The sequence below is a fragment of the Dyella mobilis genome, from assembly GCF_016904945.1.
Lineage (GTDB): Bacteria > Pseudomonadota > Gammaproteobacteria > Xanthomonadales > Rhodanobacteraceae > Dyella_B > Dyella_B mobilis.
The window spans coordinates 173,015-229,057 of the sequence record NZ_JADIKF010000040.1 but is presented as its reverse complement, the minus strand read 5'-3'; the positions used below and the strand labels follow the sequence as shown (position 1 = coordinate 229,057).

General features: G+C 60.7%; 60 protein-coding genes (1 of these 60 running past the window's edge). 32 read left to right on the top strand and 28 right to left on the bottom strand.

What is annotated here, in order from left to right; all coding sequences use genetic code 11:
* Positions 1-852, top strand: the 3' portion of a protein-coding gene (locus tag ISS99_RS17135) for a TetR/AcrR family transcriptional regulator C-terminal domain-containing protein (protein ID WP_204632847.1). The gene continues 84 nt to the left of window position 1, outside the view; 852 of the gene's 936 nt are visible here — the last part of the coding sequence; the start codon falls outside the window, past its left edge; it ends in the stop codon at positions 850-852.
* A 120-nt stretch (positions 853-972) separates the two neighbouring features.
* On the opposite strand, the gene ISS99_RS17130 is transcribed toward ISS99_RS17135, so the two are convergent.
* Positions 973-1,185 carry a cold-shock protein gene (locus ISS99_RS17130; RefSeq protein ID WP_204632846.1) on the bottom strand — a complete coding sequence of 71 codons (213 nt, stop codon included), beginning with the start codon at positions 1,183-1,185 and terminating at the stop codon, positions 973-975.
* 670 nt (positions 1,186-1,855) lie between these two features.
* A complete protein-coding gene (locus ISS99_RS17125; protein ID WP_204632845.1) occupies positions 1,856-2,194 on the bottom strand; it encodes an STY0301 family protein in 339 nt (112 codons plus the stop codon).
* A 444-nt stretch (positions 2,195-2,638) separates the two neighbouring features.
* Between ISS99_RS17125 and ISS99_RS17120 the strand changes: the two genes are divergently transcribed.
* Positions 2,639-3,094, top strand: coding sequence for a GFA family protein (locus ISS99_RS17120; protein WP_338081595.1), 456 nt, complete (start codon positions 2,639-2,641; stop codon positions 3,092-3,094).
* Between the two features lie 212 nt (positions 3,095-3,306).
* On the top strand, positions 3,307-3,786 hold the full coding sequence (locus ISS99_RS17115) for an STM3941 family protein (protein WP_204632843.1): 480 nt from the start codon (positions 3,307-3,309) through the stop codon (positions 3,784-3,786).
* A 94-nt stretch (positions 3,787-3,880) separates the two neighbouring features.
* Here the strand turns inward: ISS99_RS17115 and ISS99_RS17110 are convergent, their stop codons facing one another.
* From ISS99_RS17110 to ISS99_RS17100, 3 genes are all read right to left on the bottom strand, one after another.
* A complete protein-coding gene (locus ISS99_RS17110) occupies positions 3,881-4,102 on the bottom strand; it encodes an STY0301 family protein (RefSeq protein ID WP_204632842.1) in 222 nt (73 codons plus the stop codon).
* 173 nt (positions 4,103-4,275) lie between these two features.
* The gene (locus ISS99_RS17105) at positions 4,276-4,536 is read right to left on the bottom strand and encodes a hypothetical protein (protein ID WP_204632841.1); all 261 of its coding nucleotides are present in this window, start codon (positions 4,534-4,536) and stop codon (positions 4,276-4,278) included.
* A gap of 67 nt (positions 4,537-4,603) precedes the next feature.
* Positions 4,604-4,897, bottom strand: coding sequence for a hypothetical protein (locus ISS99_RS17100; protein ID WP_204632840.1), 294 nt, complete (start codon positions 4,895-4,897; stop codon positions 4,604-4,606).
* A 425-nt stretch (positions 4,898-5,322) separates the two neighbouring features.
* Here ISS99_RS17100 and ISS99_RS17095 point away from each other — a divergent pair, with 425 nt between their 5' ends.
* A complete protein-coding gene (locus ISS99_RS17095; protein ID WP_204632839.1) occupies positions 5,323-5,475 on the top strand; it encodes a hypothetical protein in 153 nt (50 codons plus the stop codon).
* Between the two features lie 122 nt (positions 5,476-5,597).
* Here ISS99_RS17095 and ISS99_RS17090 read toward each other — a convergent pair whose 3' ends face one another.
* Entirely contained in the window at positions 5,598-7,502 is a 1,905-nt protein-coding gene (locus tag ISS99_RS17090; RefSeq protein WP_204632838.1) for a phage integrase family protein, read from the bottom strand.
* 265 nt (positions 7,503-7,767) lie between these two features.
* Here ISS99_RS17090 and ISS99_RS17085 point away from each other — a divergent pair, with 265 nt between their 5' ends.
* Both ISS99_RS17085 and ISS99_RS17080 read left to right on the top strand, forming a co-directional pair.
* Positions 7,768-8,511, top strand: a complete 744-nt coding sequence (locus ISS99_RS17085) for a MerR family transcriptional regulator (RefSeq protein ID WP_204632837.1) — start codon at positions 7,768-7,770, stop codon at positions 8,509-8,511.
* Between the two features lie 212 nt (positions 8,512-8,723).
* Positions 8,724-9,953: a glycosyltransferase gene (locus tag ISS99_RS17080; RefSeq protein ID WP_204632836.1), complete on the top strand. Its 1,230-nt coding sequence runs from the start codon at positions 8,724-8,726 to the stop codon at positions 9,951-9,953.
* 91 nt (positions 9,954-10,044) lie between these two features.
* On the opposite strand, the gene ISS99_RS17075 is transcribed toward ISS99_RS17080, so the two are convergent.
* A complete protein-coding gene (locus tag ISS99_RS17075) occupies positions 10,045-10,587 on the bottom strand; it encodes a hypothetical protein (protein ID WP_204632835.1) in 543 nt (180 codons plus the stop codon).
* Between the two features lie 185 nt (positions 10,588-10,772).
* Positions 10,773-11,960, bottom strand: a complete 1,188-nt coding sequence (locus tag ISS99_RS17070; protein ID WP_239538152.1) for an alpha/beta fold hydrolase — start codon at positions 11,958-11,960, stop codon at positions 10,773-10,775.
* A gap of 788 nt (positions 11,961-12,748) precedes the next feature.
* Between ISS99_RS17070 and ISS99_RS17065 the strand changes: the two genes are divergently transcribed.
* The 3 genes from ISS99_RS17065 to ISS99_RS17055 all read left to right on the top strand — a co-directional run bounded on the left by ISS99_RS17065 (position 12,749) and on the right by ISS99_RS17055 (position 15,049).
* Positions 12,749-13,231: a lysozyme family protein gene (locus ISS99_RS17065; protein ID WP_204632834.1), complete on the top strand. Its 483-nt coding sequence runs from the start codon at positions 12,749-12,751 to the stop codon at positions 13,229-13,231.
* 70 nt (positions 13,232-13,301) lie between these two features.
* A complete protein-coding gene (locus ISS99_RS17060) occupies positions 13,302-13,838 on the top strand; it encodes a hypothetical protein (protein WP_204632833.1) in 537 nt (178 codons plus the stop codon).
* A 56-nt stretch (positions 13,839-13,894) separates the two neighbouring features.
* Positions 13,895-15,049 carry a hypothetical protein gene (locus ISS99_RS17055; RefSeq protein WP_204632832.1) on the top strand — a complete coding sequence of 385 codons (1,155 nt, stop codon included), beginning with the start codon at positions 13,895-13,897 and terminating at the stop codon, positions 15,047-15,049.
* Between the two features lie 77 nt (positions 15,050-15,126).
* Here the strand turns inward: ISS99_RS17055 and ISS99_RS17050 are convergent, their stop codons facing one another.
* On the bottom strand, positions 15,127-15,705 hold the full coding sequence (locus tag ISS99_RS17050; protein ID WP_204632831.1) for a hypothetical protein: 579 nt from the start codon (positions 15,703-15,705) through the stop codon (positions 15,127-15,129).
* Positions 15,706-16,157: 452 nt separating this feature from the next.
* On the opposite strand from ISS99_RS17050, the gene ISS99_RS17045 reads away from it, so the two are divergent.
* Positions 16,158-17,318 carry an MFS transporter gene (locus ISS99_RS17045; protein ID WP_204632830.1) on the top strand — a complete coding sequence of 387 codons (1,161 nt, stop codon included), beginning with the start codon at positions 16,158-16,160 and terminating at the stop codon, positions 17,316-17,318.
* A gap of 190 nt (positions 17,319-17,508) precedes the next feature.
* On the opposite strand, the gene ISS99_RS17040 is transcribed toward ISS99_RS17045, so the two are convergent.
* Positions 17,509-18,513, bottom strand: a complete 1,005-nt coding sequence (locus ISS99_RS17040; RefSeq protein WP_239538150.1) for a hypothetical protein — start codon at positions 18,511-18,513, stop codon at positions 17,509-17,511.
* A gap of 133 nt (positions 18,514-18,646) precedes the next feature.
* Between ISS99_RS17040 and ISS99_RS17035 the strand changes: the two genes are divergently transcribed.
* From ISS99_RS17035 to ISS99_RS16995, 9 genes are all read left to right on the top strand, one after another.
* A complete protein-coding gene (locus tag ISS99_RS17035) occupies positions 18,647-18,982 on the top strand; it encodes an FAD-binding monooxygenase (protein ID WP_204632829.1) in 336 nt (111 codons plus the stop codon).
* A gap of 136 nt (positions 18,983-19,118) precedes the next feature.
* Positions 19,119-19,433, top strand: a complete 315-nt coding sequence (locus ISS99_RS17030; RefSeq protein WP_239538148.1) for a RebB family R body protein — start codon at positions 19,119-19,121, stop codon at positions 19,431-19,433.
* A gap of 36 nt (positions 19,434-19,469) precedes the next feature.
* On the top strand, positions 19,470-19,970 hold the full coding sequence (locus ISS99_RS17025; protein ID WP_204632828.1) for a hypothetical protein: 501 nt from the start codon (positions 19,470-19,472) through the stop codon (positions 19,968-19,970).
* A gap of 65 nt (positions 19,971-20,035) precedes the next feature.
* Positions 20,036-20,389 carry a hypothetical protein gene (locus ISS99_RS17020; protein ID WP_204632827.1) on the top strand — a complete coding sequence of 118 codons (354 nt, stop codon included), beginning with the start codon at positions 20,036-20,038 and terminating at the stop codon, positions 20,387-20,389.
* Between the two features lie 27 nt (positions 20,390-20,416).
* Entirely contained in the window at positions 20,417-20,818 is a 402-nt protein-coding gene (locus tag ISS99_RS17015; RefSeq protein WP_204632826.1) for a hypothetical protein, read from the top strand.
* Positions 20,815-21,036: a Ras family protein gene (locus ISS99_RS17010; RefSeq protein ID WP_204634034.1), complete on the top strand. Its 222-nt coding sequence runs from the start codon at positions 20,815-20,817 to the stop codon at positions 21,034-21,036. The genes ISS99_RS17015 and ISS99_RS17010 overlap by 4 nt, the downstream gene beginning before the upstream one ends.
* A 3-nt stretch (positions 21,037-21,039) precedes the next feature.
* A complete protein-coding gene (locus ISS99_RS17005) occupies positions 21,040-21,264 on the top strand; it encodes a hypothetical protein (protein ID WP_204632825.1) in 225 nt (74 codons plus the stop codon).
* Positions 21,265-21,268: 4 nt separating this feature from the next.
* On the top strand, positions 21,269-21,970 hold the full coding sequence (locus ISS99_RS17000; protein ID WP_284343791.1) for a hypothetical protein: 702 nt from the start codon (positions 21,269-21,271) through the stop codon (positions 21,968-21,970).
* A gap of 76 nt (positions 21,971-22,046) precedes the next feature.
* Positions 22,047-23,147, top strand: coding sequence for a hypothetical protein (locus ISS99_RS16995; RefSeq protein ID WP_204632824.1), 1,101 nt, complete (start codon positions 22,047-22,049; stop codon positions 23,145-23,147).
* Between the two features lie 68 nt (positions 23,148-23,215).
* On the opposite strand, the gene ISS99_RS16990 is transcribed toward ISS99_RS16995, so the two are convergent.
* The 3 genes from ISS99_RS16990 to ISS99_RS16980 form a co-directional block, all read right to left on the bottom strand.
* Positions 23,216-23,449 (bottom strand): tautomerase family protein, encoded by a 234-nt coding sequence (locus tag ISS99_RS16990; protein WP_204632823.1) that lies wholly within the window; start codon positions 23,447-23,449, stop codon positions 23,216-23,218.
* Positions 23,450-23,491: 42 nt separating this feature from the next.
* On the bottom strand, positions 23,492-24,202 hold the full coding sequence (locus tag ISS99_RS16985; protein WP_204632822.1) for an SDR family NAD(P)-dependent oxidoreductase: 711 nt from the start codon (positions 24,200-24,202) through the stop codon (positions 23,492-23,494).
* 96 nt (positions 24,203-24,298) lie between these two features.
* On the bottom strand, positions 24,299-25,270 hold the full coding sequence (locus tag ISS99_RS16980; protein ID WP_204632821.1) for a LysR family transcriptional regulator: 972 nt from the start codon (positions 25,268-25,270) through the stop codon (positions 24,299-24,301).
* A 368-nt stretch (positions 25,271-25,638) separates the two neighbouring features.
* Here ISS99_RS16980 and ISS99_RS16975 point away from each other — a divergent pair, with 368 nt between their 5' ends.
* Entirely contained in the window at positions 25,639-25,971 is a 333-nt protein-coding gene (locus ISS99_RS16975; protein ID WP_204632820.1) for a hypothetical protein, read from the top strand.
* Positions 25,972-26,077: 106 nt separating this feature from the next.
* Positions 26,078-26,329: an XAC0095 family protein gene (locus tag ISS99_RS16970; protein WP_204632819.1), complete on the top strand. Its 252-nt coding sequence runs from the start codon at positions 26,078-26,080 to the stop codon at positions 26,327-26,329.
* A gap of 376 nt (positions 26,330-26,705) precedes the next feature.
* Here ISS99_RS16970 and ISS99_RS16965 read toward each other — a convergent pair whose 3' ends face one another.
* From ISS99_RS16965 to ISS99_RS16950, 4 genes are all read right to left on the bottom strand, one after another.
* Complete coding sequence (locus tag ISS99_RS16965; protein WP_204632818.1) at positions 26,706-27,068, bottom strand: addiction module antidote protein; 363 nt, start codon at positions 27,066-27,068, stop codon at positions 26,706-26,708.
* Positions 27,069-27,176: 108 nt separating this feature from the next.
* The gene (locus tag ISS99_RS16960; protein ID WP_204632817.1) at positions 27,177-27,470 is read right to left on the bottom strand and encodes a type II toxin-antitoxin system RelE/ParE family toxin; all 294 of its coding nucleotides are present in this window, start codon (positions 27,468-27,470) and stop codon (positions 27,177-27,179) included.
* A gap of 248 nt (positions 27,471-27,718) precedes the next feature.
* Positions 27,719-28,720 carry an alpha/beta fold hydrolase gene (locus ISS99_RS16955; protein ID WP_204632816.1) on the bottom strand — a complete coding sequence of 334 codons (1,002 nt, stop codon included), beginning with the start codon at positions 28,718-28,720 and terminating at the stop codon, positions 27,719-27,721.
* Between the two features lie 166 nt (positions 28,721-28,886).
* A complete protein-coding gene (locus ISS99_RS16950; protein WP_204632815.1) occupies positions 28,887-29,870 on the bottom strand; it encodes a GlxA family transcriptional regulator in 984 nt (327 codons plus the stop codon).
* A 48-nt stretch (positions 29,871-29,918) separates the two neighbouring features.
* On the opposite strand from ISS99_RS16950, the gene ISS99_RS16945 reads away from it, so the two are divergent.
* From ISS99_RS16945 to ISS99_RS16935, 3 genes are all read left to right on the top strand, one after another.
* The gene (locus tag ISS99_RS16945; RefSeq protein ID WP_204632814.1) at positions 29,919-30,659 is read left to right on the top strand and encodes a nuclear transport factor 2 family protein; all 741 of its coding nucleotides are present in this window, start codon (positions 29,919-29,921) and stop codon (positions 30,657-30,659) included.
* 281 nt (positions 30,660-30,940) lie between these two features.
* Positions 30,941-31,405, top strand: coding sequence for a hypothetical protein (locus tag ISS99_RS16940; RefSeq protein WP_204632813.1), 465 nt, complete (start codon positions 30,941-30,943; stop codon positions 31,403-31,405).
* 112 nt (positions 31,406-31,517) lie between these two features.
* Entirely contained in the window at positions 31,518-32,507 is a 990-nt protein-coding gene (locus ISS99_RS16935; protein WP_204632812.1) for a TolB family protein, read from the top strand.
* 74 nt (positions 32,508-32,581) lie between these two features.
* Here the strand turns inward: ISS99_RS16935 and ISS99_RS16930 are convergent, their stop codons facing one another.
* Both ISS99_RS16930 and ISS99_RS16925 read right to left on the bottom strand, forming a co-directional pair.
* A complete protein-coding gene (locus ISS99_RS16930) occupies positions 32,582-33,292 on the bottom strand; it encodes a hypothetical protein (RefSeq protein ID WP_204632811.1) in 711 nt (236 codons plus the stop codon).
* 455 nt (positions 33,293-33,747) lie between these two features.
* Positions 33,748-34,521, bottom strand: a complete 774-nt coding sequence (locus ISS99_RS16925; RefSeq protein WP_204632810.1) for a CPBP family glutamic-type intramembrane protease — start codon at positions 34,519-34,521, stop codon at positions 33,748-33,750.
* A 589-nt stretch (positions 34,522-35,110) separates the two neighbouring features.
* On the opposite strand from ISS99_RS16925, the gene ISS99_RS16920 reads away from it, so the two are divergent.
* A complete protein-coding gene (locus ISS99_RS16920; protein ID WP_204632809.1) occupies positions 35,111-36,016 on the top strand; it encodes a hypothetical protein in 906 nt (301 codons plus the stop codon).
* Positions 36,017-36,063: 47 nt separating this feature from the next.
* On the opposite strand, the gene ISS99_RS16915 is transcribed toward ISS99_RS16920, so the two are convergent.
* From ISS99_RS16915 to ISS99_RS16890, 6 genes are all read right to left on the bottom strand, one after another.
* Positions 36,064-37,005, bottom strand: a complete 942-nt coding sequence (locus ISS99_RS16915) for an alpha/beta hydrolase (protein WP_204632808.1) — start codon at positions 37,003-37,005, stop codon at positions 36,064-36,066.
* A 678-nt stretch (positions 37,006-37,683) separates the two neighbouring features.
* Positions 37,684-38,778, bottom strand: coding sequence for an MvdC/MvdD family ATP grasp protein (locus ISS99_RS16910; RefSeq protein WP_204632807.1), 1,095 nt, complete (start codon positions 38,776-38,778; stop codon positions 37,684-37,686).
* Positions 38,779-38,878: 100 nt separating this feature from the next.
* A complete protein-coding gene (locus ISS99_RS16905; protein WP_204632806.1) occupies positions 38,879-39,028 on the bottom strand; it encodes a hypothetical protein in 150 nt (49 codons plus the stop codon).
* A gap of 253 nt (positions 39,029-39,281) precedes the next feature.
* Positions 39,282-39,731 carry a hypothetical protein gene (locus tag ISS99_RS16900; protein ID WP_204632805.1) on the bottom strand — a complete coding sequence of 150 codons (450 nt, stop codon included), beginning with the start codon at positions 39,729-39,731 and terminating at the stop codon, positions 39,282-39,284.
* A gap of 77 nt (positions 39,732-39,808) precedes the next feature.
* Positions 39,809-40,129 (bottom strand): hypothetical protein, encoded by a 321-nt coding sequence (locus ISS99_RS16895; protein WP_204632804.1) that lies wholly within the window; start codon positions 40,127-40,129, stop codon positions 39,809-39,811.
* 34 nt (positions 40,130-40,163) lie between these two features.
* On the bottom strand, positions 40,164-41,018 hold the full coding sequence (locus ISS99_RS16890) for a LysR family transcriptional regulator (RefSeq protein WP_204632803.1): 855 nt from the start codon (positions 41,016-41,018) through the stop codon (positions 40,164-40,166).
* 324 nt (positions 41,019-41,342) lie between these two features.
* Between ISS99_RS16890 and ISS99_RS16885 the strand changes: the two genes are divergently transcribed.
* The 4 genes from ISS99_RS16885 to ISS99_RS16870 are packed head-to-tail and all read left to right on the top strand — an operon-like array spanning position 41,343 to position 48,289.
* Positions 41,343-42,707, top strand: coding sequence for a TolC family protein (locus ISS99_RS16885; RefSeq protein ID WP_239538145.1), 1,365 nt, complete (start codon positions 41,343-41,345; stop codon positions 42,705-42,707).
* Positions 42,704-43,786, top strand: a complete 1,083-nt coding sequence (locus tag ISS99_RS16880) for an efflux RND transporter periplasmic adaptor subunit (RefSeq protein WP_204632801.1) — start codon at positions 42,704-42,706, stop codon at positions 43,784-43,786. Before ISS99_RS16885 ends, ISS99_RS16880 begins: the two co-directional genes overlap by 4 nt.
* Entirely contained in the window at positions 43,783-46,833 is a 3,051-nt protein-coding gene (locus tag ISS99_RS16875) for an efflux RND transporter permease subunit (RefSeq protein WP_204632800.1), read from the top strand. Before ISS99_RS16880 ends, ISS99_RS16875 begins: the two co-directional genes overlap by 4 nt.
* Positions 46,834-46,873: 40 nt before the next feature.
* The gene (locus ISS99_RS16870) at positions 46,874-48,289 is read left to right on the top strand and encodes a cryptochrome/photolyase family protein (protein WP_204632799.1); all 1,416 of its coding nucleotides are present in this window, start codon (positions 46,874-46,876) and stop codon (positions 48,287-48,289) included.
* On the opposite strand, the gene ISS99_RS16865 is transcribed toward ISS99_RS16870, so the two are convergent.
* A complete protein-coding gene (locus tag ISS99_RS16865; RefSeq protein WP_204632798.1) occupies positions 48,271-49,470 on the bottom strand; it encodes a cation:proton antiporter in 1,200 nt (399 codons plus the stop codon). The genes ISS99_RS16870 and ISS99_RS16865 overlap by 19 nt on opposite strands.
* An 80-nt stretch (positions 49,471-49,550) precedes the next feature.
* Positions 49,551-50,981, bottom strand: a complete 1,431-nt coding sequence (locus ISS99_RS16860) for an MFS transporter (protein WP_204632797.1) — start codon at positions 50,979-50,981, stop codon at positions 49,551-49,553.
* Between the two features lie 159 nt (positions 50,982-51,140).
* Here ISS99_RS16860 and ligA point away from each other — a divergent pair, with 159 nt between their 5' ends.
* Entirely contained in the window at positions 51,141-53,528 is a 2,388-nt protein-coding gene (gene ligA / locus ISS99_RS16855) for an NAD-dependent DNA ligase LigA (protein WP_204632796.1), read from the top strand.
* Positions 53,529-53,534: 6 nt separating this feature from the next.
* The gene (epmA, locus tag ISS99_RS16850) at positions 53,535-54,503 is read left to right on the top strand and encodes an EF-P lysine aminoacylase EpmA (protein WP_204632795.1); all 969 of its coding nucleotides are present in this window, start codon (positions 53,535-53,537) and stop codon (positions 54,501-54,503) included.
* Positions 54,504-54,523: 20 nt separating this feature from the next.
* Here the strand turns inward: epmA and ISS99_RS16845 are convergent, their stop codons facing one another.
* Positions 54,524-55,165, bottom strand: a complete 642-nt coding sequence (locus ISS99_RS16845; protein ID WP_204632794.1) for a response regulator — start codon at positions 55,163-55,165, stop codon at positions 54,524-54,526.
* 142 nt (positions 55,166-55,307) lie between these two features.
* On the opposite strand from ISS99_RS16845, the gene ISS99_RS16840 reads away from it, so the two are divergent.
* Complete coding sequence (locus ISS99_RS16840; RefSeq protein WP_204632793.1) at positions 55,308-56,000, top strand: response regulator; 693 nt, start codon at positions 55,308-55,310, stop codon at positions 55,998-56,000.
* Positions 56,001-56,043 lie beyond the last annotated feature (43 nt).

The following is a 56,043-nucleotide window of genomic DNA, read 5'->3' as shown; positions in this document are numbered from 1 at the left end:
CCTTCCACGCGACAGTTGGCTCGGCAATGGAAGGTCGCCTTGGCCACGGCAACCAAAGCCCTGGCGGTACTTCGACATGAGGGCCTGATTGAGGCGCGGGCGCGCAGTGCCACGACCGTGGCCGTTATTGCCAAGCCGCCGTCACGCCGGCAAGTGCATGAAGCTCCCGCTTCTCAGCAACATCTGTCGCAACGCAAAATCGTCGGGGCCGCGATTGAGATCGCCGACAAAGAGGGCCTGGCTGCTCTCTCAATGCGCAGCGTAGCCGCGCGCCTGGGCGTCGCCACCATGTCGACTTACCGGTTCGTCAAGAGTAAGGAATCTTTGGTGCTGATGATGGCGGATGCCGCGTACGGCGAGTTGCCGCCGTCCCAAAAATCCGACGGAGATTGGCGAACGCAAATTGATGCCGAAGCGCGCACGCTATGGACCCTTTATCGGAAGCATCCGTGGCTGACGCACATCAACTCGCTTACGCGGCCGCTCCTCTTGCCCAATCTCATGGCGCATGCTGAGGCCGTGTTGGCTGCGCTTGACCGGTGCGGCCTGACGCAGGCAATCAGTCTACATTTGCACGTGCTGCTTTACAGCTACGTACACGGGGTGGCTATCCACATAGAGCGGGAAGCCCATGCAGAGGCCACAACCGGCTTGTCTGAGGAAGCATGGATGGAGACGCAGTCTGTGCCGCTCTCTCGCTTGATGGCTTCCGGGGCGTACCCGACTTTCACCGCGTTGATCACGAGCTTTGGCGATGGTTACGACCTGCGACTCGACGATTTCTTTGAATTCGGGTTGACGACACTGCTCGACGGCTTTGCGGTAACCATCGAGCGAAGCAAGCAGCGGTAGGGCAGGTGGCAAGAGCCACCCGGGCCATCTCACGCTGCCCCCTCGCAAAATACGCTGGCCCAATATGCAAGAAGCCCGGCTTTATGCCGGGCTCCTTGTCGTTGAAGCGGGTGAGCCGCTTCAGATCACCTGAACTTGCGACGCCTGCAGGCCCTTCTGGCCCTGGGTGACGTTGAAGGAGACCTTCTGACCCTCGGCCAGGCTCTTGAAGCCCTGGGACTGGATCTCACGGAAATGCACAAACAGGTCTTCGCCACCCTGGTCACGGCTGATAAAGCCGAAACCCTTGGCGTCGTTGAACCACTTTACAGTGCCGGTTTCTTGCTGGGGCATGATCTTTTCCTTGTTACGAGTGAAGCCGCTCAACGGCGGATTAGGCTGGTCGCAAGGAGAAAGCGGGTGCAACGGTGTAGTGCAACTAGGACCTACAGCATCGGGCGACAAATCGCGATGGCCCTTGAAACTCAGCTCGCGCACGATATACGTCATCGACCCAAATGGCAAATCGCGAGTAGCCGGGGGCGATCATCGCGGCCAAATGCCGAGATTATTGGGGGTATCCGGCTTTCGGGGCATCAAGCCCGGGGCATCACCAGCCGCGTTTAGGGGGCTTGTTGGCGACCTTCGGGTCCTGAGGGGCCTGCCCGGAATGGGAGGATTCGCGTGCGAAACGGCTTATTTTGCCGAACGCTTGGGGCTCCGCCGAGCTCAGCGAGACTTTTCCCCCCGAGTAAATAGAGTGAATGGCGGCAGCCGTCAGGGGTTTGGTGGTGTCGCTCATTTGATGGCCAACAGGATAGGAGAGAGGGCCCACTCTACTCTCTATTCACGGGTCGCAGGCACGAGCCATGCCGATTGGACCACCAAGGCAGGCCAATTTGTTAAGCGGCCTGGGGTGGAGGGGCCTTATTTTACGGATGCTTGAAAACCAGGGCAGTCCCCGCACGGGGGGGCAATGGAACGGCGCCAGAGCTTCAGCGGCGAGCCGAAGCGAGGGTTGACTCTAGTCGCAAAATGCGGCGAGTGGCGATTGCGTTCCCTTGCAAAGGGATACGCCAGGCGCATGCACGGTGATGGTCTTGTCCGTGCCGCTGTATCCACACACCATATAGATGTCTGCGTTTTCCGAGACGCTCCATTTGACGCCGTAGTCCGTTTCGGCCGGCATCAGCGAACCGTTATTTTGCGGGGGCTTGTCAAATAGCTCGATCTGGGCAAATGCGTGCGTGGTTTTGCCGTCAGTCAGTACAGCAGGGCATTCGAAGCGATGCGGCGAAGCGGCGCACGATGCGCCGGACAAACCCAGGATCAGAAGCGCAGCAAACCGTTTATTGGACGACATGGTATGGCTCGCCCTGGTCCACTTTTTCGTTGCGTGGCCGATTAAAAAATCGTGCGAGGCTGAGGCGGGTAGTCTGGGGCTGGGCGCCTTCCTTTCCGCTGGTCGACAACGACGATACCGTCCTTTTCACATCCGCAAAATACGGCATGGCATCCTCCTTGATGTTGCGTGGCCAGTTGTCCATTGAGCGCAGGCTAGCCTTGGTTGGAATAGCGCCTGAGCACGAGGATAAATGAAATGGGGATCAAAATCGCGGCGGTTTACGCATATCGCTGCCACTTCGGAGAGCTGTCTGCGCGCGGCACGGCCCGCTTGCGCGTATCGCAGGGCTTGGCAGTGGTGGCTTCAATCAGCTACCGATGTCGGCGCATTAACGATTACACGCGGTAACAAAAGCACTTGGCGAATTAAAGCGTGACGATTGCACGCCGGCAGCACAGTACAATGCGTACCCGATATTCCGCTACCGAGATAACGATGTCACTTCGTGCTATGTGCCTATGTGGGAAGACTTCCCTGGACCTGCACGGTAGTCCAGTCGCGCGTGCTAACTGCCATTGTTCGTCGTGCAGGAGTTTTTACGGGACGCACATCTTTTCTGCAACGGCGTGGGAGTCTGATGCGGTACGTATTAGCGATGGTTTGGGGCAGACATTCAAACATCCAGAAAAACAACTGACGAAAACGTTCTGCGACGTTTGCGGCGAAGTTGTGTTCGGCACCAATCGGCTCGGCATGCGTGTGGTTCCGAATGTTTTGCTCGCCCGTGCTACGGATGGGGCGCTCGAGCCGAGCTTGAGCCCGACGATGCACTTGTTCTATAGACAGCGTGTCGTTGATGTCTTGGATGATTTGCCAAAATACCTCGACGGTTGGGATGGCCCAACGTACGTATCCTAGCCGGTGGCCGCCGGGCAGGCAGGGGGCATAGGTGCGACCCACGCATCACGGCGGAAGCTGGCGCTTCCTGGAGCCTGTATGCGGATTACCAGGGGTTGTTCGGCAGCCGACTGCACGATAACTCGGTGAGTTTTGGATTCACCAAGCTTTTTTAAAATAAAGTAAGCAGGGGGGCGGGCCTGTTGCGCGACCCCATTCCAGGGGGAATACGCATGGATGACGAAATCATTGTTTTAGCTACGAGCAAAAAGAAAGCGGTGCTGTTGCTGCTCGGCGCACTGGCCTTCGTGGCGTGCGGCATTTTCAGCGTCAGGACCGGCGAAAACGCGTTGATTGGATGGGTGTGCATCCTGTTCTTCGGACTGGGCATTCCGGTTTCGATCTACATGCTCACACCCGGAGCGGGCGAGCTAAGAATCGATCGGCAAGGCATTCAGATGAAGGGTCCGTTCAAGCCCATGAAACTTGCCTGGAGCGAAGTAAACGGCTTCTACGTGGACTACGTCCGAACCGGGTATTCGCGAACGAAAATGATCGCCATAGAATTTTCGGACTCCTATAACAAGCTCCGCGCCGGGCGCCAGGTGGCGCAAGCCATGACGGGCATGCAAGGGGCATTGCCCAACAACTTCAGTCGTCCGGCCGAAGAGGTGTGTGAGCTGCTCAATAGCGCCAAGAAGAAATGGGGCTGAGTCAGCGGCGCTCGGTGCTGCTTGAGGGAGTATGCGGTGCCCTCGGGCCAACAGGTGCGAGGGTTCAGCGGGGTGCTGAGGCGAGTATCGCGCTCTAGTTGCAAAACGTGGCAGGTGGCGATTGCGTTCCCTTGCAAAGGGATGCACCGGGCGCATGCGCGGTGATGGTCTTGTTGGTGCGGCTGTATCCGCACACTATATAAATCTCTGCTTTTTTCGACACGCTCCATTTAGCGCGGTAGCCCGTTTCCGCCGGCGTCAGCGAACCGTTATTGTGGGGCGGCTTGCCCTTTGCTGGAAACGCGGTATTGCTCATCCTGATCCGCTTTTTCGTTGCGTGGCCGATAAAAACGGTTCAGAAAAAAACGGTTCCAGGTCCACTTTCTCTGCCCAGGAAGTGAGCCTGGGTCCGCTTTCCTCCGTGTTGCCTTGATCGAACTTTTGCAAGAAGGGATCCGAAGATCCCTCCCTGGGTCAACAATGCAGCCGTCAGCTTTGCAGGGCTTCGTTGTTCTTCTTGATCACGGCGGCCGTCATGAAAGACGACTTGTCTGCGTCGATTTTCACTTCCACGCACCGGCAAGCGCCTGGGGAATCCCAGCAACGAGGATCGGTATCGCAGCACATCGGGCCACCGCAAGCCAATTGATCGGTCGTTGCGCGGGTTGCGGGCTTGTCGGTGGACTGGCTGAATGCCATGGCGGAGACAGAGAGGAATGCTACGGCAAGTGCCAGGGTTGCTTTATGCATGACGTACTCCATGTAATGTGGCTGATGATAAGGCGCACCAGCCTGACGCCTTAAAAGAACTTGAAGTTCAAAAAGGGGTAGGCACGGCGCCAGGTTTACTTGCCGAGTGGAGAGGGCGAACCTCATCTCGTTTCAGTTTTTGACGAGCCGTTCTTTCGGTATCGACCATTAATTGTTTCGTGGTCGCCGTCGCCGTGAAGCCATTCTCATAGAGCGGCTCAAGCGTGTTCTCTTTGGCAACGACTTCATTGCCGGCTCCACGAGCGGCAAGTCTCTTTGCGGTCTGCTTGGCTCGCATCCTCAAGTCCAATACGTTCGGACCGGACGGGCCAGAGGGGTTCCTTCCCAGATTAAACGCCACGTTTCTCCTCCTTGGAAACGGCACTTCACGTGCACGCTGGCATCGGCGCGGTCCGTTGTTGCGCCAAACCGATCCCACTAAAACGAAGGCGTCACGCTACTTCATTTTGTGCTTGTGAAAAAGTGCGTTCCTCGAGGGGCTTGGCCAGGTGTTCGGCGACAGGGAGGGATGCGGGACAGGGAAAACGAGGCTTTGTTTCCGGTTTTGACAAAGCCTTCACATAGCCGGCGCAAGTATCCCAGGCATCCGCTTGCAGACAGGGAAGGCACTCGTTCTCCATAGGGCTGATGCACTAACGTGGAACGGGCAGCAAGGTGTTACCCCTCGGTCGTGCCAGCACGGTGCTCTTTGCACCGGAACGTTTTTTGCGCAAGCAAGAAGCGTGATGGCCGCTTGTCATCAAAGCAAACTGGAGGATATTTCTCATGAATAATGAAGATATTGAGATCGTACGTCCCTTTGCACGCATGATGGCCAACGAAGTCTCGAAGGACGAGATGGACCTGATGACCAAGAAGGGAACGTTCAACTCCATGCGCTCTGGCCACGCTATCAACGATTGGCCGGATACGCCCTGATCGTAAGTGGATTTACTTATCTGGAACTGCCATGGCAGTTCCGGATAACTAAGCCGCCGCGGTTATCCGCGGCGGTTTCGCGTAAATAGGTTGGAAAACGGAGCTGGCGCAGGTTCAACTTGCTACTCGAGAGGTGAATCCGATTCGGTTTGATCTTCAAGTGCTTGCGCAATGCCCTTATTCATCCCTTCCTGCTGACCCGGTGCATGCTTTGGCGCGAAGGCCTGGCCGGCACGCCTGAGCTGCCGCTGGATTTGCGCAGGCAGCATGCCCGCTTCGGCCAGCGTTTCGCCGGTGGTATGTCGCAACCAGTAGGTGCTCGCTTTCGCCAGCACGCCGGCGGCCTCCCAGTCATCCGCTGCGCGGCATGCCACCAGTCCACGGGCAAACAATGTCTTGACCAGTTGCGCCACACCCGACGGACTCGATTTTCGTCCGTCAAGGCGGCCCACCAAGGGTTTGCCTACCCGCATGGTTTTCGAGTCGGTCTTTGCTGCGCCTCGCACTCGCCACCAGGCAATGAGGCGGTCCATCACTGGCGTGGGCAACGGCACGGGGCGATATTTGCGTCCCTTGCCTGGTACCGCCAGTACCCAGCGCATGCCGCCTCCCTGTTGCGGTTGGGTGTAGAGCTTGTCGGTAGTCGCATGGGCCAGCTCAGTTCGCCGCAATCCGATCACCACCACCAGCCACAGGAGTGCATCGGCACGTTCGCGCGATGGTGAGGGCATGGCTGCCACTGCTTCCTGCAGATGGGTCCATGCGGCCGATGTCAGCTTTCGGGCCAACTCGACATCGGATGCGGAGACCGGCAGCGTGCTTGGTGTGGCAACGGCCGGCCATGGATCTCGTGCAACATAAGCAACAGCCGCCAACCAGCTAAACAGGCTGCGAACGACACTCAATGCATACAGCACCGAGCGGGCCGAGAGCGCTCCCTCAAACGGTCGCCACGCCACTGCGTGGCGCGGAATGTGGCGTGGCGAGCACCATTCCGCCTGCGCGACGCGGAACGGCCAGTCCTGCACGGGCGTGCGGCCCAAGCCCAACAAAAAGTCGCGATATGCGGTGCAATCCTCAACCGTAAGCTGGTCGAGTCGCTTCTTTCGCTCGTTCAGGCCGAACATCAACAGGCGCTCGGCTTCCTTACGGTACGCGCGGCGAGTCGTCGCGCCCCCGGCCCGCGCATCAAGCCATGCGTTGATCGCTGCGCGATCATCGTTTACATCGATGGGGGACGGCGTTGCGTCGTACGCTCTCGGGCACACGGGCTCGCGAACCGCCCCCAGTGGCACGATCACCGCCTCGTTCGCTTCATGCTGCGCGGGCACCGACCGGATCCGGGCTGGCAGGCTCCGTGGCGGGGACAGTACAGACGCCGGCAGCGCGCCCAAGCTGTTTGGAAACATCTGCACCCAGTGAACGAGACGAGCTCCCTTGCTCCGCCCCAATCCCGGTATGGCGCCCCACCAGTAATAGCCTCGATCGGCCATGCGCGCCACCAGCTCGCCTGCTGTCGTCACGCCGCCCTTGAGCAAGCGTGAGATCAGGTTTGCGTCGAGCCATTCGTCTAGCGTATCGGTCGGCGCAGGTTCGGTGACCAGCAGTTCCTCCAGCCACGCCAAGGTGGCGGCCTGACGTGCTATCAGCGCTGCCTGTCGACGGGTTCGGGCATCGAACGCCGAGGGATAGGCCGCACGGTATCGAGTCAGCAGTTCGTCGTCGCTGTAGAAATTGTCGGGGTCTGCCCGGGCGCGGAATTCATCCAGCGTCGGCACGTCGGCAGGAAACGATTGCGAGGTGCGATGATCGCTCAGTCGGATTCTGATCAATCGAGCGTCGCCGTATCGGCCGTGGCGCAACGCGGCGCGGCGAAACGTATCCTGTATCCACGTCATGGTGCCGGCTGCCAGACGCAGGTCATCCCCGGTCTCCAAGTACAGGTCGGCGGCGTCGCGCAACGATAAGCCATTGAGCCAGCTTCGATAAAAGGCGACGTGAGAGAGGCTGATTTTCCGTTCGGCCACTGTGTAAACCAAAACCCTGATAGTTGATGAGAGGGTTATCATCGGTTGCCGATCTAGCGCGGGCCAGTCGGCGGAGTGCCCGTCCACGTATCAGGGAATACTGCGGATTGCTCGTTGTCCATCGCCATCCCTGTGTACGTGCATCAAGGCAGGGCAGGCTCCGCTGACGTACGAATCCCGCGCTTGAACCAGGCCAGCAAAGAAAGTGCTTGACCCTGACGCCGCGTCAGGCAGGAACCTGCGCGCACCCGTTATCGGACTGAATATGAAGTCGTATACCGTCACTCAAGTCGCCCGCCGAACCGGCATAACCGTGCGCACGCTTCACCACTATGAGGCGGAGGGTCTGTTATTGCCGGCGCGGCGCAGCGAAAAGGGCTATCGGTTGTATGAGGCGGCCGAGCTGCGGCGCTTGCAGCACGTTCTCGCGCTGAAGGCGCTGGGATTTTCCCTTGCGGAAATCCGTCAATGCCTGGCCGACGCTGCGCCGAGCCTGGATGCGGTATTGCGGCAGCAGATCGTCCGATTGCGGGAGGTGATCATGCGCCAGAGCAAATTGCTTGAACGTATCGAAGCCGTGGCGAACACGGCAGAGCGTGGAGGCATGATCGACGCGGAAACACTTCTATCCAGCATCGAGGCATCCATCATGATGGAACAGTATTTTACCGACGAACAGCAAGCTTTCCTGCGCAAGCGCCGCCAGGAAATCGGCCCCGAACGAATCAAGGAAATGAAAGAAGCGTGGCGCCCGATGATTCCGGCCTTCGCCAAGGCACTAAAGGAGAAAAGAGATCCCAGGGAGGCGGATGTGCAAGCGCTCGCGCATCGCTGGCTTGACGTCGTACGCGGCATCACGCCTGCAGAGGATGCAGCGGCGAGCCAGGCCATGAAGGGCGCCTTGAACGAGGCATTGGAAAAAGAAGCTCCCACGTTGGCCAAGCGCCTGGATATCGACCTGGATGTATTTCAGTATATTTGCGCGGCGTTGAAACCCTTGCGATCGTAGCGTCGGTTCAGCGGAAAAAGCGGGGCGGGATTAATCCGGCCCCACTTTGCTCAGGTCGGAGTAACTGCCGGCACGAAGGTGGGCGTTCACGTCGCTACTCGCGGGCGAGTCGAAGCAACAGTGCTACTGGTTTGTGGCAAAGCGGCGCAAACGATCGGAAAATGCCTTGCTGGAGAAAATCCGGCCACGATCCCCACCACAAAGAAGCGCCCATGAAGTTCCTCGTAGCTACGTATGGCACTGAAGGTGACGCGCGCCCGTTTGCCGCGCTATGCCGCGGTTTGATGGACGCCGGACATGAGGCGCGACTGCTCGCCGATGCGGCCACGCTAGGCAGCGCCAACGCGCTTGGCGTGCCGACGACGGCTTTGGCGGGGGATATTCGCGGCACGCTCCATCCGGATCGCGCCATTGCCGGCGTGGTGGCCAAGGGCGGGGGCTTCAACGACACCGCACGCGCATTGGCGAAGATCGCCAACGGGAATGCCGACTCCTGGCTGCGCACCATCATTGAGGCAGGCGAAGGCTGCGATGCGATCCTGGTGGCGGGATTGGCCGCGTTCGTGGGGTTTTCCGCCGCCGAGTATCTGGGCATCACGGGCATCGGCTCGGGGATGATTCCCATCACGCCGACGGCTGCGTTTCCATCACCGTTCCTGCCGCCGCAATGGGTGCCTCGCGTGCTCAATCGCTCCAGCCAGCGCTTCGTGAACGCGATGCTCTGGAAGGCTTTCCGTGACAAGACCAATGCAGCGCGCGCGACATTCAAGCTGCCGCCACGCAAGGCCGTGTGGACGGAGCAGCCCATGGTGTATGGGATTTCGCCCCAGCTTTTGCCCGCCATCGCCGATTGGCCGGCGAATGCGCATCTGTGTGGACAATGGCAAACGCCAAGCCACAGCTGGGAACCGCCGGCCGCATTGGCGAACTTCCTCGCGCAAGGGGAAGCGCCGATCTACATCGGCTTCGGCAGCATGACCGGTTTCGATAACGCGCGTCTGCTGGATGCGCTGGCTGCGGCGACGAACGGTCGGCGCGTGCTTTTTCATGCCGGCTGGAGCGGTATCGATCCGCAAGCTCTCCCGGGCCACTTCTTCGCTATTGGCGACACGCCGCACGACTGGCTGTTTCCGCGCACCGCCGCGGTTATTCATCATGGCGGCTCCGGCACTACGCATTCCGCCGCGCGAGCGGGGGTGCCTGCCATCGTCACGCCGTTCGCTGGCGATCAATTCTTTTGGGCCGAGCGATTGCGCCTGGCAGGCGTTGCGCCGGCCGCCGTGGATGGGCGAAAGCCAAACGCCGACGCATTTGGCAGGGCGCTCGATTTTGCGGCAAAGCCTGAAGTGCGGCAGCGCGCTCACGTATTGGGCGAAACCATGCAGATGGAAAATGGCGTGGCCGAGGCTATCGTCGCACTTGAGCGCATCGTGGCGAATTGAGCTGAGTTCAGCGCGGGGGGCAGGTCTGCGGCAGCGCCAACGGCAGAATGCTGCAAGTTGGCGGTCTGCGGTTTCTTTTGCTTCGGGTGAACTACAGCGGCGCGCAGGTGACGCTCGCCTGCTTATCGGCGTCAGCGCCACAATCGCGGAAAGAGCCTGCCGTTTGCTCCCAGCCGCCATCGCCGCCGCCAATGGTTCTCCACGTAAACGTCCAGGACACGTGGAATCGGTGCGTCACATCGGTAATGGTGACGGTTTGGCCCGGTTTTCCCGTTGCGGGAAGCGGAGCGGATGGATGGAATCGCGCGCCATGTCCGCCGGCAGCGGGCGTCCCTTTTGCTGAGTCGACCGTTTCCCCGAACCTGGTTTCGACGGTGACGAGTCCCACCGCGGAACTGTCGAAATGCCTGTGGACGGCGACACCATTCGTATAGTCGACCCCGATGGGGCCGTTATTCAACGCCTCGACGATCCAATGGGACCACGTGCCATAGGCTGGCGAGCCGGGCAGCAGTTGAGTCACCTTCGAATAGCTTGCAACACGGCCGTCCACGGTATCGGCCAATGCGAAGCCTGCGGAGAAAACGCAAGCCAACGAGACTAGAACAAGGAAGACGTCCTTTCTGTCTTTCACAAACCTCTCCTTCGGTTTAATGCTCAAGCAGGTTTGGTTTCTCTGGGTTGCACGTTACTGCTTTCTTGTGGCGGAAGGATTATTGCACGGGGTTTTCTGCAAACCCTTGCAAGTGGCTTACAACTATTCGCTGCCTTGCTGCGAGGAATGGCGGTTGCCGCCATTCCTCGCGCCCATTCCCATCTTTATTGATCGCGCGCAACTTCCGCCGGCGCCGCGTCGCCGGCTTTCTGTGCCAGCGGCAGCGCATCGGTCACCAGATGCACGAGGAACCGGCCCGGCTGGTCCTGCATGATCATGTGCGCCGAATCGGCAAATACCACCAGGTGTTTGGAGGGAGCCTGGATCTTCGCGAACCACTGCTCGGTCAGCTCGTACGACGTGGTGTAGTCATGTTGGCCCACGAACACGATGACCGGGCAGCCGAAGTGCGTCACGTTGTCGAAATCGACGGCCAATAGCGGCTTGGCAAGGTACTTGAATGAAAACACCGCGCCTTTGCCGATGGCGTCGAGGTCTTCTTCGCTGTAGTCGGGCGACAGCTCTTCAGCATCGTCTTCGAACTTGTAGTCGTGGCGACCGTAGGCGAGGGCACCGTAATACATCTCCCACTTGCTGCGTATACCGATCGCCTTCAGGCCAATGCTGTTGCCGGGGTAGGGGGCAATCGATTCCAGTTCGCGCACGGCCTCGGCGTTGCCTTCCGCCTTGGCGTGTTGCAGGGCGAAGGCATAGCCCGCCTCTTCGTTGTGTCGGCCGTTCACGACCTGACCGACCGAGATATAGGCGTAAAACCAGTCAGGATGCCGTTGTGCCAGCGTCACGCCCAAGACCGTGCCCCAGGAATGGCCAAGCAGGAAAATCTTGCTCTTGCCATAACGCTGGCGGAGGTACTGCACCACTTCGGCTGCGTCGTTGGTCATGCCGTCGATGCTCATGCCCGGCGCCATCGCCTCTTCGGTATTGGCCCGATAGGTTTTGCCGGCGCCGCGCTGGTCCCATTGCACGACGGTGAAGTAGTCCTCCCACGGGGTCTGGAACGTATACGCTTCGGGCATCGCCGGCGAAGCCGGACCGCCATGCAGGAACAGCAGGATGGGATTGCGGCGATCCTTGCCGCGGATCGACAGCCACTGATCGATGCCCCCGATACGCACCTTGATTTTCTCGTCGATACCCTGGGGCGAAACGATCTTGCGATTGCTGTCCAGTATGCGCGTGACGTCGTCGCGCGACATCATGGGCGTTTTGCTTTGCGCTGATGCGGCCGTGCTGGACGCGCCGGCAGGTGCGGTGGCAGACACCGCGGCAAGGGAGGTCCCCCCTGTCATCAGCGCAAACAGGCAAAGAACAGGTACGCGAAACTTGATCAAGGAAACTCTCCTGGTGGTAAGCAAGCCATCCGCCGAGACCATGCTGCGCAGGCGATCGTTGGTGGCAGGTAGATCCGGATAACCCTGTTCGCACAGCGACAGGGCGTTGAACAGGATTTAGCAACTCACGTGCCAAGCGTAGAGTCGCGGTGGAATCCGTTCAATTCAAAGGTTTGCCGCTGTGGGTTGATCCTGGTTGCCGTCCGCGGACAAACCACGGACGTCCGGATTCGGACGCGGTGCCGGATTGTAAGGAAAGGCGAACCGATGCGGCTGGCTTTTTTTTGCGCGCCTTCCCGCTGGCGGAGCGGGGCATGTCTCACGCTACAATGTGCCCTGACGACCCACGCCTGCACGAGGCTGGTCGCCAGGCTGCAGGGAACAGGGAAGGCGGCGAACGGGGCTAGAGACGGCTTTTCAAGGAGCGGCAAGCAGCATGCATGACAGGAGCAGGGGGGCTTTGGCGGGATTCGTCAAGCGCAGTGGCGCGAAGCCTTGCGCATTGCGCCGCAGCCGGTCGGCAAGGCGGCCATCCCTTCATCGCGATATCGACCCAGGCGCCATCTTCTCTTGCTGGCACCAGCGTGCCGGGAAACCCACGCCGGGAGCCATCCGGCTGCAAAGGCAGAATCGGAAGCTGCGGCCTGCGCGTGCTCATTGGGCGTTGCCTACCCACGGCGGTAGAGACGAGAGCGGCACAGACCGCGACAACTTCAACGGATAAACGGGAATTCGGCATGGCTGCCAGATGGCGGTCGTGAAAATCAATTCAACACAGGAGTGTAGATGTGACCGTCACCATTTCGCAGAGTGATCTTGATAACACCAACGTCAAAGCGTTTTTGAGATTGATACGCTATTGCGAACATCGCAGGGAAGACGACGGCGTATATTACGTCGTATACGGAGGCGGCCGTTTCACCGATACCAAAGAGCACCCCAATATCCGGGTTTATGACAAGAGCGACATAAAAAAGAAGAACCCGCATACCCCGGCAGGTGCCTACCAGATAACGTACGGGACCTGGAGTGGAGCGAAGAAGCGAGGCGTCGTCTCCGACTTCACTCCCGCGCAGCAGGACAAATTGGCGGTATGGATCATCGCCAGCGAGGGTGCCCTGGACGATGTCGAAGCTGGAAATCTCGATGAAGCCTATAAAAAGCTGAAAGGCCAATGGTCCTCGTTGCCGGGAGCCTCGCAATCCCACATCAGCGCCGTCGACGCCAAGGCACGGTTCGACCGCTACGTCACGGAATGCGCAAAGAAGTAATCGAAACAGATGAAACGGCGACGCCTGCCGGGCGTCGCAGAAATACAGACGGCTCGTGAAGGGAAAGATCATGCGAAAACTGCATACCACGTTGACGGCGGGATTTTGCGCGCTGGCCATGGGCATCGCGCTGGCCGATCCGCCGCCGCCGCCGCTCGCCATTCATCACGTCGAGAAAAGCCTCAGCTGCGGGGATGCGCAGCTGAGCATCAAAACCGATTACGCGCTGCCGCCCGATGTGACCAGCGTGGCTTGGACCGCGCAAAGCATCACCCTGAAAAGCGCCGCTCATCCAACCCCGGTTTCGCTCGCGCTGGAAAGCAAGCCGTTGCACCTGGCCTATTATCCGCAGGGAACTGCGTTGGACAGCGTCATACTGGGCTGGACCTGCCTGAAAACGGCCAGCGGGAAGCACTATATTTTCCTGGCGTATACCTGCACCCCTAGTCCGGAGCGTCCCCAGTGCAATGCAGACGACGAATCAGGCAACTGGGACAGCATTCTGGATACTTCGGGCAAGCGCATGAGCGATAAGCAACGCGACAGCCTGGGCATCAACCGAGCGATCGGCGACCAGATCAAGCTCGAAGATACGACGGATAATTGACCAGCGCTCACGCCCAATACGGTATTTGCGATGATCAGCGGATCAGGGGAATAACCATGCGCTTGAAATGGACAGTCATCGGCATGCTGCTCGCGCTGTGTCTCTTTGCGCAGAGCCTGGCCTTTGCCGACGACGACGCGAAACCGGATGTTTTCAAGGGCACCATCGGCCAGGCAGCGGTGGTGATGAGCCTGTACGCCGAAGCGAGTTGGGGCAACTACTTTTACGAGAAGTACAAGCGCGACATCGTTTTGCGCGGTTCCGTAAAAGGCCACGATTATCAGCTTTTCGAAGGGCTGGATGACGACGGCGACCGCACCGCCAACCAGATGCAGCTGCATCGGGACGGCACTCACCTGACGGGCACTTACACCAGCGCCAAGGGCAAGACATTGCCGGTTGTGCTGGAGCTGGTGCCGTCCGGTTCCGTGCCTGAGCCGCGCCCGGATTTGAAGCTGGAGGCGGATGATGCTGGAAAGCTGCTGGCGGGCGGCGATTACAACCGCTTGCGGCTTGCCGGCCTGCAGCTGGCCCCGCAGAAAAAAGAAACTTTCGATGGCGGCTACACCATCCAGTGGTATCTGGAACCGCGCTCGGGAGAACGCCTGTTCCGCCTGGTGGCCGGCTGGCCCCAGGCAGCCATGACGGCGATCAATACCCAACTGGAAGCTGAGCAGTTTAATAACGCCTTGGCTTCACTGGGCTGCGCCGGAATGGGGCAGACTCCCAGCGAGGTCACGCTGGAACGCGTCGATAGCCAGTTTTTGAGCGCGATGATCTCCGCGTCGTGGTCTTGCGAGGGGGCTGCGCACCCCAATGCGGGCGTCTACGGCATCACCTTTGATACCCGGACCGGCCAGGAGCTGTCGCTCAACGATCTGTGGTGGCTCGGCAAGGGCGCGAAGCCAAAGAAAGACTCCGATGCGGATATGGATTACCAGGACAAGGTATTTGCGCCGACGGTCGTGCATCTGCTGACTCAGTGGCATCCCAAGGAAATGAGCAAGCCGACGGATGAGGATGCCTGCGATTACTCCGATCCCCAGGTGTGGAACCTCGTCACCTATTGGTTGACCGACGACGGGTTGGAGTTGTACCCAAGCTTCAATCACGCGCAGGAAGGGTGCCAAAGCGACACGGATTGGGCGGTTATCCCCTATGGCGTGCTGGAGAAGGCCAATCCCGCGTTGTATGGGAAGCTTGCGAAGTAGGCGGCACTGGATGGTGCTGGCGGTCCACTTTCCGGGCACGGAGAGTGAACCGATCGCCGTTTCTGCGTTTCCCCGATTTACAGCTCCCGCGTCGGGCCAAACGCTCGGTCGGTGCGGGTTCTCGCATAAAAGTGCCAGCCGTCTGCTTTCTTTACACCAATGATGTTGGCGCCTTCGATGATGTAATACTCATCCGCCTGCTGGGTGGCGATGGCGGACGGGCGAAGCGCGATAAACACGGCGTGGCCGGCGCCTTGGATCAGGTTGTAACGCGCCACGTAGGCTGCATTGCCGCCCGCGAAGAAGTTGTTGTGTTCCACCGTGAGGTTGTTGCGATCCGGGCCGTAGGCCAGGAATTGGCAGCCGGACAAGTCGGCGGTGAGGAACAGCGAATTCTGGTTCGACAGCGCGATGTTGTTGTTCTGGTTGGGCGTGGCGCCAAGGTAGAAGGCGTTGAAGTAATCCAGCAGGTCTTTCCATCCCGCCGGTTTCAACAGATTGCCACCGCCGCCCGCGCCAGCGTCTTCGAAGCGGAAACTGCCATTGCCCGTCGCCAACGCGCCGGCCGCGCCGATATAGCTGGCGGTGGGGGTGACGAACCGGTGCGTCATGATCCAGGTTTGCGGAGAACCCGAAAAATCGCTCGTTACGCTCATGGTCGTTCCTTTGCGTCAAAAGAGAACTGGATCATTGGTCGGGTACGTGCCGGCCGACCCCAAACGGAGCAAGCCTGGGGTCGTCGACGTTGCGAGTAAGAGCGCCAAAAGCCTGGCATGCACGTGCCTCCCCCGATACGTGCGGCAACGGGAAGTCTAGGGCCTGTTAGCACTATTTTCGAGACCCGGCCCGAAGGGTTGCCGTTGAGTGGCCGCCATGCGGCACCAGCTTGGCAGCCAGCCAAGTCAGTGCCGCGCACTACCACCTGACGGCCACTCAACGACAACGCGGGCTACGAAAATAGTGCTAACAGGCCCTAGCAAACCGGCGGGTATCCGACGCAGCTTCCATATTTGACAAAAAATCAAAGGTATTTGGCCCATGGACGGCTTAATCGGCAAAGCCAAAGCCGCCAAACTGCGCTCCAACGGCTATGAGAGGAGTGCCTGCAATGAAATCCAGGGCAGCATTGTTGGCACTCGCCATCGGTGCCTTTTGTATCGGTACTACCGAATTCACGCCCATGGGGCTGTTGCCAGTTATCGCCAAGGGCGTCGGGGTCGGCATCCCCACGGCGGGCATGTTGATCACCGCCTATGCGGTGGGGGTCATGCTGGGTGCTCCGGTGATGACGTTGCTGCTCAGCCGCTACCACAAGCGCACGGCGCTGGCGTCGCTGATGGCGATCTTCACCGTGGGCAACCTGCTTTCCTCCATCGCGCCGAACTACGGCATGCTGCTTTTGTCCCGGCTCGTCACCAGTCTCAATCACGGGGCATTCTTCGGCATCGGTTCGGTGGTCGCGGCGAGTCTGGTACCCAAGGAGAAGCAGGCCAGTGCGGTGGCGGCCATGTTCATGGGCTTGACCATCGCCAATATCGGCGGCGTGCCGGTGGCCACCTGGATCGGTCAGCAATTGGGATGGCGCCTGGCGTTTGCCGGCACCGCCGGATTGGGGATTATCGCCATCGTTGCGCTTCGATCGGCGTTGCCGGCGTGCGAGCGCGGCACCGTGCCGGACGTGCGCAAGGAGTTGAAGGCCATCATGCATCCGTCGGTGCTGATCGCCATGGGTACGACCGTGCTCGGCGCGGGTGCCATGTTTACGCTTTATACGTATGTCGCGCCGGTGCTGGCCAACGTGACCGGTGCATCGGGTACCTTCGTCGCCATGTCGCTGGCATTGATCGGCATCGGCTTTACCCTTGGCAACGGGCTTGGCGGGCGCTTGGCGGATTGGTCCCTGGATGGTGCAACCAAAGTGCTGCTCGCCGCACTCGCGATCATCATGGTGGTATTGCCGCTTGCCCTCACCACGCACGTGACGGCAGCGATCGGTTTGCTGCTCTGGGGTGCGGCCACTTTCGCCGTAGTGCCGCCGCTGCAAATGCGGGTGATGGCGGCTGCCGCGGATGCACCGGGGCTCGCATCGTCCATCAATGTGGGTGCGTTCAACCTCGGCAATGCCCTAGGCGCCGCGCTCGGCGGTAGCGTCATCAGCCTTGGCCTTGGCTACGCAGCGGTGCCCATGGCGGGCGGAGTGTTGGCCGCGGCGGGGTTGGCGTTGGCCTGGCTGGGGCGTGTCCGCGCACCTGCTTTGGCTTCGTCGTAAGCGCAGGTGTTGGCTGTTCGAGAGGCGCAGCCAGGCTTCCATCCGAGTCGGGGAGGGAAGCTGGCTGCGTTGCCGTTCTGCAGATCGCTACACTTTTCCGTTTGAATACTTGCAATGGATGGTTACGTAACGGCCGGCCTCGTAGACGTCACCGAGCAGCCAGCAGCCTGATTTGCATCGGCGCCGTACTTCAAATCGAGCACGTGTCATCGACCACCTCGCGCAAGGCGTAGCAGATCGATGCCGCCAGCTCTTCCTGATCCCTTATGCCGAATTGCAATGAACGGTCGAAATGGCGCGCCCAGGTTATCCGGTTCAACGAATAATCCACCATGCGCATGGACGTCCGAATGCGCTCGCCGTCGACTCTCAGGCTTCCTTCGATCAACTTGCGGGGCGAGGCTCTCGGGTTTGCCGCGACGAGAGGCTCCGCCCGCATGAAGACGTTGCCGAACGCAGAAAACAGCTGGTTGAGCAATTCCTCGTAAAGCCCGTTGGCAAATGTCTGGCCTTCCGAGCGGTCGACGAGGCACTTGATCGGCTGCACCAGCAGGTTTCCGTTTTGCTCGACGTGTCGTTCCTGCGAAACGATGCGACGAAAGGTCGGCATGTACCGACCATTGGGAATGGTGATTTCCACGCCGCCCTCTTCGGTGTGCTGCACGTAATACGAAGCAAGCCTGTGACGAAGCCGGCCCACCTGAACCCTTATCGCAGGATCTTCGGAAATCAGGTCTTCGGGCTTTCTGTCGAATACTTCGATACCTATCGTGTATTCGCTGACGCTGCCTCGCCCTCCCGACATGGCCTGGTCCGTCAAAAAACGGAGCAAGCGCCGCATGCGATGGGCCCTGTTAAAAGCTTCGCTTGCGAGGATGGATTCACACGTGGCCCTGATCTCGTCTTCGGCGATATCTTGCGTTCCCCCTGTTTCCATATCCACAAAGCCCCCCTGGCCCTGTACTGAATACCGCCGCAATCTTGGGTGAGCCATTGACTGCAAAGTGTGTAGAACCAGGTTGCAGACAGGCCTCGCGCGGCCCGTCGTGCGGGCACTTGTGCGCGATTCGTCTCGTTCGCGCCAGACGAACCAATGGCTCGCAAGTAGCCAAAAAACCGGGATTCGGCGATGCAGGGAAGGCTTTCGGGACAAGTCGGGAACGATGCGGCGAGGCTCGCTACCGGCGTATTTCAATCACGCGTTGTTACGGTAACAACGCCGAACAGATACCGTAACGATACTTGTCCGTACCCCACCGGAACCTAAGATGAGCCATCGAGGTTGGCGCGGAATGCCGTGACGCCAGCTCATTCATCGAGGTGCACACATGCCCGCACAACTTCCTGAAGACATTGTCCAGTCGATCGCCATAGCCAACGCCAAATCGATCGGCGAGCAGCCCGCGATCCTGGCGAACCTCGCGCTCGCCCAGCAGATTTTCAACCAGAACATGCAGCAGCAGATCAGCATCAGTCAGCAGCAGGCGATGAATCAGGTTCAAATGGCAGCGGCCGCCAAGTGTGTGGCCATGATCGAAAGCGCCGGATGCAAGAATCAGTCGAGCATCGAAAAGATGGAAAAAGACATCGAAAAGATCATCGAGGAAATGGGGCGCATCATCGATAAAAAGGGCGATGACGGATCGTCTCAACAACCGCCCTGATCGACGGCCGTAGATCGATCGTCATTCAAGCGAATTCATTCGCTCTCAGCGGCAGCGAGAGCGGTGGATAAACTCGGCCTTCTTTTCACCAGCGAGGCCACCTCAATCAACCAACATCCGCGTAAGGAGAATCACTATGGCTGCTCTTCCCGAAGAAGTCGTAAGCGCCGTTGCCATCGGCAACCTCAAGGCCATTTCCGAGCAACCGGCCATGCTGTCCAACCTGGCTTATTCCAACACGGTAGCCAGCACCAATCTGTCGCAGCAGAACGCGGTGGCCAACCAGCAGGCGATGAACGAGCTCGGCTTGTCCATTGTCGCCAAGGCCTCCAACACCATCAGCAACCTGGGGCCGTTGGAAGCCCGCTCGGCGGTGGACATCCTCACCAATAACGAACTTGCGCAGACCATTGCCGACCTGAAGGCCACGCTGCAGGCGTTCAAGAAGTAATGGCGCTAGCAGGGCCGTCAAAACGGAGGGCATAGCATGCTTGACGAACAGGTAGTCACCGCGGTGGCCACGGGTAACCTCAAGGCGATTTCGGAACAACCCGCCTTGCTGTCCAACCTGGCCTACAACAACGCGGTAGCCAGCAACAACCTCGGCCAGCAGAACGCCGTGGCAAACCAGCAAGCCGGCAACGAAATGGGTCTGTCGCTTGTGGCGAATGCGACCAACACGATCAGCAATCTCGGTCCGTTGGCCAGCCGTTCTGCGGTGGATGTGCTCACCAATAACGAGCTGGCTCAGACCATCGCTGACCTGAAGTCCGCGGTGCAGGCGTTCGATCCATCGAACGCTTCGGGTGGGGTCCTGAAGGTGGGTCCCTTTACGCTGAGCCTCGATGGCCAAGGCAGGCTGGTCATTGTTCCGACTAGGCGCGAAGACTTTGAATTTGTGATCCCTGGGGGATTTACCAGGGAGCAAGTAGAAGTCAGGTCTGATCCGAATGTGGGTATTCGGATTCGGGTGCGGGAAACCAGGTAATCGACGTGCAACGTTGAGGAAGGGATGGACTGGACGCCATCCCTTCCATTCCAAAGGCGGGGAATATGGAAACCATCGAAATCATCGAGTTTGATTCCGGCGGCAGTGCGCCGCCGGTGCCACCCAAACCACCGGCGTTTCAGCTGGCATGGACGCCGGTGTGCGAACAGCCGGCCATGCTCAGCGACCTCGCTTACAGCAACCAGGTGAGTAGTACCAACGTGGCGGGGAAGTCACAGGTAAGCAACCAGGACGCTTTGAACCGCCTTAACCAGATGATCTTGGCCAAGGCCGTGACGGCCGTCCAAGCGACGGGCCCCAAGACTGCGCGGTCCGATGTGACGGTGTTGACGTCAAACAGCATCGCGCAGGAGTTGGCCGACCTGAAGGCGGCGATAGCGGCCTTCTCGTCTTCGTAAGTTTCGATACGGACGCAGGAGTTTGACGTGGATGACTTCAACAGTTTGATCATCGAACAGATTAATCAGCAACTGAAGTCGGGGTTCGCCTCCAGTTTGCAGGAGGACAAATTTTGCGTCGTTAAAACGGGCATCGGCAATATTGTCTCGGTATTGCCCGCGCAATCAGCCAAAGAAAGCGCCGACCAGGTTTTCGGTCCCGACACGTTCAAGGCGTGCAACAACTATGTGAACAACTACTCCGTCTCCCTGATTTCGCGCACGGAGATCTATTGCGTCGTGAGAAAGGACGACGAAGGGGATCCCGAGGTGGTGCTGGTGAATTCGATAAGCGACCGCGACGACGTGATTTTCGGTCCCAATACCTTCGTCGCGTGCGATCAATACAGGAGGGCCTATCAGAAGGTAGATGAGAGGGGTGAAGCGTGAACGAGAAGCCATCACTTGCGGAATGGAACGCGATCGTGCAGAGCATCGCCGTCTCGATGACGACGGTTGCCACGAATATTGCGATGCTCGGCGTCGAAGGCGATGCCGACGAGCAAATGAGGATCATCACGGAAGAAAACAACAGCGTGCTCGACCGCATTCGCGATCTTTACAACATTCCAAAACTTCCCGTGGCTTCCAAACTGCCGGAGGACTGAAACGTGGCCGCGACCGGAAGCATTGTCGAGATACCTCAGGCGGCTGCGGCGGCTTTGAACGCGGTGGCGATCCCCAGCGCTGAGGCCGGCTACACCTTCATGATGCAGATTCTTGGCAACGAGGCCACGCCGCTCATATTCGGATCGTTGGCGTTGAGCGCTGCCGCGATCGTTGAAGGCTTGGCGATGTACGAAGCCACCACGGCACTCGTGCGTACGGTGGAGTAGTGCCGTGGCAGCCAAGCCCTTACCCCCGCGGCCGCTGCCGGAACAACTCGTGGTGGTGGCATTTACCAATGCCTATGAGCAGTTGCCATGGCCGGATCGCGCGCCGTCGGCAGAGGGCGATTTTTTTGTGGTCATGGCCGACAGCAAGGATGTGAGCGTGCCATTGCGGACTATCGAATGGCTGACGCTTTCGACGCCGGTCGCGCTGGGCCCCGGAGTGAGCCGGATTGACTACAAGGCCACCGATAACACGTTGAGCAAGCGCCGCGTCGAAGCTCCTGTCGTGGTAAAGGGAACGCACTACTCCGTGGTTTTCCTGCAACAACCTGGCTTGCTGGTGCAGGACGAGTTGACCCGAACGCTGAATTGCCCGCTGAACCTCGATTGCCTGATCGCGATCTGTTTCATCGCCGATCTGATCAACAAAATTCCCCTTCCGCCCATCCGGCTGATCGTGCTGGTGGTGGCGGTCTTGGCTCTGGTTGCTTTGGGTTTTGTGGTCGTGGCTATACGCGCCGCGTTTGCGGGCGTGCCCGAGCCCAAGCCGCTTTCCACCGACACGAACGGTGTCCCCATCGTCGTCGTTCCGGGCGTCTCCGTACCGCAGGGCTTGCCGCTGGCGAACGTGAGAGCGGAGGACCAGACCATCGCCCTGCAAACAGTCAAAGAGATTTACTGGCTGATCAAGCAAGTCGCCGCAGGCTGAAGGCAGGTTTCGCCGCTGCCCAAGCCACCTTGATGGAATCCGCTTCCATCCACCATCTGACGGAGTGCAAACGACCATGACCATAACCATGCGCGAGTCTGAATACTTTCTCGATAAGCCCCGTTATACCTCGATGCTTCCGCTGAGCTACGTGGTGCCTACCTTTCTGCCGACACCCACCACCAGCGTGACGGCCCGCGCCGGCGTTCCGAGGATTTCGCTCGATGACAAGGACCTTCAAGCGCGGGCCCAGCGCTTCTTGAACGTGTTGTTTTGGACTGCCGAGACCTTTAGTGGTACGGGGGGTATGAATGATTCCGATACATTGAAGGTTTTCATGGCGCCCGAATTTTATTTTCGCAGAGCGTCGGACCACGAGGCGCTTGCCGGAAAGTTCATGTCGAGCACGAGTTTTGGTTCCTATCCTGAAGAGTCCCGGTACGAGCTTGCCGAAGCGCTTTATGGAGCTATCCAGGGTTCGTCACTGTTCAAGGATTGGATCATCGTTGCCGGAACGATCTGTTCCGTGCTTGCGGATTCATCAAGACCGCAAATGAATCTTCTTAACACTGCCATCATGCTGCGCGGCCAGCGCAGCAGCATGGACAGCAGCGTTCCATACATCCTCATGGAGAAGCACTACATCTCCGACATCGATGGGCCACACCGTAGCTTTCATGCCAACCGGGATCCAACCACGGTTTACAGCTTTGCTCTCAATCCCGATCAGCGTCTTGACAATCTGATCTTTTGGGATGGCATGAGCGTTGGGCTTGAGGTCTGCCTGGATCACAGCAAACAAGTGCTGAAAAACGCCATGAATACGCTGAGAAGGGTGCTTGGCCCCAATGCCAGTGAGCTTGACCTGCAACTGATTACGTCGTGTGGCATGGATATTTCAGCGGATTCCGTGTCAGTACGTGACGGCGCGCTGGTCATGCTGACGGATGGGATGTCACACCCAAGCGATTTTGACGAGCCCGAGGTTCAGATCGGACGCTATGACGCGGTGGCGAACAGGGTGGAGATGTTGGATTCGACGTATTTTAATTTCCAAGAACTGCCCACAACGACGGACTATCAAGTGCTCGACTACGGCATGGGACGGTACGTGGCCCTGGGCAGACAACAAGGAGTTCGCGTGGGCACCGCGACACTTCCCCTTTGGCTTCCGTAACATTTAGGCAAGAGCGGGCGGGTTCACTTTTTTCAAAGTAAGTGAACCCGCACTCACTGGGTGTTGCTTTACCTGTGCGTTGCCTGCTGCTTTCGCCGCTCGGGTACCGGCAAACCGCCCCATCCGAAACTGTCCAGCTCGACTTCCTCGATCACGACGAAGGTCGAATCCAGCGGCTTGTGCAAGACATCGAGCAACAACTGGCTGGTTCCCTTGATCAATGCCGCCTTTTCTTCGGCGGTGGGGGCGTTGCGGCCTGGGCCGCTACCCTCGCGGGTAATGGTGATGCGGACGATGGGCATAACGTGTCTCCTGCGCGTGTGTGCGTGGGTTGAATACTGCGATCAGTGGCCGGCGCTCTGGCCGCCATCCACGTGCAGAATTTCGCCCGTAACGAAGCCGGCGGATTCGAGGTAAAGCACCGCTTCGGCGACATCGCCGATCTCGCCCATGCGGCCCACCGGTTGCAGCGAAGCGAGCGCGCGATGCGTTTCCGGTGCGTGCATCGGGGTCTTGATCGTGCCGGGCGCCACGGCGTTGACGCGGATGCCGCGCTTGGCATATTCGATCGCCAGCGACTTGGTGGCCGCGTTGAGGCCGCCCTTGGTCAACGAGGCCAGTACGGACGGCACGCCCTCGACGGCGTACTCGGCAAGCGTGGTGGTGATCGTCACGATGTGACCGCTGCTTTGCTTCTCCATGGCGGCCGTGGCGAGCTGCGTCACGTGGAAAAAGCCGGTGAGGTTGACGGCAAGAATGTTGGCGTAATCCTCTGCCGTGTACGCCGTGAACGGCTTGGCCACGAAGATGCCCGCGTTATTCACCAGCGTGTCGATGCGACCAAAGCGCGACAGGGCTTCCTGCACGATGCGCTCGGCCACTGCGCGGTCGGCAATGTCGCCGGGTATGGCGATGACGTCCGGATCGCTGGACGGCTTGATCGAACGCGAATTGGCCACGACGCGATAGTCGCGATCGCGAAACGCCTTGACCAGGCCGGCGCCGATACCCTGCGATGCACCGGTGATGAGGGCGACTTTGCGTTGAGTGTTCATGATGGATGGCTCCAGTAGAGGGAAGGGGGATGTTGATCGGCACGTTGTTGCCGACGCCTTCAATCTAGGAGCACGAGCCGGATTAGCGAATCCCTGCTATCCGGCAGTCACTCTTCCGCGTCGCGGAAGAATCGGTGCGCTTGGCTGGGTTTCCGCATCTCTGGTCAGGGCCGCAAATTGCTTGCGCAGGCGCGGCAGTGCGAAGTCCACGAAAGCGCGCACTTTAGGCACCGACAATCGCCCTTGCGGCGAAACCAGATGCACCGGGAAGGGCGGCGGTTCGGCATTGGCAAGCACGATGCGCAGCTTGTCTTGCTTGATTTCCGGGGCGACGTGATAGGAAAGAAGGCGGGTAACGCCGTGCCCTTCCACGGCCGATGCGATGGCGGCGCGCACGTTGTTCACCACCAGGCGCGGCGTGAAGGAAACCGAGCGCGGCACCACGGATCCTTCCGGCGGCGGAAAACTCCAGGAATCCATACCCGAGTGTTGCATGGCGATAATCGGGTGCTTGGCCAGGTCGGCGGGCTCGGCAATACGCGGATGCGTAGCCAGATAGCGAGGCGATGCAACGATGACCCTGCGTACCTCGCCAATGCGGTGCGCCACCAGGCTCGAATCGGCCAGGTGGCTGATGCGCAAGGCCAGGTCCATGCCTTCATCGATCAGATTCACCGGGCGCTCCAGCAGGTACATGCGCACGCTGACCGTCGGGTGTTCGTCCATGAAGGCATCCACGATCGGGCGCAGCAGTTCCACTCCGGCGAAAACCGTCGCGGTGATGGTCAGCACGCCACGTGGCACGGAGCGTTCCCCGGCTGCATGGCGATCTGCTTCGTCCAGGTCTGCCAGCAACTTGCGGCAAGCGGCGGCGTAGCGTTCGCCGGCCTCGCTGAGCCGGATCGAGCGCGTGGTCCGGTGGAGCAGCGGCACGCCCACGTGAGCTTCCAGAAAGGCGATGGCGCGGCTGACCGCCGCGGCCGAACGCCCGGTTTTGCGGCTCGCGCCGGCGAGGCTGCCTTCGTCGAGGGCAGTAACAAATACCTTCATGGCGTCGAGGCGATCCATGGGAATCTCGCTTGGGTTTCGGCGCACGCAGTGTGCTACAGCTCGGCTGGCCAGGTCGACTCTTTCAAGCGGCGTCACTGTCGTGCATTCGGTGCGCAGCAAAGCCGGGTTGCTTTGAACGGTCAATCACCGTTACGCGCCCTGGTACGGACCATTCCTATGAATGAAACGCCTTAATGATTCGTGCAGTCACGAAGCGGCGAGCGCCTACATACGCGCGTTTCGCATCTCGTTATTTTGGGCTTGCCATCGATGCTGGCTTCTGCGGCGACATCGATGGCCATGGCAGCAATGCTGTGTAGAGCGCGGAACGTGAGAGCTGGAACTCCCACGAACCGCTAACCAACCAACTAGGAGTATTAGTTGATATGGCTGTGCCAGATCATACGTCACTCTCGCGCCTGTCGGGTCTCCCCGACCACCTGTTCACCCATCTTCCCGGCGCTCCGCCGGATGGCGTGGACATGAACGAGGACGCGCTACTGGAACTGCACTCCGCGCTGGCGGGCATCGAGGACGTCAAGCACGTCATCACGTGCCTACTCGCTGACAGCGATGCCTTTCGTGAAGTGTTGGAAAGTGGCCGTGATACGCCCCCTCGCTTGTGGCCGTTGCCTTCGATGGTTTACGGCAGCTTGCTGGTGGCCATTCACTTCCTCGACGAATGTGCACTCATGCTTCGGCGTGATGCGCACGGGTAACGCGCCAGGGTCCGCATGATCGTTACCGCGGCACACCCCTGGAGGTGGTGTGCCGCACCTGGTGCGAGCGTGCGGGCATTAATCCGTACGAAAAGGAACTAAAGCCATGGCAGGAAAAGCCAACCCCACCTTGCCGCGCGCCGGCGAGACGTATTACCAGCTGCCCGAGTCGGCACACCAAAAGCTGGGTGAACTTCGCGACCAACTGGATATGCTCGCCCATCTCACCGAGCGTCATTGCTGCGCTGAAGACGAAGCCTTGCAGCTATCGTCTATTGCTCTGTCGCAATGCTTTGCCCGCTTTGCGGTGGCGGTCGGTGAAGCGGTGGAGGCGTGTCTCGCACCAAATGGGCATTGACGCAGGTTGGCATGACAAGCGCTTCAAAACTAGAATCGAGCCGCCTATGCGGTGGCTTGATTCCAGGGTTATGACCTTCCGATGCACCAGGCCGTTGGCGTGTTGCCCGGCGACTGCAAATGCCGGCCTGATTGCCGAACGGCTTCTTCAAGATGGAAAAACCCTGTTCCACCAGCGCCGCCGGCCAAAGTGATTGCGCGGGCTGTTTTTTTCTCTTGAAGCTTCCCGCAGAGGATTGGAAAGCAGTTGCGGTCTATAGCCCGAAGTCGCGTGGATGTGGCCTAGGTTGATTTGGGCCCCGAGTACGAGTGCTGGTAGGTGTGCCTTCACTCGTGGACGTTCACCGATATTGGAGATGGAGAACGTCAAAAAGGTATTATTTCGAAGTGTGTAGCGATGCTCTCGTCGATTTGGCTTTGCCCGACTTGCTTGCAGCCGGAGCGCGGGTCTTTTTCTTCAAGGGCTCTATCGTCAGTCTCAATCCGATTGCATTGAGAACCTGCGAGATGGTTTCAAAGCGCGGTTGTGCGTCTACTCGAAGTGCTTTGTACAGGGCTTCGCGGGTCATGCCGCTTGATTGGGCAATTTCACTCATGCCACGGGCCTTTGCAATCTTGCCGAGGGCTTCGGCCAAAAGGCCGGCATCTTTTTCTTCAAGGATGGCTTCCAAATAAGTCGCAATGGTCTCTTCGTTGTCCAGATATCGGGTCGAGTCGAATTTTGTGAATTTGGTTGCCATCTGTCTAAACCCTTCGGTCGGACACGTGCACGAACACTGGTTATCAGTTGCATTATTTTCCCGTGCAGCGGGCAGGGCGGGCCGGGCCGCACTTACCCTGTCACGTACTTACTTGCGGTATTCCTTGGCGATCTTTACAGCCTGGGCAATGTCCTTCGGTTGCGTGGATTTATCACCGCCTGCAAGCACTACTAAAATGATCTTGCCGTGGATCTTGTAGTAAAGACGGTAGCCGGGGCCAAAATGTTCCCTCATCTCCGAAATACCGTTGCCGACAGGCTTCGTGTCTCCAAGTAACCCTCGCTCTGCCTTATCCAGCCGCGCAATGATTCGACCGCGAGCGTGCTTGTCCAGCGATGTCAGCCATTCGTCAAACTGACTGGAGGTGATTACCTGATACACGTCGCTTGGACTCTGCGCACATCGAGGGAGCAATCCTTGGCCTTTCCCCCGACGGGACTGTAATCGAGCGGATACTTTGTGTCAATGATCGATTACATGCGACCAGGTTGATCGCCCTGCGTGCCAGGCGAAATAGGAAAGCCGTCGGTGGAGCACGGGTACTTCCATGCTGCAATCCGGATTTCCAGGATCTTCCTGCGATGCGCTGTCCAGTTCTATTTATATAGCCTGCAATTTGTACGTTTCATCTATCGCCTTGCACTTACGGCAAAGCCATGAGAGACGAACGCCTCATAGGCTTGATCGAGCCCGGAGCGCGAATCGCGCGGAAGATATTCCGGCGTTGCGGCGAATACGGTCAGCGGACCGTCCGCGAAAAAGCGCAATACTTCCTGTACGACGGCCGAGTCGCGCAATACGCGCCGGTGCCCCAGTCCTCGCGTCACCATCAGTTGTGCGGCTGGCCAGGACGCGGTCAAGGTGCGTGCGTGCGCAAGCGGAACCTCCTTGTCTTCCACGTCGTGGATAACCAGCAACCGCTGTTGCTTGTGCGCAGGTTCCAGTGTGGTGATATCCAGGTAGGACCAGGGGTGCCCAAGCCAGCGCTCGACGCCTTTGCTGAATTCGGCAACGACTCTTTTATTGGCGCCAATGGCTTGCGCGAAGCCCTCGATGGATGCCGCGGGATGGACGAAGGGCGCGACGAATACGATATTGGCCGGCGGCGTCCATCCCGCACGCATGGCCAATGCCAGCGCCGTGCATCCCCCCGAGTGGGCAATGATGCCCGCCACGGAAGATTCGCCTGACACCACGATTTGCAGCGCGTCGGCAAACTCGAAGAAGGTGACGCGCCGTTTGCCGAGCCGGCTTGCGGCGGAAGCGCCATGGGCTGGCGCGTCGAAGGCAATGACGCGAAAGCCCGCGTCGAGCAATGGCGCGACAAACGCCTGCATCTGGCCCGCGTGTCCGCCCCAGCCGTGCAGGAGAATCACGGTGGGGCCATCGTTACCCCAGGCCCACGCCACCACCTTTCGTCCATGCACGTTGAAATGCAAACGCTCGCCGCCATCGAGCACGGCCTGGTCCGCGGCGCGGGGTTTTGTTCTGGGCGCGGAGAACCACAAGCGGTTCATGAGGTTTGCCGCGTAGGTTGGATTGAGCGCGCCAAGGATGCGCATGCCTGCGCGTAACAGGCGCCGGCTCGGTGCGATCCACGCGGGCGCGGGTTGTGGCGGGTGCGATGTCATGAGGTGGGTGCTTCTCGTTGATGAGGGCAGGGGAGCTCGCAGCATGGCGCCCGGCGATGGGCATCCATGCACGATCAACGAGATCGAAGTTAGCAGTCGCTTCTGGCGCGGTAAGCGGGCTGGCCGGCCAGATTGATAGGCGAGTTCGCCATGGCTGCGCGATGTGTCAGAACACCGTGACGTCGGCGACGTGAAAGCGCTTGCGGAACGTCGCCGGCGTCAAGCGCGTGCGGCGGGCAAACAACCGCGAGAATGTCGCCACGTCCAGATAACCCACTTCAGCGGCGACTTGCGCAACGCTGAGCGTGGTCGTTTCCAGCAGCAGCTTGGCGCGCTCGACGCGAAGATCGTGCAAAAGCTCCAGCGGCGAACGTCCCGTTTCCGCGCGGAATTTGCGCAGCAGCGTGCGGCTGGAAAGGTTGAAGGCATCGGCAAGCGTATCCAGCCGGTAACGATCGGCAAGGCGCTTTTCGAACCACGTGCTTATCGCGCGCTCCAGCGATTCGCGTCGCTTGTGGCTGAGGCGATGATCGAGATAGGTGGCCTGGCTGCGCGGGCTGTGATCGATCAGGCTGAAGCGGCCCACCGCGCGCGCAAGGCTGCTGCCGACGCTGTCGCGGATCAGCTGCAGCGCGAGATCGCCATAGGCGGTGAACGCACCGGAGGTAATGATCTCGCCGGCGCGAACCAGCACGGCATCGGGTATCACCTCCACGTTGGGATAGCGCCGCGCCATCTCTCCGGCGAGCGCCCAGGCAGTGGTGGCTTGCCGTCCGTCCAGGATGCCTGCGTCAGCCAGCAACAGACTGCCACCGCAAATGGAGGCGATCTTGCGTTGCTCCACCGCGCGCCGGATAAAGGCTTTTTCTTCGTCCAGGCCAGCCAGTGCGGTGGTGATTCCCTCGATGTTGTCGAAGTCGAACGCTGGCACCACCAGCAAATCGAACGGCATCGGGGCGAGCACGGACAGCTGCGCGCCGCCGGCAAGACGAACCTGGCCGGCCTTTGTGCCGATGATCGATATGGAGAACGGCGCCGGTGCATCCGGTGAACGCAGCAGGCTGATGCGATTGGCCACCAGCAGCACGTCCGACAGCCCGAGGACCTCGGCGCCCATGCATCCGTCGTAGGCAAGAATGGCGATCCGCACGACTGCTCCTTTCGATCGATTCCGGGGCTTAAGCGTGGCGATTTCGCCATGGGTGTCAAGCACTCCCGCTTGCGTGCGGTTGTCTGGCGGCCCATCGAGAAGGGTAAAGAAACCACGATGATTCAAGGTTATGCACGCACCGAAGGGATGATTGCGTGGAAGGTCTTGGCGATGCAGGCAATGAGGTTGGCGAGATTGCACAAGGCGATGGCAAGCGTTCGGCGAGATTGCCCGTCGATCTGTCGCTTCGGCCAAGTGACCAGGCTAGGTGGCCGATCTAGGCTGATCCGGTCGGCTTCCCCCGCCGATCCCATGCACGGACCCATGCAGCGCGGCATCGCGTTGGCGAGCTTCGTGCCCCAGACATGCCAACTCCCTGGAGCAACCATGCCCGAGCTTAGCGTTGTGAGCAGTTTCGTTTCATTGGTGGAAAGCGGCGAATTTGTCGAAGCGTTGCAGCGCTTCTACCACCCTGCCGCCGTCGTGTGGGAGAACCGGCAGACGTCGCGTATCGGCCTCGATGCGCTGATCGAAAACGAGCGGCGGGTGCTGGACACCTTCGCCAGCGTCAGCGGCCGTGCGATGCAGGTGATGGTCGACGGCGACAACGTCATCATCAATTGGCGCTTCGAGTTCTCCAGCGCTGCCGCCCACCTGACGCTGGACGAGGTCGCGGTGCAGGAATGGGTCGACGACAAGATCCTGCACGAACGGTTCTACTACGACCCCGCCCAGTTGCGGCCGGAGGCTCATGCCGGTGCCGACGCCCGGCAGGCCGCTGCGTCGTGAGTACGGCGTTCCTCGCGGTGATCGGGCGGCATGCCGCGAATGCTGCTTAGGCAGGTTGGTCGGCCACGCTGCCGTGTCGCCCCGCGGGCTTGCGCTTGTCGAGGGGGCGATTTCTAATGCCGTTGTAGTTCTTGCAGGTGCCTGGGTGTTTCGGGTCACCTGCAAGAGGGTGAAAGCAACGCGGCGAGACGGTGCAAATCCGTGCGGCCAGAAGATTTCCGGGGGGAAATGGTGACTTTGCCATTCGATCAGATGAGCATCGCGGACCGGAGGGCGTTCCGGTGAGGGCGGCCTGGTTGCTGTTGCTGCTATGCATTGCTGGCGGCGTGTATCACTACAAATACGCCGATCATCCCAATAGCGTAACGTCTGTCGGCAATGTCGATGACGGCAGTGCCGCGGACGAACACGGCTTTGTGCAACTGCCCGAAGTGATCGGCTTCGACACCTCCCGGGTCATGGTCGTTGCCGCGGAGAATTGCCCGCACGCCGATGCGCAGCGTGCCGATCATCTTGCCGAGGCGCTGCGGGACCGCGGCATTCCGGTTTCCCGTACGCACGAGGTGCGCTTTAACCCTGCGCACATCGATATGGCCGTTGCACAAAGAATCCCTTCCGTCATGGAAGGGGCATTGCCGATCGTCTTTATCCATGGACGGGCCAAGGGAAATCCCTCGCTTGATGAGGTCGTCGCCGAATACCAGGATGCATCGGCGGATGCATCGGCGGACTCCTCGGACCCCTGAGGTTCCGCTGGGGTGCTTTCCCCCATTTGCCCCGACGAATGACTTTAAGGACATGTAATAACCCCGTTCCCCTGGCTATACAGGCTGCGCCCAACCACCGCAGGGGATCGAAATGCTTCGCAGACCGATTTTGTCAGCGCTACTGGCCGGCCTGTGCGCCGCTACGAGTTGTTCGTTTGCCGCCGATGCGGCCAATCTGCCGCAGGTGTTCGCGCCGGGCACGGTGTCAGGCCCGGCAGGAGAGGCTTGTCCGGCCTTTACGCCCGACGGCAATACGGTGTTTTTCGACGTTGGCACCATGATTCTGGTGTCGCATCGCGCAAACGGCACGTGGTCCAAACCTGAGATTGCACCTTTCTCGGGCCGGTGGATGGATCACGATCCGACCATTTCCCCCGACGGTTCTTACCTGGTGTACGTCTCCAACCGGCCATTGAAGCCGGGGGATCAGGCGTTGGGCGCGACCATCAAAGGCAAGCTCTATCCGGCGCGCGGCGGCAACCTCTGGCGCGTGGACCGCAAGGGCAAGGGTTGGGGCGAGCCGGTGCATCTGCCGGACGCGGTCAATGCCAGCGATCGCACGTATGCCCCCAGTGTGGCCGCTGACGGCAGTCTGTATTTCATTCACCCGGACGCGGGCGGGGTCTTCCACATCTACAGCTCGACCTGGAGCCATGGCGCTTACCAGCCGCAGCAGCTCGTTGCAGTGGGCGATCCGTCCGACAGCACGCACGATCCGGCGATCGCGGCGGATCAGTCGTTCATGGTGTTCAACCTCGCCGATGCCAAAGACAGCGACATGGGCGATTTTTATATCTCGTTCCGCAACGGCGACCAATGGAGCAAACCCATCGACCTTGGCGAAGCCATCAACGGCAAGCCCGGCAAGTGGAGCCAGTGGGGTGCGCACATCGGGCCGGATGGTCACACCCTCTACTACACCAGCGATCGCACCGAGCAGGTGACCTATCCGCTTACGCCGCAACAGGCCAAAGCGCATTTGGCGGATATGGAAAGTTGGGATAACGGTGCCGACAATATCTGGTATGTGTCGCTGACGCCGTGGCTGGATGCGCATCGCACGACCGCTGCGGCCAAGTGAAAAAAATCGCCCCGGCTTTTTGGCCGGGGCGATAGTTTGTTTTCAAGCGCGTTGCATCGATCAACGATTGCCCGTTACCAGCCCGTTTCCGCACGCACCCACAAATTGTGGGTGCTTTGCGAACCCGAGTAATTCACCTGGTTGTTGCAACCGCCATAGGAATACTCGTTGTTCACCGTTGAGTCGAGTCCCGACGGGGTAGTGGGCGTCATGAACTCGACGTCGGCATAGGGAAGGCCGCTGCATCCCTGCGCGACTTCCGACGGGAAGTATTCGACGAAGCCACCCTGGCTGCTGCTCAAGGCCGTTTCGTAGCCAATGTCCCACGCGCCGATTTCGGTCGGCGTGCATACCGAGGAAGCGCGCGAATCGTTGAGGCTGCCAGCGACCTGGCAGGCGGTGTAGTCGACGATTTCGCCGTGCCACACGTCGGGATTGTGCTTGTCGCGATAAACGGTGAGGTTGTATTGATGCCCGGTAACGAAAGGCACCACCACCTGGCACGTCGTGCCACTGCCGGAATCGGCGCCGGTCGTGCAGTTTTTACTGTTGACTGCGCTGGACCCGGTTCCGAAAAAGCTGAAGTGCGCGTTGTTTTGACCATTGCCCGCCGGCTGCATGCCTATGTAGGCACCTTGCCCCGACTCATTGTTGGTGTCGACAAAGGAAAATTGCTGCGCAAAGAAATATCCGCTTGCGCTGGGTATGCTGAAGACCGTAAACGGAAAGGTGATGGATGTAAGCCCCGAAGCGGGGGCGTTTTGGAAAGCCCAGCTTTCGCTCACGATGCCGCCGATGGCGCAGTTGGTCGTTTGATAAGCAGGGGACGTGTTGCACCACGTTTCCGCAAACACGCGGGACGTGGGAAAACAGAAGACTAAAAAGGCCAGTAAGAGCAGACCCGTGCGGACCCTTGCTACATGCCCTGGACGTGTTGAGCCGGGGTGAAATGCCATAGCTACCTCCCTCCCTTCGTGAAAGAAAGCGAAAAATAACTGACAACGTTGTCCGGATATCAGAAAGAGAAAGTGTGAATATGTTCTCTTTTTGAAAGTAAAAGAAACAAAACGAAACTAGCGAGCCGAGAGGCTAGTCGCCCGAGACAGCCACTGTCAATAGTGGATTTTGTGGGTCTGGGCAGCGTTCGCCATCCCGCTCTTTACGGGAGCGAGGGCGACTTCGTAGGCGACTGCGATGGTGCTTCCAGGCAGGAAGGCGTTGCGTGTAAACCTTGGCCGGTTTATCCGTGCACGATGAGCGGCGTTGCGACGTGCAACATCAGGTCCGCGCAGAAGTGGGCCAGCATCGCGTGCTCCAGCCCATACTTCCAGAACAGCGTGCCGGTTACCAAACCGACCAGGGCGTTGAGCAAGATGATCCTGCCGATCAATACAGGTGTGTGTGCCATGCCCATGGCGAAAGCGGTAGGCAAATGTCCGATGCCAAACAGCACAGCGGCCAGTACGATCGCCAATACAAACATCCAGCTCAGTGCCTGCCGTTTGTTGAACAGTGAGAGCAGCCACACGAGCAGACTTACCACGAACAACCGCAGCAATATTTCCTCGGCCGTTCCGCCATACAGCGAAGCCAATGCGCCGCGCCAGGCCTGGCCGATGGGGGAAATGTTTGCAGCCGGCGATGCGAAGCCGGGCGTTGCAGCAGCCAAGGCTGCCACCACCACGCCCGATAGCAGTCCGGCGATCACGGCCACCAGCCAATGCGCGCGCAGAGCGGGCGCTTGATGGTGACGATAGACGAGGGCGCGCAACCAGGGCGCATCCAATCCGTTTTTCGATCCAAGGATCAATCCCAGCCATCCCAACAGAAAACTGGGAATGCCGCCTTGCAAGATGGCCACGATCCAGAAGGGCACATGCACTTTGGCCATGGTGGCCGGCTCCGTCGCATCCAGATAGGGCTCCAGGGCCAGGGTGGCGATGATTGCAAAGACGCCGAGCAGCAATGCGAGTTTCAGATGAGACTTGCCTGTCGACGTCGCGATCGCGGACATGGTTTTCCCCTTGGCTCACTTCGGAGTGGAATGTTCGAAGGCTATTCGCACCGGCCGGAGCGGCCATTTCGTTGACATCGAATGGGCGGTCGCAACGAACGGGGTGAGTATGACGCAGGGCTTTCACGGGCGACAAGCAGGCGGCGGACTGCACGTGTGGCAGGCGGTAGCCAATGCCACTGATGAGGAAGTCGTTCCGTTTCTGTCGTTGCCAAAACGCAGTGGCGTCGTGAACGGCGGCTCACTTACGTGAAACGTGGCTTGCCGATAACTTGCATTTTTCCTGCCCGCCTCACCGCAACGAGCCGTGCCTGCACTCCATCTTCGCGCGCGCTTGAGATCGCGTAGACAGTGGTTAAAGCCCGCTAAATGTGAGGCTTTTTTCACGATTCCGATTGCGCCTTTTTTGACGGTGAATTCACCGTTTTCGTCCCTAATCTCCCCGGCCGGGGGAGGCTCCGTGCGCGTGGCGCGGAGTTTGGAAGCGAGTGATATCTCTCAACCTGATGGGGAGTTTCAGATGAAAAATGGTCACGTACGTTGTGCCGTGTATCTGGCAGTTGTATCAGTGTTTGCGGGTGCCGTTGCGATGCCATCTGCTTTTGCCGCTTCGTCGGCACCGGACCTGGAGGCCCAGTTCCATGCCGCCTGGCGCCACACCATGCAGCATACGTCTGCACCGGCAAACGGCTGCTATCACGCGAGTTATCCCAGCACCGTCTGGTCCAAGGTCGATTGCGTGAAAGCGCCGAATCGCCTTTATTTGCCAAGGCACAAGCCCGAAGCGCAGACAGTCGGCAATGGCGACGATTACGCGGCAGTCGCTTCCTCCGGGGTGATCTCGCAGACAGTGGGAAGCTTTCCCAGCGTGTCGGGCGTCACCAGCGAAAGCGATGACGGCGAGAGCGACGATTATTCGCTGCAGCTCAATTCGAACTTCATGAGCACGGACGCCTGCAACGGCGTGTCGGGTTGCCAGGCTTGGGAGCAGTTCGTGTATGCCTCGGGCGAGGGCGAGGCCTTCATGCAGTATTGGCTGATCAACTACGGGGATACCTGTCCCAGTGGCGGCTGGATGTCTTACCAAGGGTCCTGTTACATGAACAGCGCGGCGGTTACGGTGCCGGATGACGACATCAGCGATCTTGCGAACATGACGCTGACCGGCACCGCCGTAGCGGGTGGCAGCGACACGCTGACCTTTGCCGACGGTACCGAAGCCTATAGCACCAGCGGCGACGACAGCGTGGTCGACCTGGCGACGGCCTGGCAGGCTTCGGAGTTCAACATCATTGGCGACGGCGGCGGATCGGAGGCGGATTTCAACGCCGGATCATCGGTCACGGTCAACGTTTCATTGAGCGACGGCTCGAGCGATGCGCCCACCTGCGCTTCGAATGACGGCACCACCGGCGAGACCAACAACTTGAATCTCGGATCCTGTTCGGCATCGGGCGGATCGACGCCCTCCATCCAGTTCACCGAGTCGAACTGAATCGGTGTTTGGCCCTTGACCGGGTTCTCCGGTCAAGGGCCAGGCTTTCACTGTTTCATCACGCCGATGGTTTGCAGCCACGTATCGACCAGTTGCGGCCAATGGGTAATGGGAAGCGAGGTGGGACGCAGGCCGAAAGCATGTCCACCGTGTGCGTAGAGATGCATCTCGGCAGGTACGCCGGCCTTCTTCAGTGCAGCGTAGTAAACCAGCGACTGGTTGACGCCATCCTCGTTGTCGTCTTCGGCTTGCACCAGAAAGGTGGGCGGCGTATCGCGGGAAACCGGAACGTTGGGGTTCAATTTGTCGTCATCGGTGGCCAGATGTCCGGGATAAACGGCAATGGCAAAATCCGGACGGCTGCTTTCCCGGTCGGCGGCATCGATCGGCTTGTACCAGCGATGCGTGAAATGGGTGCTTACCTCGGCCACCAGATACCCGCCCGCTGAAAAGCCGAGCACGCCAACCTCGTGCGGATCGACGTGCCATGCCGCAGCGTGCTGTCGCACCAGGCCCAGGGCTCGTTGGGCATCTTCCAACGCGGGTACGGGCACGGCGTAATCGTGGTCGCGGCAGTTGCATCGCCAATCGTAGGGCGTACCCGGCACGCGATATTTCAGCAGGACGCAGGTGATGCCTTTGGACGTCAACCAGTCGCAGACCTCGCTGCCTTCCAGATCCATGGCCAGTATTTCGAAACCGCCGCCCGGAAACACCACCACGGCGGCTCCAGTGTTGTCGCCCTTGGGGGTGTAGATCGTCATTGTCGGTTGCGACACGTTGCGAATGGCAAGCATGGTTTTGCCGGCGATCAAGGCCTTGGGGTCTGTCTCCACATATTCCGGGCCTGGCAGGGCCTGGGCATCAGGCGGCGTTCCCGGCCACAACGGTATTTGCACGTGTCCGGCGCCAGGTTGCCAGGTCGTTGTCGCTGCATAGGTGCTGCCGCACAGGCCTAGCAGGCTCAAGGCCACGATCCATGATTTCACGATGCTTCCCCTTGTTCGCGCCAGGCAGTGGCTGGCGATCCGATTGAATCCCGCCGCCTACATTGCCTGTCGTTCCGGTGCGGAGCCGGGCGCCGTGATGGAAATTTTCGGGCGAGGTTGTGTTGTCCGTGTGCTGTCCGGACAACGCGGACAGCTGTCCGCGGACAATCTCGGCTTATCCGTTCATCTTCTGAAAATGGCTCAGTTATGCGGTTTTTGAGTGGTTTTGCGCGTTGGCATCGGCTTTGCAATACCTATCTCGAAAGCCTCACTCAACCATCGAACGGAGAACCGCCATGAAATTCGAAACGCTGATGCTCAACAGCTTCTTTGCCGCTTGCGTTGCGATCTGCGTGTCGACCCTGGTCGCGATGCTGGGCTGAAATCGTCGCCCCGGTTTAAACGCTTCGCCGCAAAGCTGCATCCAACGATCGAGTGGTTTTTAGAAACCACTATTCCAACAGAGGCAACAGCCTCGAACCATCATCGAAAGGAGAGTCGCCATGAAATTCGAAACGCTGATGCTCAACAGTTTCTTTGCCGCCTGTGTCGCGATCTGCGTGTCCACCCTGGCTGCGATGCTGGTCTGAACCGCCACCGGATTTTTCACGGATTCAAACGTTCAGCGGCGGAGCCGCATCCTGCCCTCGAAGGGTTCGCCAGTCAGGCAGAGAACGATCAAGGAGCTTCTTTTGCAACCTGTTGTGGCACCTGGCCGGGCTTGCTTGCGATTTCACGGAATTCGTCCGTTGCAAGATACTGCTCCAGTCGCACGTCGACGCTGTCGCCGTAGCTGTAATCCGTGCTGCCGCTGCTGAGCATGGCGGTCATGGCACGCAAAATCGGCATATCCGGCATCAGTTCTTCCACGAACAGAAACTGGCCGGCCTGGTTGACCTCCAGGAAATAAATATCGTCGTTGCGATCGACAACCAGGTCTATGCAGCCGAAGACGATGCCAAGCCGGCTCATGACCTCGCGCAACTTTGACTCCAGTGTGGCGCTGACCTCGAATTTTTCGATCCTGGCGTCGTCGTCGTGGGAATGCGGGCGCCAATCGAAATAGGCACTGCCCGACGATTTGCTCATCTTGATGGCAAACAGCTCGTGCCCCACCACGGTGACGCGCACGTCATAGGACTTGTCGATGTATTGCTGGTAGATGCCTGGGCTTATCGCCACGGCGCGTTCGGGCAACTCGCTGGAGGCATCCAGCATGACCACGCTCATTTGATAGGTGCTGCCTTTGCGCTCGTCTTCCCAGGCCTGCGGATAGAAGGTCTTGAAGACGATGCGGCCCCAGCGGTTGATCAGTTGTGCCACGTCGGGTGCATGGTTGCCGATGACCGTGTCGGGAATGAGCAGGCCCGCGGCACGCGCGGCTTGCAACTGGATAAGCTTGTTTTCGGCGTGGTCGGCAGCATGGGGGCGGTTGACCCACAAGGTGCCGAACAGGCCGTCCGCCGCATCGAAGACATTTTTCTGAAAATACTTCCACTGGCCTTCGATAAAGCTGCGGTCCGCCTCCAGGCAACGGCCGGCTTCGGGCAGGCGGGGGCGGCGGTGCCAGACCGAACGCACGTGCCCGGTGTCGAAATCGTCGATCGACATGCCATCCTTGTCGCCATCGACGCGGATGGATACGCGCGTCGTCGCATCGACTCGTAGCGAAGGGTTGAGGCGATAAGGTACGCCGTTTTGGCGCAATGCCCAGGCCATGGCGGAAGCGTGTGGATCGTAATCCAGGGAGAGAAGGAGAACGGGAGCGCTCACGGCGTGCCTATCGTGGTGGTGTGAAACCGCCACGGAGTGCCGTGGCGGTTTGGGTACACGGAACTGCGGTGCAGTTCGAGATAACCGGGTCGACCGGAGATCAGGCGTCCGGCCAATCGTTGAAAGCGGGGCCGGATCGCACGGAAACGAACGTTCCCTTCTTGGCCATCAAATCCACTTCGTCTTGCGAAACTTCAGTGGCCATCAGGCGTGCAAAGGGGCGTACGATCTCGATTTCTTCATTATTCATGAGAAATATCCTCCAGTTTGCTTCGATGACATGCGGTCATCACGCTTCTTGCTTGCGCAAAAAAACGTCCCAGTGCGCTTGGCACTGCGCTGGTATGGTTTGAGGTTGGATGACTTGCCGCCCGTTTCGTGCTGATGCATTCGTCGTACCGAGAACGGGTGTGTTTCCCCTGTTGGCAAGCCAACGTCCGGATCGATGTTTGCGCTGGCGATGTGAACGTTTCGTCAAAATCGAAGCGGAGTCGAGTAGGTGCCTACAAGTGCATCCAGACCTTGCGCAACCCGTGACCAACCGTTTCGGCAAGCGCGGATTCTTGCGCGGGCGTGAGCTCCCGCACGTTCGGATTCATGGCTTGCAGCGCGAAGCGGCCGAAAGCACAAGGCCAGTTGTAGTGCAGCTCGTTCAACGACACGCGCTTGCCGCAGCACTGTGCCGTGACGAAGAGATTGCTGAAACCTTCGTGCGAGGCGGCGTCCATGGCTTCCAGCCACCACGGTTCGGCGTCCGCGCCGCAGGCGGGACACGTCACCCCCGACCAGTTGGCGCCGGGGTCGAAGAACTCGATGGTTTCGGTAAACGCGACCGATACTTCATCGGCATCGGGAACATAGGAAGCCAACAGGCTTCGCGCTTTTTCAGCCTGTTCGTGCGAAGGCTGGAAGGTCGGGTCGCCGGGAATGTACTGGAGCCAGTTGTCGGACATGGTCTTGCTCCTGCGAAAGGTGCGTAGCAATCACGTGCGGGTTCTCGCGCTGCGTTCCAGTGGCCAGCGAGCGGACGTTACATCTTTCCGAAGAAGTCGGTGATGTCGAAAAACACCTTCCTGCGCTCGCCGCTGGCGGTGATGATTTCGATGGAGTCGTAGACGCGCCCGTTCTGGTTCAAGAGCGCCTGCCCACCTCGCTTGTAGCCGGGAAAGTGCTCGGCGATCCAGTGGTATTCGGCCTTGACGCCGGTCTGTTCGTTCGGTGCCCGGATGGGAATGGCGTTGGTGATGCTGCTGCCGTCCTGCAAGACGGTAGGGAGCGCATGGCCGGTGCGCGGCATTGCGCCGGTACCGATCAGCAAGAACGCCATCAACGCGGCCGTGTTCAAACGCATGTCACATCTCCTCGAAAATTTCATTCCCTTTGCATTACGCAGCGGAAAGGCTTTTGAACGCCGTGGTCAGCGTGCGTATCGCATCGCGCGAACGGCGGTCGTTCAGTGCGGTATAGAGCACCACTTCCTGCCTGGGCAGTGCGGGAAGTGATAGCAGTTCCCCCACGTCGATCGTGCCGCTTGGCGCGGTGCGCCTGGCCAGCACGGCGATCGCGAGCCCGGCCGCGGCGGCAGCGCCGACCACCGCCGCGCCCTTGCCGATAAACACCTCGGCCCAGCTCAGGCCGACTTCGTCCAGCGCTCGCACGGCTGCCGCACGGATGCTGCACGAGGCGCCCTGAGTAGCCAGGGGCAGGGGAAGCCCGGGACGCTGCTGCCAGTTCGCCACCGCGATCCACGCAAAGCTTTCCGTGAAAATCGTTTCGCCTTGATGGCGGCGGCCCGGCGGTTGCACGACCAGGGCGGCATCCAAAGTGCCTTCTTCATACGCTTGCATGATCTCCCCCGAACCGGCCACGCGCATTTCGATCAGCAGGCTGGGATCGTGCTCGTTGATGCGGCGGAGCAGGGCGGGCAATTCGCTGCCGACGATCAATTGGCTGATGCCGATGGTCATGCGGCGCCGTTCCACCTCGAAAGAAGACACCGCCCGCTCGTGGGCGCCCACCAGCGAACGCGCGGATTCGAGGAATACGGCGCCTTCGGCCGACAGGCGCACTTGCCGCGGGGTGCGCTCCAGCAGGCGACGGCCAAGCTGTTCTTCCAGGCGCCGCAGCTTGAGGCTGATCGCGGATTGGGTGCTGTCCAGCACCTCGGCGGCACGGGTGAAGCTCTGCAGGTCGGCGACGAAGACGAAGGCTTTTACGGCATCCAGATCCAGCGCTTTCATGAGTTTTGTCATGTAAATTTAAAATGGCTGATATATATAGCTATTGCATTTTCGAATGGATGATGCGCCGAGCCGACCTCCGATACCAGCCTTTTCCCGCAGCCGGCGATGCGCTTCCGGCGGCCAGGTGCGAGGGCGGTGTTTCGCCGGTCTGTTCTGTGGGGCGGGTCGTTTCATGCATGGATTGAGCCTTTCGGGCCGCGCGTTGCCGAGCAAAGTAAGCGCTAAGCCAGAACCGTTAGCCTTGCATCGTCATCGGTATGGATCAGAGGCTTGCGGGTGCGGTCGCTAAAGTTTTCATTACGTGACAAAACGATGTTGCCGATGCACGGATGGCGTGCCGGCACGCTGGTTGGGCTGATGCTGCTCGCCGGGTGTGCGACCTATTCGCCGCAGCCTTTGGGCCAGGGGCAGGGCGCTGCCGATGTGGTGCATCTGTCGGCGAGTACGGCCGACATGCCGTTGCCGGCGCTGCGCACGCATCATTTCGATCCGGCGCAGGGCATGGATTCCACGGATGTGGCCATCCTCGCCGTTGCGAACAATCCGGACCTGAAGGTCATGCGCGATCAGTTGGGCATTGCCCGCGCGCAATCCTTTGCAGCGGGCCTGTTGCCCGATCCGCAAATCGCCATCAGCCAGGATTTTCTGGCGCACAAGCAAGTGGGCGCCACCAGTGCGTACAGCTATGGCATCAGCGAGGACATCACCAGTCTGCTGACTCGTTCCACCCGCGTGGCCGCGGCCAAGAGTCAGGCGCAACAGGTGAATCTCGATCTGCTTTGGGCAGAGTGGCAGACGATTGCGCAGGCGCGCCTGCTGTTCAATCAGGTGATATCGCTGCGGGCCCAGCAAAAGCAGTTGGCGGCGGAGCAGGCGGCGCTGGCGCCGGTGGACGATCGCGTTCGCAAAGCGTTGCAAGCGGGCAACCTCACCTACGACGCCGCCAGTGCCGGCTTGAACGCCTACGCGGATGCCAGCAAGCGTGTCTCCGACAACACCATCCAGTTGCATCAATCCGAGCACGACCTGCGCCTGCTGCTGGGGCTCGCGCCCGATGCGCCGTTGGACCTGATCGGCGAATCCTTCCGGGCAAACCCGACCCCGCAGCAAGTGCAGGCGGCGCTGGCGAGCCTGCCGCGGCGGCGTCCGGATCTGCTTGCCCTGCAAGCGGGCTACCAAGCGCAGGAAGCCACGTTACGCGGCGCCATTCGTGCGCAGTTCCCGGCGCTCAACTTCGGTGTGGACAGGCAGCGCGATACCACCAACGAAGTGACCAACGGTTTCACCATCGGCTTCACGTTGCCCCTGTTCGACCGCAATCGCGGCAACATCGCCATCGAAAAGGCTACGCGCCAGCAACTCAAGGACGATTATGAAAATCGCCTGCTCACCACGCGCAGCGATATCGCACAAATCACCGCCGACCTGGACACGCTTGCCCGGCAGCGCGATCAGCTGCAAGCACACGCAGCCAGGCTCGACCAGGCTCGCGTAGCGGCGCAAGCCGCGTGGCAGAAGGGGCTGCTCGATTGGCCGACCTATCTCTCCATCCGTGCCAACGCGCTTGGCGCGGACGTGGATTTCATCGCGGCGCGCGACCAGCAATCGCAACAGGCGATCGCGCTGGAAACCTTGCTGGGCGATACCGATCTTCAACCGTCTTCTTTAGCGGCAACCACCCCATGAATCGATTTTTGCTGACTCGCGCCACGCTGGTGGCGCTGCTTGCCTTGCTGGCCGGTTGCAGCGGTGGCGGCGGTGGCGGCGCCGCCGATGATGACGATGCGGATGTCAGCGGCCAGGTGCTGGTGACCACGGCGCTGCCGGCAAGCCAGACTTTCCACGACACCATCCAGGCGTGGGGCACGGCGGTGGGGGATCCGCATCGCGCGAGCGTGATCAGCCTTGGGCATGGCGGCCAGGTGATCGGCGCCGAGGTTACTGCGGGACAGCAGATCAAGCGTGGGCAGACCTTGTTGCGCATTGCGCCGGATCCGGCCACACGCAATGCCTATCGGCAGGCGCAAAGCGCGCTGTCGCTGGCAAGCGGCGAACTTAAGCGCACCGAACAAATGGCGGCGCAGCACCTGGCCACGCAATCGCAGCTGGCCGCCGCGCACAAAGCTCTGGACGATGCGCAAGCGGGCGTCGACGCGGCCCGCGCGCTGGGTGGCGGCGAGGCCGAGGAGATCATCGGTGCGCCGGCTGACGGCGTGGTGACCAGCTTGAATGTCAATCTCGGCGACCGGTTCCAGGCCGATGCCTCGTTGCTGACCTTCACCCCCGCGCACGGTTTGGTTGCACGGCTGGGCGTGCAGCCGCAGGACGGCGCGGGCCTGAAGTCCGGCATGGCGGCGCAAGTGCAAGGCGTGTACGGCCGCGGCGAAACCTTCAGCGGCCGCGTTGAAATGGTCGGGCAGGCCGTCGATGCGCAGACTCATCTGCTGCCGTTGCAGGTGAGCCTGCCGCCCGAAGCCGGCGCGTCGCTGGTTGCCGGGTCGGCAGTGCAGGCCAGCATCGATACCGCCAGCTATACCGCGTGGGCGTTGCCGCGCGCGGCGGTACTGCACGACGACAGGGGCGACTATGTTTTTGCCGTCGATCGCGATCACGCCAAGCGCATCGATGTAAGCCTGAAGCATCCCGAGGGGGATACGGTCGGCGTGCAGGGGGCGCTGGACGCCAAGACGCGCGTCATCGTGCTGGGCAGCTATGAATTGAACGATGGCGATGCGGTGCGCGAGCAGCAGGAGGCTGGCAAGTGAGCATCGCCACGTGGATGCAGCGCCATCGGCGCTCGCTGCTGTTCCTGGTGTTGATGTTGGCGTTGGGCGGTATCGCCAGTGCCGTGTTCATGCCGGTGGCTTTGTTTCCCAACGTGGCGTTTCCACGCGTGCAGCTTGCCCTGGATGCGGGCGACCGGCCGGCCGACCAGATGGCGATCGAAGTCACCACGCCGATCGAAGATGCATTGCGCCGCGTTCCTGGCGTGCGCGACGTGCGTTCGACCACCAGCCGCGGCAGTGCCGACATCGAGGTGACGTTCGACTGGGGCACGGACATGAGCCGCGCGCTGGGGGACGTCAACGCGGCTGCGAGCCAGGTATTGCCGGAATTGCCGGCCGGCACGCAGCTCAGCAGCCGGCGCATGGACCCAACCACGTTCCCGATGCTGGCCTACAGCCTGCGCTCGCATACGTTGTCGCCGAGCGCGCTGTACGACCTCGCCCAATATCAGCTGCGTCCCTTGCTCAGCAGTATCCCCGGCGTGGCCCACGTCGGCGTGCAGGGCGGCGAAATTGCCGAATTCCACGCGGATGTCGACCCGAACCGCCTGCGTGCGCAAGACCTGAGCCTCACCGACGTAGCGACCGCGGTCAGCCACGCAGCGACCATCCAGGCGATGGGCCACGTGTCCGATCACTACAAGCTTTACCTGCTGCTGGCCGACAACCAGCCCGGCACCGTAGCGGCGCTGCGCGATGTCGTGGTGCGCGCGGACAGTCGCGGTGTGGTGCGCCTGGGCGATATCGCCGACGTAACGTTGAGCCACGTACCGCAATGGATACGCGTGACGGCAGACGGTCAGGATGCGGTGCTGGTGCAGATATTCCAGCAGCCGGACGGCAACAGCGTGCAGATCGCCCGCGACGTCAAGCAGCGCCTGCACGACTACGCACCGCAGATGCCGCAGGGTGTGAAGCTCGCCAACTGGTACGACCAGACGCAACTGGTTTCCGGTGCAGCCGGCAGCGTGCGCGACGCGATCCTGGTCGGTATCGTGCTTGCCGGCCTGGTGTTGTTCGTGTTCCTGCGCAATACGCGGGTGATCCTGGTGGCGATGCTGGTGGTGCCGGCGGTGCTGACCATCACCGTGTTGTTGCTGCGCGTATTGGGCATGAGCTTCAACATGATGACGCTGGGCGGCATGGCGGCTGCGGTGGGGCTGATCATCGACGACGTGATCGTGATGCTGGAGCACATCATGCGCCGCCTGCGCGGCGTGGCCGGCGAAGTCGACGTGCGCATTGCCCATGCCGCGCGGGAATTCACCCGGCCGTTGACCGGCTCCAGTGCGGCGACCGTGGTGATCTTCCTGCCGCTGGCGTTTCTCACCGGTGTCACGGGCGCATTCTTCAAAGCCTTGTCCTTGACCATGGCCAGCGCACTGGTCATTTCCTATCTGCTGACCTGGATCGTGGTGCCGTTGCTGTCGGAGCGCCTGCTCGATCAGCGTCACCTGGTCGAACACGCCACCAGCCGCTTTTCGCAACGCGCGATGAGCGGCTACCAGCGCGTATTGCAGCGTTGGTTGAAGCGGCCGGTGTGGATCCTCGTGCTGGTGGTGCCGTTGCTTGCGTTGGGTGCGCTGGCCTACGGCCGTGTCGGCACCGGGTTCATGCCGGCGATGGACGAGGGCGGCTTTACCTTCGACTATGTTTCCAAACCGGGCACGTCGCTGGAGGAAACCGGGCGGCTGCTCAACCAGATCGAAGCCATCATCCGCGCCAATCCCTATGTGGATACGTATTCGCGTCGCACCGGCCTGCAGTTGGGCGATGGCCTCACTGAAGCGAACACCGGCGATATTTTCGTGCGCTTGAAAAGCGGTTCGCGGCCTTCCACCGAAGAGGTGATGAACGACATTCGCAAAGAGGCGCAAACCAAGGTGCCTGGACTGGATGTGGATGTCTCGCAGTTGATGGAAGACATGATCGGCGACCTGGTAGCGGTACCGGAACCGATCGAGATCCAGCTCTACAGCGACGATGCCGACGTGCTGAATGCCACCGCGCAAAAGGTGGCCGATGCCTTGGGCAAGATCAAAGGCGTCAACGGCGTGCTGAACGGTATTAATCCTGCCGGCGATGCGTTGACCATGACCGTGGATCCGGCCAAGGCTGCCCTGCAGGGATTGGACCCGCAGGGCATCACCGATCAGGTCACGGCGGCGATCGACGGTACCGTCGCCGCGCAACTGCCCGCGGAAGGCAAGGTCGTCGGCGTGCGGGTGCGCCTGCCTGCGTCGTCGTATCGGCATCTGGAGCAAGTGGCGGCGCTGCCGATCCGCGCTGCCGACGGACATTTGCTGCCTCTTTCGCAGGTGGCGAACTTGCAGGTGGTACAAGGTCAGCCTGAGATCACGCGTAATAACCTCAAGCGCATGGTGGCGGTGACCGGACGCATCGCCGGGCGCAGCATGGGCGCCACGATCGGCGACGTGAAGACGATGCTGGCCACCCCGGGCTTGCTGCCCAAGGGCATGTATTACGAACTGGGCGGTTTGTATCAGCAGCAACAGGAAGCCTTCCGCGGCCTGACCGTGGTGCTGGTGGCGGCGATCGCGCTGGTGTTCGCGCTGCTGCTGTTTCTTTACGAGAGCTTCCGAGTGGCGTTGGCGATCCTGGCCATGCCGCTGCTGGCGATCGGCGCGGTGTTCGTCGGCTTGTGGCTTACCGGCATCGAGTTGAATATCTCGGCGATGATGGGCATGACCATGATCGTCGGCATCGTCACCGAAGTGGCCATTTTCTACTTCTCGGAACTGGAAGAAACAAGCGGCCGGCTGCCGCTGCACGAGGCGCTGTTGGCAGCTGCGCAATACCGCACGCGCCCGATTCTGATGTCGACGCTGGCCGCCATTCTCACTTTGTCGCCGTTGGCGCTTGCGCTGGGTACCGGCTCGCAGATGCAGCAGCCGCTGGCCGTGGCGATTATCGCCGGCATGCTGGTGCAGGTGCCGCTGGTGCTGCTGGTGATGCCGGTGCTGTACGCGACGCTGATGCGCTCGCGGCGAAACGTGTCGGGCTGACCTACTTTGCTTGGGGCGCGCATGCCGGCACACTGTCGGCATGAGCACCGCCATCGTCTGGTTTCGCCGGGATCTTCGAATTGCCGATAACGCGGCGCTGTACCAGGCGTGCGCCGATCACGCCGGGGTCGTGCCGCTTTATATCCACGCTCCGCAGGAAGAGGGCAGCTGGCAGCCGGGAGCGGCCAGCCGCTGGTGGCTGCATCACAGCTTGCAGGCCCTGGATACCGACTTGCGCCATCGTGGCGGCGCGCTGCACCTGCGGCGTGGCGCCAGCCTGTCGACGTTGCTGGAGGTGGCGGCGCGCACGGGGGCGGATACCGTCTACTGGAATCGCTCGTACGAACCGGCGTCGATCGCTCGCGATACGCAGATCAAGGCGGCTTTGCGCGAGCACGGCATCGCCGTGCGCAGCTTCAGCGGCGCCTCGTGGCAGGAGCCGTGGCAGCTGACGACTCTGGAAGGGCAGCCGTATCGCGTCTTTACGCCGTACTGGCGCAAGTTGCGCACCTTGATCGATGCGAGCGAGCCTTTGCCTGCTCCCGCGCGCCCGCCTGCCATGGTCCTTGACGGTGGCGAGTCTCTGGGCGCGCTGGATTTGCTCCCGTCGATTCCGTGGGACGGTGGCATGCGCGAACACTGGACCCCGGGTGAGCAGGGCGCCCGCGACGCGCTGGAATTGTTCGCCGATGACGCCATCGGCGACTACGCCACTGCACGCGATGTGCCGGCACGCCACGGTACGTCACGCTTGTCCGCGCACCTGCATTTTGGCGAAATCACGCCCAAGCAGATTCATCACGGCTTGTTGACGATGTTGCGCCAGCGCCGTGCCGACAGATCGGTGGATATCGAGCCTTACTTGCGCGAGCTGGGTTGGCGCGAATTTGCGCAGCATTGGCTTTATCACTTTCCGCAGGTGACGAACGAGCATTTCAATCCGCGCTTCAACGGTTTTGCCTGGGCGGCAGAAGATCCCGAAGCACTGCGCCGCTGGCAACGGGGCCGCACCGGCATTCCGCTGGTGGACGCGGGCATGCGCGAGCTGTGGCATACGGGTTGGATGCACAACCGGGTGCGCATGGTGGTGGCCAGTTTCCTCACCAAGAACCTGCGCCAGCATTGGCTGCATGGCGCGCGCTGGTTCTGGGACACGCTGGTGGATGCCGACCTGGCCAACAATACGATGGGCTGGCAATGGGTGGCCGGTTGCGGTGTCGATGCCGCGCCGTATTTCCGCGTGTTCAATCCGGTGTCGCAGGCGCAGAAATTCGATCCGAAGGGTGTTTATCTGCGTCGCTGGCTACCGGAGTTGCGCGATGCGCCGGAGAGCACGCTGCATGAGCCGTGGAAAGACCGCGGCTTGCTGCAACAGACCGGCTATCCCGCCCCGATGATCGATCTTGGCCTATCGCGGCAGGCTGCGCTGGCGGCGTATCAGGCGTCGCGCGGTTGATCTGCGGTCTCGTTCACCGTGCTGCGCAGCAGCCACGCGAGAATGGGCGGGGTGACCATGGCAGTGAGCAACGACATCGCCACGATGATCGCGTACATCTGGTCGCTGAAAACGCCGGCCGCGAGCCCGAGGCTGGCGATCACCACACCCACTTCCCCGCGCGGCACCATGCCGAAGCCCACGATGGCCGCACCCTTGCGGCCCAGCGATAGCGCGCCGAGAAAGCCGCCGAGCAGCTTGGAGACGATGGCGATCAGCGTCACCACCGACAAGGCGATGAGCGCGTCTGCGCTGGCGAGTTGATGCAGGTTGATCTTGCTGCCGGTCAGCACGAAGAAGAACGGCGTCAACAGGGCCAGCAAGGGTTGGATCTGTTGTTCGAGCGTATGTTGCTGGCGGGTTTCGGAGGCGATCATGCCGGCCAGGAACGCGCCGATGATCGCGGCCAGGCCGAACAGCGTGGACACGTAGGCCAGCCCCAGGCACAGCGCCAGCACGATCAATAGCGGCGAATATGCGTTGCGAGGCTTGTCCAGCCAGGTGGAGTTCCAGCGCATGACGCGCGTACCGCCCCAGCCGATCACCGCGATAAAACCGATCGCGCCGGCCAGCACCATGACCAGATGGGTGAGATCGAACCCTTCGCCGCCCTGCAGCGACACCACTACGCCGAGCAGCAGCATGGCGAGAATGTCATCAATCACCGCCGCACCGAGGATCACCTTGCTTTCCACCCGCTGCAGCACGCCCAGTTCCTGCAGCACGCGCGCGGTAATGCCGGCGGAAGTGGCCACGAACGCGGCGGCGACGAACAACGATTTGCCCCAGTCGTAGCCACTGCCATGCGCCCACACGCCGCCCATCGCGAACGGCAGCAGCACGCCGAGCACGCCGACCAGGAACGCGGCCTTGCCCACTTTCTTCAGGTCTTCCAGTCGTGTTTCCAGGCCCACGGAGAACAGCAGCAACACCACGCCGATTTCCGAGAGCACATCCAGCGGTGTGCCGACGGCGACCTGATCCGGAGTAATCCAGCCGAGCAGGGAGGGGCCGATCACGCAACCGGCGGCGATTTCGCCGACCACGCCGGGCAGCTTCAGCCGCTGGGCGATTTCCGCGCCGATCTGCGCTGCCACGAAGACGATGAACAGCGAGAACAGGATTTCATTGGCATGGTGCATGGTCGGAGTCCATCGATCATGAGCATTCGGGCCATGCTACCCGGTCGTGGCGGATATGGCACTTGAACTTGCCCTAGGGCCTATACAGGAACGTTTTTATCCAACCGCGCAAAGACGCGGCTGGCCACCGCCGTGATGACGGCCAGGATGACCACCGTCCAGCGGAATGCAACGACATAGGCACCGGCACCCTGGCCGTGCAACAGCGTCTGCATCAGGATCGTGGCGAGAGCGATGCCGAAGCTCATCGACAGATATTGGGTGGTGGACGCCATCGACGACGCCATCGAGGCATGCGTTACGTCCAGGTCGGTGTAGATCAGCGTATTCATCACCGTGTACTGCATGCCCATGAAACCGCCGTACACATACACCAGCAGGGCGATCAACCCCATCGGCGTGTGCGGGCCGAGCAAAGCGAACGAAGCCAGCAACAGTGCGACTAACAAGGTATTGCCGAACAACAGGCGGCGATAGCCCAGGCGGATCAGCATGCGGTTCACCAGCCATTTCGCGCTGATCGAACCCAATGCCTGCGGCACCATCATCAGGCCGGCCATCAACGGCGACCAGCCGCAGCCCACCTGCAGGAACAGCACGATCAGCAGGAACATGCCGCTGACGCCCAGGCGGGTAAGCAGGTTGCCCGATAGCGCCACCCACACGCTGCGTATGCGCAGCAGGCCCAGATCGGCAACCGGGTGAGCGGTGCGCCGGCTGTGCCGCACGTAGGCGGCACCGAACAGGATCGCCAACACCACCAGCGAACCCATCCACATCCAGCGAATGGTCGGGTCGGCGGCGAATTCCGATGCCGCCAGCAGCAGGGCCGAGGCGGCGGCAAACAGCAGAAAGCCCAGCAGGTCGAACCGATTGGCCTTGTCCAGCCGGTACTCGGGCATTTCGCGCTGATTGAGCCAAAGCCCCACGATGCCCACCGGCACGTTGAGCAGGAAGATCAGGCGCCAGTTGGTGTATTCCACCAGCGCGCCGCCCAGCAGCGGCCCCAGCACCGAACCGAGCAGGCCGAAGGTGGCCACCGTGCTCATTACTTGCACGAACTCGCGCTTGTCGATGCTGCGTACCAGCACGTAGCGCCCCACCGGCATCAACGCCGCGCCGCCGCAGCCTTGCAGCACGCGTGCAAGCACCAGTTCGGGCAACGTCTGGGAGATACCGCAGAGCAGGGATCCGATGGCAAACACACTGATGGCCGCGCCGAACACCCGGCGCGTGCCGTAGCGGTCGCACAACCAGGGGCTGGCCGGGATCAGGATCGCCAGGGTCAGCACATAACTGGTGAGCGCGCTGCGCATGTCCAGCGGCGTTTCGCCTAGCGCATGGGCGATGGCGGGCACGGCTGTGTTGACGATGGTCGAATCCAGCGCCTGCATGAAGAAAGCCGCGGAAACCAGCCAGGTCAGGCCACGGTAGCGTTCGCGCGAGGAAAGCCCGATACCCGCGGCCGCCGCGTCGGCGGTGGCGGTGGATACGGGAGGGGAGGAAGACATGGACGCTATGATACCTGCTGTGACAGTTACCTGCTCGGAGAACGTTGTGCCGGAGTTAGCCAGATTTCATCGGCCGGTGGGGATGGACCCGTTGGCCCGGGGTGGTTTCCATGCCATCCGGCCCCTCATCCGTCACGGTCGAATCGTTACACTTCCCGCATGAGCAAATCGTCAGCCACCTTCCAGCCGGCTCAGCACGCAGACGACCTGCGCAAGCGGATCGAGCACGCCAATTATCGCTACCACGTGCTGGATGACCCGGAAATCCCGGACGCCGAGTACGACGCACTGATGCGCGAGCTCGAAGCGCTGGAAACGCAACACCCGCAGCTGGCCACGCCCGATTCGCCGACCCGCCGTGTCGGCGCCAGGGCGATGGGCGGGTTTGCGGAGGTCCGGCATGCCTTGCCGATGCTGTCGTTGAGCAATGCTTTCGAACAGGAAGGCAACGACGATCGCGAGCGCTACCGCGAGGTGGCCGAATTCGAACGGCGCATCGAACAGACGCTGGGGCGCAGCCAACCGGAGTTTTCGGTGGAGCCCAAGCTCGACGGCCTGGCCATCAGCCTTCGCTATGAAAACGGCCTGTTCGTGCAGGGCGCGACACGCGGCGACGGCGAAACCGGCGAGGATGTCACCGCCAATTTGCGCACCGTGCGGGCGATCCCCCTGCGCTTGCGCGGCGAGGGTTGGCCGCGCGTGCTGGAAGTGCGCGGCGAAGTGATCATGCTGCGCAAGGATTTCGAAGCGTTCAATGCCTACGCGCGCGAGCACGGCGAAAAGCCGCTGGCCAATCCGCGCAATGGTGCGGCCGGTTCGCTGCGCCAGCTCGATCCGGCCATCACGGCCAAGCGCAAGCTCAGCTTCTACGCGTATGCCGTAGGCGTGGTCGAGGGGGGCGAACTTCCCGATACGCACTCCAAGACGTTGCAGAAGCTGCGCGACTGGGGTTTTCCGGTTTCTCCTGAAGCGGGCAGCGCCAAGGGCTTCGAAGGCCTGATCGCCTACTACAAGCGGATCGGCGCCAAGCGCGACAGTCTGCCGTACGACATCGACGGTGTGGTCTACAAGTTGGACGATTACGCCGGCCAGCGCGAAATGGGGTTCGTGTCGCGTGCACCGCGCTGGGCCATTGCGCACAAGTTTCCCGCGCAGGAACAAAGCACGACCGTCGACGCGATCGAGATCCAGATCGGCCGCACCGGCGCGGCCACGCCGGTCGCGCGCCTTACGCCGGTGCAGGTGGCGGGTGTCACCGTCACCAACGCCACCTTGCACAACGCCGACCAGGTGGCGCGCCTTGACGTGCGCGTGGGCGATACCGTCATCGTGCGTCGTGCGGGCGACGTGATTCCCGAAGTGGTGCGCGTGATCCTGGAACATCGCCCGGCCAAGACCCACCCGTGGACCATGCCCTCGCATTGCCCGGTGTGCGGTTCGGCATTGGTGCGCGAGGAAGGCGAGGCGGCATGGCGTTGTTCGGGCGGATTGATCTGCGCCGCGCAACGCAAGGAAGCACTGATTCATTTCGCCTCGCGTCGTGCGATGGACATCGAGGGCCTCGGCGAGCGTTTCGTCGAGGCGCTGGTGGATTTCGGCTACGTGCACACGCCGGCGGATCTGTACGCGCTCACCCTCGAGCATTTCCTGGAAATGAAACGCCGCGCCGACGAGCGCGACGGCACCGTGCCGGAAACCGTCAAGGCCGGGAAGATCGCCACCAAGTGGGCGGATAACCTGGTCGAGGCGATCGAGGCCAGCAAGAAAACCACGTTGCCGCGTTTTCTCTACGCACTGGGCATCGTGCACATCGGCGAGAGCACGGCCAAGACTTTGGCCGGCTGGTTGGGACGCCTGTCGTGGGTGCGCAGCGTGCCGGCACCGATTCTGCGCGAATTGCCGGATATCGGCGGCGAAGTGGCCGGCTCCATTGCGGCGTTTTTCCGGCAGGAGGGCAATCGCGCCGTCGTCGACGCTTTGCTGGCCGCGGGCATCGTGCTTGGCGACGAGAGCGATCCGTCACCCCGCCTGCATCAAAAGCTGAGCTTTGCCACGTTGCTGGAAGACGCCGGCATCAACGGCATCGGCCGGCGCAATGCGGAGTTGCTTGCCACGCATTTTTCGACGCTGGGCAAACTGCGGGCCGGCGGTAGCGCACACTGGATCACCGCTGGCTTGCCGCAGAATGCCGCGGCCAGCCTGGACGAATTCCTGGCCGATGACGGTAAGCGCGCGAGCCTCGAGGAAGCGGAAGCTGCCATGCTCAGCCTGCTTGCCGCCGCGCCGCGCGAGGGCAGTGGCGAGGCTTTGCCGCTGGCCGGCCAGACGGCGGTGCTCACCGGTACGCTTTCCAACTTAGGGCGCGATGAAGCGAAGGAAAAACTGGAAGCGCTGGGCGCGAAAGTCGCCGGCAGCGTGTCCAAGAAAACCAGTTTCGTGGTAGCTGGCGAAGCGGCCGGCTCCAAGCTCGACAAAGCTCAGGAACTGGGTGTCGAAGTGTGGGACGAAGCGCGTTTGCTCGCACTGTTCAAGCAGCACGGAACCTGATTCGTCATGACCGTCAACAACGTTACCCCGTTCCGCCAGCGCCTGCAGGGGCGCGCCCAGCTCTACGCCATGATCCGGGCTTTTTTCGCCGAACGCGGCGTACTGGAAGTGGAGACGCCGATCCTGTCGGCGGCCGGCAACACCGACCCGAACATCGAGAGTTTCAGCGCGCCGTTCAGCGGTCACGTCGATGCGGGTGCGCGCGAACGCTGGTTGCGCACCTCGCCGGAGCATCCGCTCAAGCGCCTGCTCGCTGATGGGGTGGGCGATTGCTATGAATTGGGCCGCGTGTTTCGCAATGGCGAAGCCGGCGAGCGGCACAATCCCGAATTCACCATGCTGGAGTGGTATCGCGTCGGCTGGACGCATCGCCAGCTGATGGAAGAAACCATCACCCTGGTGGAATGCGCGCTGGCCATGAAGGAGCGCCGCGCCGAGGTACTGATCGAAGGCTATCGCCAGCTGTACATCGATGAGTTGGGCCTGGATCCCTTGCATGCGCCCATCGACGAATTGCGCGCGCCGTTGGCGCGGTATCACATCGATCCGGAAGGGCTTACCCGCGACGACTGGCTCGACCTGCTCATGACTCACCAGTTGCAGCCGAACTTTCCGCGCGACCGAATCACGGTGATCCACGACTACCCGGCCACCCAGTCGGCGCTTGCACGCATCCGGCCCGGCGACCCGCCGCTGGCCGAACGGTTCGAGCTGTACCTTGGCCCCTACGAACTGGCCAACGGGTACCACGAGCTCAACGACCCCGTCGAGCAACGCATCCGTTTCGAACGCGACAACGTGCGGCGACGCGAACGCAAGCTGCGCGAAATGCCCATTGATGAGCAGTTGCTGGCCGTGCTCGGCAGGATGCCCGATTGCGCCGGCGTGGCGATGGGCGTCGAGCGGTTGCTGATGTGCCTGGCAAGCACGGATCGGATTGGAGACGTGCTGGCCTTTCCGTTTTCGCAGGCCTGATGAAGTGGTGCGGGCCGCTATCAGGCCTGTTGCGCCAATCCCAATTCGGTTGCGTACTTGAACAGGTCGGCATCGTTGTCGATGCCGAGTTTGCGCATGGCACTGACTTTTTGCGTGCTGATGGTCTGCTTGCTGCGTTGGAGTCTTTCGGCAATCCCGTTGATGCTCGTGCCGCCCACGTAAAGCTTGATGACTTCCAGCTCCCTGGGCGAGAGGCGTGAGGAGTTGGTGAAGGGTGCCGATTTCATCAGCTGCGTGATGCGCGGCGAAAAGTATTTTCGCTTGCTGTGCACCGCTTGCACGGCGCTGCGCAAATGCACCATGTCGTCGGCCTTGCTGAGAATGGCGTCTACGCCGCAAGCCAGCAGGCTTCGGATCAGCACGGTCTTGTCCATGCTGGTGATGATGATGATCTGCAGTTCCGGGTAGCGGTCGCGCAGGTAGCTCACCAGTTCCAGCCCGTCGCCGTAGCGGCCGCCCGGCATGGCATAGTCGGTAACCAGCACGTCGCAGGGGTGGGCATCGAGCAGGGAGACCAATTGGGTCGAGTCGACGGCCGAGCCGATTAGGCGAACGGAGGGAATGTCGTCCAGCGTGGCTTCGATGCCCAGGCGGATGACCGGATGGTCGTCGGCGAGCACGATGCGAATACGGTTATCCATCCCGGTTATACCTGTTCGCTGAATCGACGGAAGAAAGGCTCTGTGTTGCTGTTTTATCGTAATACAACCCGTCAGCTTGGGCATCTCCGGCTGTGCTAGCTTAAGCTACGTACTAGTGGATAACGGGCGCAAGGAGCCTATTTTGACCATCAAGGTTGCCATAGCTGATGATCATCCGACGCTGCTTGCGGGGATGGAGCATCTGTTGTCCAGCGCGAGCGGAATCACCTTGGTGGGGCAGGCTACCCATTCCTCTGAATTGGTCGAGCTGCTCGGCAAGTTCAGTTGCGACGTGGTGGTGACCGACTTCTCAATGCCTGGCGGCCGCTATGGCGACGGTCTTACGTTGCTGCGTTTCATGAAGCGGCGTTTTCCCAGCATCCGCCTGATCGTGCTTACCAGTATAGAAAATCACGGGGTCATGCAAGGCATCCTGGATGTAGGAGCGATGGGGGTTGTCAGCAAATCGGACGATCTCGAACACGTTGAATCCGCTATTCGCATGGCGCATCTGAGCCATCGTTATCTTTCGCCGAAGATCCAGCAATTGCTGGAACAGGCACCCGCCATACACGACGCTGACGACAAGACCAAGCGGCTGAGCAAGCGAGAGACCGAGGTGCTTCGCCTGTATGCCGAAGGGCTTACCGTATCGGAAATCGGTGTGCGGGCAGGGCGCAGCAGCAAGACAATCAGCGCGCAGAAAATGGCTGCCATGAAGAAGCTCGGGCTTCAACACGACGCGGACATTTTCAAATATGCCCAAGCCAACGGCTTGGTGCAGGCATCTCAGACATCACAGAAAAATCTGCAGTGCGACGATGAGTCTGTGTGAAAAACCCTACGTAATGTACGCCTAAACTTAGGATTCGATAGGC

Excerpts from the sequence above, each read along its gene's own strand:
- ISS99_RS17130 (WP_204632846.1), bottom strand. The coding sequence starts at position 1,185 with ATGCCCCAGCAAGAAACCGGCACTGTAAAGTGGTTCAACGACGCCAAG.
- ISS99_RS16955 (WP_204632816.1), bottom strand. The coding sequence starts at position 28,720 with ATGACATCGCACCCGCCACAACCCGCGCCCGCGTGGATCGCACCGAGC.
- ISS99_RS17115 (WP_204632843.1), top strand. The coding sequence starts at position 3,307 with ATGGATGACGAAATCATTGTTTTAGCTACGAGCAAAAAGAAAGCGGTG.
- ISS99_RS17050 (WP_204632831.1), bottom strand. The coding sequence starts at position 15,705 with ATGAGCGTAACGAGCGATTTTTCGGGTTCTCCGCAAACCTGGATCATG.
- ISS99_RS16945 (WP_204632814.1), top strand. The coding sequence starts at position 29,919 with ATGGGTGTCAAGCACTCCCGCTTGCGTGCGGTTGTCTGGCGGCCCATC.
- ISS99_RS17105 (WP_204632841.1), bottom strand. The coding sequence starts at position 4,536 with ATGCATAAAGCAACCCTGGCACTTGCCGTAGCATTCCTCTCTGTCTCC.
- ISS99_RS16900 (WP_204632805.1), bottom strand. The coding sequence starts at position 39,731 with ATGTCCGACAACTGGCTCCAGTACATTCCCGGCGACCCGACCTTCCAG.
- epmA (WP_204632795.1), top strand. The coding sequence starts at position 53,535 with ATGACCGTCAACAACGTTACCCCGTTCCGCCAGCGCCTGCAGGGGCGC.
- ISS99_RS17030 (WP_239538148.1), top strand. The coding sequence starts at position 19,119 with ATGGCTGCTCTTCCCGAAGAAGTCGTAAGCGCCGTTGCCATCGGCAAC.
- ISS99_RS17110 (WP_204632842.1), bottom strand. The coding sequence starts at position 4,102 with ATGAGCAATACCGCGTTTCCAGCAAAGGGCAAGCCGCCCCACAATAAC.
- ISS99_RS17035 (WP_204632829.1), top strand. The coding sequence starts at position 18,647 with ATGCCCGCACAACTTCCTGAAGACATTGTCCAGTCGATCGCCATAGCC.
- ISS99_RS16995 (WP_204632824.1), top strand. The coding sequence starts at position 22,047 with ATGACCATAACCATGCGCGAGTCTGAATACTTTCTCGATAAGCCCCGT.
- ISS99_RS17085 (WP_204632837.1), top strand. The coding sequence starts at position 7,768 with ATGAAGTCGTATACCGTCACTCAAGTCGCCCGCCGAACCGGCATAACC.
- ISS99_RS16985 (WP_204632822.1), bottom strand. The coding sequence starts at position 24,202 with ATGAACACTCAACGCAAAGTCGCCCTCATCACCGGTGCATCGCAGGGT.
- ISS99_RS16975 (WP_204632820.1), top strand. The coding sequence starts at position 25,639 with ATGGCTGTGCCAGATCATACGTCACTCTCGCGCCTGTCGGGTCTCCCC.
- ISS99_RS17020 (WP_204632827.1), top strand. The coding sequence starts at position 20,036 with ATGGAAACCATCGAAATCATCGAGTTTGATTCCGGCGGCAGTGCGCCG.
- ISS99_RS16980 (WP_204632821.1), bottom strand. The coding sequence starts at position 25,270 with ATGGATCGCCTCGACGCCATGAAGGTATTTGTTACTGCCCTCGACGAA.
- ISS99_RS16890 (WP_204632803.1), bottom strand. The coding sequence starts at position 41,018 with ATGAAAGCGCTGGATCTGGATGCCGTAAAAGCCTTCGTCTTCGTCGCC.
- ISS99_RS16925 (WP_204632810.1), bottom strand. The coding sequence starts at position 34,521 with ATGTCCGCGATCGCGACGTCGACAGGCAAGTCTCATCTGAAACTCGCA.
- ISS99_RS16865 (WP_204632798.1), bottom strand. The coding sequence starts at position 49,470 with ATGCACCATGCCAATGAAATCCTGTTCTCGCTGTTCATCGTCTTCGTG.
- ISS99_RS17055 (WP_204632832.1), top strand. The coding sequence starts at position 13,895 with ATGCGCTTGAAATGGACAGTCATCGGCATGCTGCTCGCGCTGTGTCTC.
- ISS99_RS17045 (WP_204632830.1), top strand. The coding sequence starts at position 16,158 with ATGAAATCCAGGGCAGCATTGTTGGCACTCGCCATCGGTGCCTTTTGT.
- ISS99_RS16990 (WP_204632823.1), bottom strand. The coding sequence starts at position 23,449 with ATGCCCATCGTCCGCATCACCATTACCCGCGAGGGTAGCGGCCCAGGC.
- ISS99_RS16935 (WP_204632812.1), top strand. The coding sequence starts at position 31,518 with ATGCTTCGCAGACCGATTTTGTCAGCGCTACTGGCCGGCCTGTGCGCC.
- ISS99_RS16870 (WP_204632799.1), top strand. The coding sequence starts at position 46,874 with ATGAGCACCGCCATCGTCTGGTTTCGCCGGGATCTTCGAATTGCCGAT.
- ISS99_RS16970 (WP_204632819.1), top strand. The coding sequence starts at position 26,078 with ATGGCAGGAAAAGCCAACCCCACCTTGCCGCGCGCCGGCGAGACGTAT.
- ISS99_RS16860 (WP_204632797.1), bottom strand. The coding sequence starts at position 50,981 with ATGTCTTCCTCCCCTCCCGTATCCACCGCCACCGCCGACGCGGCGGCC.
- ISS99_RS17060 (WP_204632833.1), top strand. The coding sequence starts at position 13,302 with ATGCGAAAACTGCATACCACGTTGACGGCGGGATTTTGCGCGCTGGCC.
- ISS99_RS16920 (WP_204632809.1), top strand. The coding sequence starts at position 35,111 with ATGCCATCTGCTTTTGCCGCTTCGTCGGCACCGGACCTGGAGGCCCAG.
- ISS99_RS16895 (WP_204632804.1), bottom strand. The coding sequence starts at position 40,129 with ATGCGTTTGAACACGGCCGCGTTGATGGCGTTCTTGCTGATCGGTACC.
- ISS99_RS17080 (WP_204632836.1), top strand. The coding sequence starts at position 8,724 with ATGAAGTTCCTCGTAGCTACGTATGGCACTGAAGGTGACGCGCGCCCG.
- ISS99_RS17120 (WP_338081595.1), top strand. The coding sequence starts at position 2,639 with ATGCGTACCCGATATTCCGCTACCGAGATAACGATGTCACTTCGTGCT.
- ISS99_RS17025 (WP_204632828.1), top strand. The coding sequence starts at position 19,470 with ATGCTTGACGAACAGGTAGTCACCGCGGTGGCCACGGGTAACCTCAAG.
- ISS99_RS16880 (WP_204632801.1), top strand. The coding sequence starts at position 42,704 with ATGAATCGATTTTTGCTGACTCGCGCCACGCTGGTGGCGCTGCTTGCC.
- ligA (WP_204632796.1), top strand. The coding sequence starts at position 51,141 with ATGAGCAAATCGTCAGCCACCTTCCAGCCGGCTCAGCACGCAGACGAC.
- ISS99_RS17125 (WP_204632845.1), bottom strand. The coding sequence starts at position 2,194 with ATGTCGTCCAATAAACGGTTTGCTGCGCTTCTGATCCTGGGTTTGTCC.
- ISS99_RS17095 (WP_204632839.1), top strand. The coding sequence starts at position 5,323 with ATGAATAATGAAGATATTGAGATCGTACGTCCCTTTGCACGCATGATG.
- ISS99_RS16885 (WP_239538145.1), top strand. The coding sequence starts at position 41,343 with ATGCACGGATGGCGTGCCGGCACGCTGGTTGGGCTGATGCTGCTCGCC.
- ISS99_RS16965 (WP_204632818.1), bottom strand. The coding sequence starts at position 27,068 with ATGGCAACCAAATTCACAAAATTCGACTCGACCCGATATCTGGACAAC.
- ISS99_RS16845 (WP_204632794.1), bottom strand. The coding sequence starts at position 55,165 with ATGGATAACCGTATTCGCATCGTGCTCGCCGACGACCATCCGGTCATC.
- ISS99_RS16905 (WP_204632806.1), bottom strand. The coding sequence starts at position 39,028 with ATGAATAATGAAGAAATCGAGATCGTACGCCCCTTTGCACGCCTGATG.